The organism is Stenotrophomonas sp. STM01, assembly GCF_014852135.1.
GTDB classification, from domain to species: Bacteria; Pseudomonadota; Gammaproteobacteria; order Xanthomonadales; family Xanthomonadaceae; genus Stenotrophomonas; species Stenotrophomonas capsici.
Genome location: NZ_JACVBA010000001.1, coordinates 1,705,109 through 1,762,253 on the forward strand (window position 1 = coordinate 1,705,109; position 57,145 = coordinate 1,762,253).

The 57,145-nt window shown below is 67.9% G+C and carries 51 protein-coding genes and 1 tRNA gene (1 of these 52 only partly in view); 23 read left to right on the plus strand and 29 right to left on the minus strand.

The annotated features are described in order from the left end of the window. On the minus strand, positions 1-2,079 hold the 5' portion of the coding sequence (locus IB227_RS07960; protein ID WP_192286899.1) for an adenosylcobalamin-dependent ribonucleoside-diphosphate reductase. The gene continues 72 nt to the left of window position 1, outside the view; 2,079 of the gene's 2,151 nt are visible here — the first part of the coding sequence; the start codon lies at positions 2,077-2,079; its stop codon lies beyond the left edge, outside the window. Between the two features lie 463 nt (positions 2,080-2,542). On the opposite strand from IB227_RS07960, the gene IB227_RS07965 reads away from it, so the two are divergent. The 9 genes from IB227_RS07965 (at position 2,543) to IB227_RS08005 (ending at position 10,486) form a co-directional block, all read left to right on the plus strand. After that, a complete protein-coding gene (locus tag IB227_RS07965) occupies positions 2,543-3,973 on the plus strand; it encodes a Do family serine endopeptidase (RefSeq protein ID WP_192286900.1) in 1,431 nt (476 codons plus the stop codon). 123 nt (positions 3,974-4,096) lie between these two features. Next, positions 4,097-4,456 carry a hypothetical protein gene (locus tag IB227_RS07970; RefSeq protein WP_132863182.1) on the plus strand — a complete coding sequence of 120 codons (360 nt, stop codon included), beginning with the start codon at positions 4,097-4,099 and terminating at the stop codon, positions 4,454-4,456. A 5-nt stretch (positions 4,457-4,461) separates the two neighbouring features. Then, complete coding sequence (locus tag IB227_RS07975) at positions 4,462-4,947, plus strand: phage holin family protein (RefSeq protein ID WP_132863181.1); 486 nt, start codon at positions 4,462-4,464, stop codon at positions 4,945-4,947. Then, a complete protein-coding gene (locus IB227_RS07980; RefSeq protein WP_192286901.1) occupies positions 4,944-5,387 on the plus strand; it encodes a protein sip-5 in 444 nt (147 codons plus the stop codon). The genes IB227_RS07975 and IB227_RS07980 overlap by 4 nt, the downstream gene beginning before the upstream one ends. Positions 5,388-5,438: 51 nt before the next feature. Continuing rightward, positions 5,439-6,536 carry an AI-2E family transporter gene (locus IB227_RS07985; protein ID WP_192286902.1) on the plus strand — a complete coding sequence of 366 codons (1,098 nt, stop codon included), beginning with the start codon at positions 5,439-5,441 and terminating at the stop codon, positions 6,534-6,536. 48 nt (positions 6,537-6,584) lie between these two features. After that, positions 6,585-7,292, plus strand: coding sequence for an HAD family hydrolase (locus IB227_RS07990; RefSeq protein ID WP_192286903.1), 708 nt, complete (start codon positions 6,585-6,587; stop codon positions 7,290-7,292). A 31-nt stretch (positions 7,293-7,323) separates the two neighbouring features. Further along, on the plus strand, positions 7,324-8,691 hold the full coding sequence (locus IB227_RS07995; protein ID WP_192286904.1) for a leucyl aminopeptidase family protein: 1,368 nt from the start codon (positions 7,324-7,326) through the stop codon (positions 8,689-8,691). A gap of 170 nt (positions 8,692-8,861) precedes the next feature. Next, positions 8,862-9,950 carry a catalase family peroxidase gene (locus IB227_RS08000; RefSeq protein ID WP_192286905.1) on the plus strand — a complete coding sequence of 363 codons (1,089 nt, stop codon included), beginning with the start codon at positions 8,862-8,864 and terminating at the stop codon, positions 9,948-9,950. Then, positions 9,947-10,486 carry a cytochrome b/b6 domain-containing protein gene (locus IB227_RS08005; RefSeq protein WP_192286906.1) on the plus strand — a complete coding sequence of 180 codons (540 nt, stop codon included), beginning with the start codon at positions 9,947-9,949 and terminating at the stop codon, positions 10,484-10,486. The genes IB227_RS08000 and IB227_RS08005 overlap by 4 nt, the downstream gene beginning before the upstream one ends. 87 nt (positions 10,487-10,573) lie before the next feature. Here the strand turns inward: IB227_RS08005 and IB227_RS08010 are convergent, their stop codons facing one another. From IB227_RS08010 to IB227_RS08025, 4 genes are read right to left on the minus strand one after another with little or no spacing between them, the layout of a single operon-like run. Continuing rightward, positions 10,574-11,176: a response regulator transcription factor gene (locus IB227_RS08010; protein WP_192286907.1), complete on the minus strand. Its 603-nt coding sequence runs from the start codon at positions 11,174-11,176 to the stop codon at positions 10,574-10,576. Beyond that, complete coding sequence (locus IB227_RS08015) at positions 11,173-12,375, minus strand: sensor histidine kinase (protein WP_192286908.1); 1,203 nt, start codon at positions 12,373-12,375, stop codon at positions 11,173-11,175. The genes IB227_RS08010 and IB227_RS08015 overlap by 4 nt, the downstream gene beginning before the upstream one ends. A gap of 39 nt (positions 12,376-12,414) precedes the next feature. Then, on the minus strand, positions 12,415-13,200 hold the full coding sequence (locus IB227_RS08020) for an ABC transporter permease (RefSeq protein WP_225591625.1): 786 nt from the start codon (positions 13,198-13,200) through the stop codon (positions 12,415-12,417). Then, positions 13,200-14,105: an ABC transporter ATP-binding protein gene (locus IB227_RS08025; RefSeq protein ID WP_192286909.1), complete on the minus strand. Its 906-nt coding sequence runs from the start codon at positions 14,103-14,105 to the stop codon at positions 13,200-13,202. Before IB227_RS08025 ends, IB227_RS08020 begins: the two co-directional genes overlap by 1 nt. 206 nt (positions 14,106-14,311) lie before the next feature. Here IB227_RS08025 and IB227_RS08030 point away from each other — a divergent pair, with 206 nt between their 5' ends. From IB227_RS08030 to IB227_RS08055, 6 genes are all read left to right on the plus strand, one after another. After that, on the plus strand, positions 14,312-15,562 hold the full coding sequence (locus tag IB227_RS08030; RefSeq protein ID WP_132863171.1) for an efflux RND transporter periplasmic adaptor subunit: 1,251 nt from the start codon (positions 14,312-14,314) through the stop codon (positions 15,560-15,562). A gap of 989 nt (positions 15,563-16,551) precedes the next feature. Further along, a complete protein-coding gene (locus IB227_RS08035; protein WP_192286910.1) occupies positions 16,552-17,238 on the plus strand; it encodes an ABC transporter ATP-binding protein in 687 nt (228 codons plus the stop codon). 11 nt (positions 17,239-17,249) lie between these two features. After that, positions 17,250-18,410, plus strand: a complete 1,161-nt coding sequence (locus IB227_RS08040) for an FtsX-like permease family protein (protein ID WP_192286911.1) — start codon at positions 17,250-17,252, stop codon at positions 18,408-18,410. 10 nt (positions 18,411-18,420) lie between these two features. Further along, positions 18,421-19,728, plus strand: a complete 1,308-nt coding sequence (locus IB227_RS08045; protein WP_192286912.1) for an ABC transporter permease — start codon at positions 18,421-18,423, stop codon at positions 19,726-19,728. 245 nt (positions 19,729-19,973) lie between these two features. Further along, entirely contained in the window at positions 19,974-22,829 is a 2,856-nt protein-coding gene (locus tag IB227_RS08050; RefSeq protein ID WP_192286913.1) for a TonB-dependent receptor, read from the plus strand. A gap of 191 nt (positions 22,830-23,020) precedes the next feature. Next, the gene (locus tag IB227_RS08055; protein WP_192286914.1) at positions 23,021-24,091 is read left to right on the plus strand and encodes an alpha/beta fold hydrolase; all 1,071 of its coding nucleotides are present in this window, start codon (positions 23,021-23,023) and stop codon (positions 24,089-24,091) included. 204 nt (positions 24,092-24,295) lie between these two features. Here IB227_RS08055 and rarD read toward each other — a convergent pair whose 3' ends face one another. Beyond that, entirely contained in the window at positions 24,296-25,189 is an 894-nt protein-coding gene (rarD, locus tag IB227_RS08060) for an EamA family transporter RarD (RefSeq protein WP_192286915.1), read from the minus strand. Beyond that, positions 25,186-26,085 (minus strand): drug/metabolite exporter YedA, encoded by a 900-nt coding sequence (gene yedA / locus IB227_RS08065; RefSeq protein ID WP_132862482.1) that lies wholly within the window; start codon positions 26,083-26,085, stop codon positions 25,186-25,188. Before yedA ends, rarD begins: the two co-directional genes overlap by 4 nt. A gap of 207 nt (positions 26,086-26,292) precedes the next feature. Between yedA and IB227_RS08070 the strand changes: the two genes are divergently transcribed. Continuing rightward, positions 26,293-27,624 carry an MFS transporter gene (locus tag IB227_RS08070; protein WP_192286916.1) on the plus strand — a complete coding sequence of 444 codons (1,332 nt, stop codon included), beginning with the start codon at positions 26,293-26,295 and terminating at the stop codon, positions 27,622-27,624. A gap of 266 nt (positions 27,625-27,890) precedes the next feature. On the opposite strand, the gene IB227_RS08075 is transcribed toward IB227_RS08070, so the two are convergent. The 4 genes from IB227_RS08075 to IB227_RS08090 all read right to left on the minus strand — a co-directional run bounded on the left by IB227_RS08075 (position 27,891) and on the right by IB227_RS08090 (position 32,527). Next, a complete protein-coding gene (locus IB227_RS08075; protein ID WP_192287316.1) occupies positions 27,891-29,543 on the minus strand; it encodes a M28 family metallopeptidase in 1,653 nt (550 codons plus the stop codon). Between the two features lie 351 nt (positions 29,544-29,894). Beyond that, entirely contained in the window at positions 29,895-30,827 is a 933-nt protein-coding gene (locus tag IB227_RS08080) for an MBL fold metallo-hydrolase (protein ID WP_192286917.1), read from the minus strand. 83 nt (positions 30,828-30,910) lie between these two features. Beyond that, a complete protein-coding gene (locus IB227_RS08085; RefSeq protein WP_192286918.1) occupies positions 30,911-31,204 on the minus strand; it encodes a hypothetical protein in 294 nt (97 codons plus the stop codon). Between the two features lie 21 nt (positions 31,205-31,225). Continuing rightward, positions 31,226-32,527, minus strand: coding sequence for a tryptophan--tRNA ligase (locus IB227_RS08090; protein WP_192286919.1), 1,302 nt, complete (start codon positions 32,525-32,527; stop codon positions 31,226-31,228). A 121-nt stretch (positions 32,528-32,648) separates the two neighbouring features. Between IB227_RS08090 and IB227_RS08095 the strand changes: the two genes are divergently transcribed. Then, complete coding sequence (locus IB227_RS08095; RefSeq protein ID WP_192286920.1) at positions 32,649-33,473, plus strand: hypothetical protein; 825 nt, start codon at positions 32,649-32,651, stop codon at positions 33,471-33,473. 70 nt (positions 33,474-33,543) lie between these two features. On the opposite strand, the gene IB227_RS08100 is transcribed toward IB227_RS08095, so the two are convergent. The 4 genes from IB227_RS08100 to rocF all read right to left on the minus strand — a co-directional run bounded on the left by IB227_RS08100 (position 33,544) and on the right by rocF (position 35,554). Continuing rightward, positions 33,544-33,765, minus strand: a complete 222-nt coding sequence (locus IB227_RS08100) for a CsbD family protein (protein ID WP_132862476.1) — start codon at positions 33,763-33,765, stop codon at positions 33,544-33,546. A gap of 191 nt (positions 33,766-33,956) precedes the next feature. Further along, a complete protein-coding gene (locus tag IB227_RS08105) occupies positions 33,957-34,091 on the minus strand; it encodes an entericidin A/B family lipoprotein (RefSeq protein WP_132862475.1) in 135 nt (44 codons plus the stop codon). Between the two features lie 65 nt (positions 34,092-34,156). Continuing rightward, positions 34,157-34,309, minus strand: a complete 153-nt coding sequence (locus tag IB227_RS08110; protein WP_132862474.1) for an entericidin A/B family lipoprotein — start codon at positions 34,307-34,309, stop codon at positions 34,157-34,159. A gap of 324 nt (positions 34,310-34,633) precedes the next feature. Then, entirely contained in the window at positions 34,634-35,554 is a 921-nt protein-coding gene (gene rocF / locus IB227_RS08115; protein WP_132862473.1) for an arginase, read from the minus strand. Positions 35,555-35,861: 307 nt separating this feature from the next. On the opposite strand from rocF, the gene IB227_RS08120 reads away from it, so the two are divergent. Further along, positions 35,862-36,356, plus strand: coding sequence for a DUF6265 family protein (locus IB227_RS08120; protein ID WP_192286921.1), 495 nt, complete (start codon positions 35,862-35,864; stop codon positions 36,354-36,356). A 139-nt stretch (positions 36,357-36,495) separates the two neighbouring features. On the opposite strand, the gene IB227_RS08125 is transcribed toward IB227_RS08120, so the two are convergent. From IB227_RS08125 to birA, 6 genes are all read right to left on the minus strand, one after another. Continuing rightward, positions 36,496-37,725, minus strand: a complete 1,230-nt coding sequence (locus tag IB227_RS08125; protein WP_192286922.1) for a serine hydrolase domain-containing protein — start codon at positions 37,723-37,725, stop codon at positions 36,496-36,498. Positions 37,726-38,207: 482 nt separating this feature from the next. After that, positions 38,208-38,756, minus strand: a complete 549-nt coding sequence (locus IB227_RS18475) for a DUF805 domain-containing protein (RefSeq protein ID WP_225591626.1) — start codon at positions 38,754-38,756, stop codon at positions 38,208-38,210. A gap of 390 nt (positions 38,757-39,146) precedes the next feature. Beyond that, positions 39,147-39,222: transfer RNA gene (locus IB227_RS08140), tRNA-Thr, on the minus strand. A gap of 65 nt (positions 39,223-39,287) precedes the next feature. Continuing rightward, positions 39,288-40,076 (minus strand): SPOR domain-containing protein, encoded by a 789-nt coding sequence (locus tag IB227_RS08145; protein WP_192286923.1) that lies wholly within the window; start codon positions 40,074-40,076, stop codon positions 39,288-39,290. Positions 40,077-40,085: 9 nt separating this feature from the next. After that, on the minus strand, positions 40,086-40,823 hold the full coding sequence (locus IB227_RS08150) for a type III pantothenate kinase (protein ID WP_192286924.1): 738 nt from the start codon (positions 40,821-40,823) through the stop codon (positions 40,086-40,088). Further along, entirely contained in the window at positions 40,820-41,785 is a 966-nt protein-coding gene (gene birA, locus IB227_RS08155) for a bifunctional biotin--[acetyl-CoA-carboxylase] ligase/biotin operon repressor BirA (RefSeq protein WP_192286925.1), read from the minus strand. The genes IB227_RS08150 and birA overlap by 4 nt, the downstream gene beginning before the upstream one ends. A gap of 126 nt (positions 41,786-41,911) precedes the next feature. Here birA and IB227_RS08160 point away from each other — a divergent pair, with 126 nt between their 5' ends. Both IB227_RS08160 and IB227_RS08165 read left to right on the plus strand, forming a co-directional pair. Then, on the plus strand, positions 41,912-42,202 hold the full coding sequence (locus IB227_RS08160; protein ID WP_132862465.1) for a hypothetical protein: 291 nt from the start codon (positions 41,912-41,914) through the stop codon (positions 42,200-42,202). A gap of 8 nt (positions 42,203-42,210) precedes the next feature. Beyond that, complete coding sequence (locus IB227_RS08165; RefSeq protein WP_192286926.1) at positions 42,211-42,987, plus strand: M90 family metallopeptidase; 777 nt, start codon at positions 42,211-42,213, stop codon at positions 42,985-42,987. 92 nt (positions 42,988-43,079) lie between these two features. Here the strand turns inward: IB227_RS08165 and IB227_RS08170 are convergent, their stop codons facing one another. From IB227_RS08170 to dusA, 4 genes are all read right to left on the minus strand, one after another. Further along, positions 43,080-44,507: an ATP-binding protein gene (locus IB227_RS08170; RefSeq protein ID WP_192286927.1), complete on the minus strand. Its 1,428-nt coding sequence runs from the start codon at positions 44,505-44,507 to the stop codon at positions 43,080-43,082. Between the two features lie 23 nt (positions 44,508-44,530). Continuing rightward, the gene (locus tag IB227_RS08175) at positions 44,531-45,214 is read right to left on the minus strand and encodes a response regulator transcription factor (RefSeq protein ID WP_003469280.1); all 684 of its coding nucleotides are present in this window, start codon (positions 45,212-45,214) and stop codon (positions 44,531-44,533) included. Positions 45,215-45,285: 71 nt separating this feature from the next. Continuing rightward, a complete protein-coding gene (locus IB227_RS08180; protein WP_132866029.1) occupies positions 45,286-45,534 on the minus strand; it encodes a hypothetical protein in 249 nt (82 codons plus the stop codon). Positions 45,535-45,856: 322 nt separating this feature from the next. Next, positions 45,857-46,855: a tRNA dihydrouridine(20/20a) synthase DusA gene (dusA, locus tag IB227_RS08185; protein WP_192286928.1), complete on the minus strand. Its 999-nt coding sequence runs from the start codon at positions 46,853-46,855 to the stop codon at positions 45,857-45,859. Positions 46,856-47,456: 601 nt separating this feature from the next. On the opposite strand from dusA, the gene IB227_RS08190 reads away from it, so the two are divergent. The 3 genes from IB227_RS08190 to IB227_RS08200 all read left to right on the plus strand — a co-directional run bounded on the left by IB227_RS08190 (position 47,457) and on the right by IB227_RS08200 (position 50,775). Continuing rightward, positions 47,457-47,981: a helix-turn-helix transcriptional regulator gene (locus tag IB227_RS08190; RefSeq protein WP_192286929.1), complete on the plus strand. Its 525-nt coding sequence runs from the start codon at positions 47,457-47,459 to the stop codon at positions 47,979-47,981. A 120-nt stretch (positions 47,982-48,101) separates the two neighbouring features. Then, positions 48,102-48,773: a hypothetical protein gene (locus IB227_RS08195; protein WP_192286930.1), complete on the plus strand. Its 672-nt coding sequence runs from the start codon at positions 48,102-48,104 to the stop codon at positions 48,771-48,773. A gap of 169 nt (positions 48,774-48,942) precedes the next feature. After that, positions 48,943-50,775, plus strand: coding sequence for a cyclic nucleotide-binding and patatin-like phospholipase domain-containing protein (locus IB227_RS08200; protein ID WP_192286931.1), 1,833 nt, complete (start codon positions 48,943-48,945; stop codon positions 50,773-50,775). Positions 50,776-50,783: 8 nt separating this feature from the next. Here IB227_RS08200 and IB227_RS08205 read toward each other — a convergent pair whose 3' ends face one another. From IB227_RS08205 to IB227_RS08220, 4 genes are all read right to left on the minus strand, one after another. Next, complete coding sequence (locus IB227_RS08205; RefSeq protein ID WP_192286932.1) at positions 50,784-51,131, minus strand: DUF3307 domain-containing protein; 348 nt, start codon at positions 51,129-51,131, stop codon at positions 50,784-50,786. Between the two features lie 36 nt (positions 51,132-51,167). Further along, positions 51,168-53,312 (minus strand): adenylate/guanylate cyclase domain-containing protein, encoded by a 2,145-nt coding sequence (locus tag IB227_RS08210; protein ID WP_225591759.1) that lies wholly within the window; start codon positions 53,310-53,312, stop codon positions 51,168-51,170. Positions 53,313-53,389: 77 nt separating this feature from the next. Beyond that, positions 53,390-55,216 carry a FecR domain-containing protein gene (locus IB227_RS08215; protein ID WP_192286934.1) on the minus strand — a complete coding sequence of 609 codons (1,827 nt, stop codon included), beginning with the start codon at positions 55,214-55,216 and terminating at the stop codon, positions 53,390-53,392. A gap of 10 nt (positions 55,217-55,226) precedes the next feature. Next, the gene (locus IB227_RS08220) at positions 55,227-56,549 is read right to left on the minus strand and encodes a tetratricopeptide repeat protein (protein WP_192286935.1); all 1,323 of its coding nucleotides are present in this window, start codon (positions 56,547-56,549) and stop codon (positions 55,227-55,229) included. Positions 56,550-57,145 lie beyond the last annotated feature (596 nt).

The window sequence follows — 57,145 nt, forward strand, 5'->3', positions numbered from 1 at the left end:
CTCGATCTGCTCGTTGCCCTTGACCTCCACCACCTGGCCGTCTTCCAGCTCGAAGCGGTAGGTGGTGTTCTCCAGGTCCGTCTCCTTGACCAGCACGCCCTGGAAGGCGGCCGGGTTGAAGCGGAACGTGGTGCAGCCCTTCAGACCCTGGGCGTGGGCGTAGCGGTAGATGTCCTTGAACTGCTCGTACGGGTAATCGGTCGGTACGTTGGCGGTCTTGGAGATCGAGCTGTCCACCCACTTCTGGGCGGCGGCCTGCACGTCCACGTGCTCCCTGGGCGAGATGTCGTCGGCGCTGATGAAGTACTCCGGCAGTTGCGCGGCGGCGTCATCGCTGAACGGCATGGCCTGCGGGTTGACCAGCGCGCGGTAGGCCAGCAGCTCGAAGGAGAACACGTCCACCTTTTCCTTGGACTTCTTGCCTTCGCGGATCACGTTGCGGCTGTAGTGGTGCGCGAACGAGGGCTCGATGCCGTTGGAGGCGTTGTTGGCCAGCGACAGGCTGATGGTGCCGGTCGGGGCGATGGAACTGTGGTGGGTGAAGCGCGAACCCACCGTGGCCAGTTCCTCCACCAACGCCGGCGCCACCGTGGCCACGCGCTGCATGTAGCGGCTGTAGCGGGCGTGCAGCACCTTGCCGGCGATCTTCTGGCCGACCTTCCAGCCGTCCTTCTTCATTTCCGGGCGCTGGCGCAGCATCGCGGCGGTGACGTCGAACTGCTCGTCCATGATTGGGGCGGCGCCCTTCTCGCGGGCCAGCTCCAGGCCGGTTTCCCAGCCGGCCACGGCCATGTCGCGGGCGATGGCTTCGGTGAACTCGCACGATTCCGGCGAGCCGTACTTCATCCGCAGCATGGTCATGGTGCTGCCCAGGCCCAGGAAGCCCATGCCGTGGCGGCGCTTGCGCATGATCTCGTTGCGCTGCTGCTCCAGCGGCAGGCCGTTGACCTCGACCACGTTGTCCAGCATGCGGGTGAACACGCGCACCACTTCCTTGTACTCGTCCCAGTCGAAGGAGGCCTTGTCGGTGAACGGGTCGCGCACGAACTTGGTCAGGTTGACCGAGCCCAGCAGGCAGGCGCCGTACGGCGGCAGTGGCTGCTCGCCGCACGGGTTGGTGGCGCGGATGTTCTCGCACCACCAGTTGTTGTTCATCTCGTTGACGCGGTCGATCAGGATGAAGCCCGGCTCGGCGTAGTCGTAGGTGGAGACCATGATCATGTCCCACAGGTGGCGGGCGCGGATGTGCCCGTACACCTTGCAGGCCACCAGGCCGTCGTCGCGCACGATGTAGTTCTCGTGGGTCGGCCACTCGCGCCAGACCACGTCGGCGGCGTTCTGGTCGACCTCGGCCTGTTCCTTGATGTTGATCGGGAACACCAGCGGCCAGTCGGCGTCGTTGTTGACCGCGTCCATGAAGCCGTCGGTGATCAGCAGCGACAGGTTGAACTGGCGCAGGCGGCCGTCCTCGCGCTTGGCGCGGATGAAGTCCTTCACGTCCGGGTGCGACACGTCGAAGGTGCCCATCTGCGCGCCGCGACGGCCACCGGCCGAGGACACGGTGAAGCACATCTTGTCGTAGATATCCATGAAGGACATCGGGCCGGAGGTGTAGGCGCCGGCACCGGCGACGAACGCACCGCGCGGACGCAGGGTGCTGAACTCATAGCCGATGCCGCAGCCGGCCTTCAGGGTCAGGCCCGCTTCGTGGACCTTCTCCAGGATGCCGTCCATCGAGTCGGTGATGGTGCCCGAGACGGTGCAGTTGATGGTGCTGGTGGCCGGCTTGTGTTCCTGCGCACCGGCATTGGAGGTGATGCGGCCGGCCGGGATCGCGCCGCGGCGCAGCGCCCAGGCGAAGCGCTCATACCAGTAGGCGCGCTTCTCGTCGGTGGCTTCGGCGTCGGCCAGGGCACGGGCCACGCGCTTGTAGGTGCCATCGATGTCCGCATCCAGCGCTTCGCCTGCCTTGGTCGTGAGGCGGTACTTCTTCTCCCAGATGTCCTGCGAGGCAGGTTGCAGGGGAATCAGGTCCGACTTGGTTTGATTGCTGACCACTTCCAGACGCACCGTACTCATGATTGTGGAAACTCTCCTGGGGCACCTTGCGGTGCGTTTGTTCTTTACCCCGGCGGGCCGGGCTGCAACGACGACGACGCGCAGGCGCGTGCTTACGCGCCTGCTGGCGGGATGGGATCGAGCCGGGGACTGCCGGTGTTCTGCATCACTGTCGCGGTCATTGCACGCCTTCCGTTGGGGTGCTTGCACCCCGAGCACTAACCCTACTGCTTGGGGACGTTTTTCACACCAACCCAACATCTAGTGGCTGATGGCCCGACCAAGCTTACCCACCGCCGGGGTGTTGTCAAACGAAAAATATGCATCTGGACTATTGCAATCCGTGCAGCCCGCACCGGCCCTGCGATTGCGGCGATGCAGAAAATTTCATTGTTGATTTAGGCGCCTGCGGCCACACTCCTGTTCAGCAATCCGTCCCACCCCGGGCCGCCCTCCGGCGCCCCTGCATGGAACCTTCCGGCTTATGCGACCGATCCCGACCCTGCTGACCCTGGCCCTGGCCGCCGCCTTCGGCGGCTTCACCGCCACCGCCATCAACGCCCACCTGGACAACCGCGCCGACGCGGCCACCCCCATCGCCAGCGTGGTACCCGCCACCGCCGCCCTGCCGGCCTCGGTCGCCGGCCAGCCGGTGCCATCGCTGGCGCCCATGCTGGAACAGGCCATGCCGGCGGTGGTCAGCGTCAACACCAAGCAGGTGGTGCGGGTGCGCAACCCGTTCTTCGACGACCCGTTCTTCCGCCGCCTGTTCCCGCAGGTGCCGCAGGAGCGCATCAACGAGTCGCTGGGCTCGGGCGTGATCATCGACGCGGCCAAGGGCCTGGTGCTGACCAACCACCACGTCATCGACAACGCCGACGACGTGCGCGTGACCCTGGCCGACGGCCGCACCGTGCAGGCCGAGTTCATCGGCTCGGACCCGGACACCGACATCGCGCTGATCCGCATCCCGGCCGAGAAGCTCACCGCGCTGCCGCTGGGCAACAGCGACCAGCTGCGCGTGGGTGACTTCGTGGTCGCCATCGGCAACCCGTTCGGCTTCAGCCAGACCGTCACCTCGGGCATCGTCTCGGCGGTGGGCCGCAGCGGCATCCGCGGGCTGGGCTACCAGAACTTCATCCAGACCGACGCCTCGATCAACCCGGGCAACTCCGGCGGCGCGCTGGTCAACCTGGCCGGCCAGCTGGTCGGCATCAACACCGCCAGCTTCAACCCGCAGGGCAGCATGGCCGGCAACATCGGCCTGGGCCTGGCCATTCCGTCCAACCTGGCGCGCGACGTGGTCGAGCAGCTGGTCACCAAGGGCGTGGTGGTGCGCGGCACGCTGGGCGTGGAAACCCAGAACCTGACCCCGCAGATCGCCCAGGGTCTTGGCCTGGCCGAAGCCCGCGGTGCACTGGTCACGCGCGTGCTGGCCGGTTCCGGCGCGGCCGCGGCCGGGCTCAAGGCCGGTGACGTGGTGCTGTCGATCAACGGCCAGCGCGTGGACAACGCGCAGGCGCTGCACAACTTCGAAGGCCTCTCCACGGTCGGCCGCACCGTGGACCTGGACATCCGCCGCGACGGCAAGCCGCTGCAGCTCAAGGCCACGCTGAAGGAACAACCGCGCGCGCTCACCGGCGACATGCTCGACCCGCGCCTGTCCGGCGCCACCTTCGCCGACCTGCCCGAGTCGCTGCGCCAGTCCGGCCTCAACGGCGTGCTGGTCAGTGACGTGGCGCGCGGCAGCCGCGCGGCGCAGTCCGGGCTGGCCAGCGGCGATGTGATCGTGGCCGCCAGCAGCGGCGAGTTCACCGACCTGGCCAGCTGGCGCGCCAGCTTCAGCCCGCGCCCGCAGCAGCTGGTGCTGAGCGTGCGCCGCGGCAACGGGGGCGGCCAGTTGTTGATGCGATGATGCCGGCGTGAGGCCGGTTTGGCCCGGCGTAACGTTCCTTACACCGCAGTACTGTTATTTGTTGCTATCTGCTGCAACCCGCGCGCCGCACGCCGGCGCACCCGCTGAAACCAGGAGATCACGATGAGCCCCACCAATACCGAGAACATGAAGGAACACCTGGGCGAGGCTGGCGCACACCTGAAGTCCGCCGCCGCCGCCGCCGGTTCGGCTGTCAAGGGCGCCACCGGTGCCGCCGCCGACGAACTGCGCCTTGGCAAGGCCAACATGAAGGCCGAGCTGTCCGACAGCGCGCTGTCCGGCCTGGCCGCCGCCGAACTGGGCGGTGCCGCCGCCAAGGAACAGGTCGATGCACTGATGGACAAGGGCAAGGACCTGATCGACAGCGCCGCCGACCTGATCCGCGAGCGTCCGCTGGCCTCCTTCGGCGTGGCCTTCGCCGCCGGCTGGATCATCGCCAAGCTCGCCCGCAGCAACGACTGACCGGCGTGAGCGAAGCCGCAACACCGCCACCGGAAGAACAGCCCACCCCGGATCCCAAGCCGGGGCTGGAAGAAAGCATCCGCCAGGTCGGCGCCGCCGGCCGGCAGACGCTGGATTCGGCGTCGGACACGCTGCGCTCACTGCGACGGTTGGCCTCGGCCGACCTGGCATTGGCCCGCAGCGCGTTCGGCCGGGCGCTGGCCTGGAGCGGCGTGGCGATCGTCTTCGGCGCCTCGGCGTGGCTGCTGCTGGCGGCCACGCTGGTGGCCCTGCTGCAGTACCTGGGGCTGTCGCTGTTCGTCGCGCTGCTGATACCCACCCTGGCCAGCCTCCTCGTCACCGGCTACGCCATCTGGCGGGTGTCCTACTTCTTCCACCACACCGGCATGCACGCCACCCGCCGCCAGCTTTCGCGCATGGGCCTGTTCGACGAGCCCAGCGACGAGGATCCGGATGCCGACGTGAAGGTACCGGGGGAGAACACGCCATGAAGTTCGAAGCCCTGCAGCGTCGCGTGCGCCGCGCCGAAGCCGTGGTGCAGGTCCGCGGCGAGGAGACCACGCAGCGCTGGGATGCACTCAACCAGGCCTGGCGCAGCGCGTGGACGCCGGGCCGCATCGTCGTGGTCGGCCTGGCCGGCGGCTTCCTGGCCGGCAAGCTGGAACCCGGCGGTGCGTTCAGCGGTGCCCGCTGGCTGCAGATGATCGGCTCGGTCTCCGGGCTGGTCGCTTCGGCGCAGGCATCGGTGGCCTCGTTCGCCGCGGCGGCGGCAGGCATGGCCGCCGCGCAGGCGTCCGATGCCGCCGACGAGGCCGAGCAGGCCGCCGACGAAACCGCCGGACCGGCGGCCGCCGAGCCGGCACCGGCCCGCCCGCGCAACGCGGCCCAACCCGGGCCCGCCGAAGCCGCGACGGAGCTGTCAGAATCCTGACCCGGGCCCGGCCTCACGCCGCGCCCTCCCGTCTGCCGGAGCGTCGCCTGCATGTCCGAGCCCCTGTTCGAGCCGTCACCGCAACCGGCGGCACCCGCGCCACTGCCGCCACGCCCGCGTGCCTCCACCGCCCTGGTGGTACTGGCCACGCTGGCCGTCGGCTACACGCTGTGGGCGGCACAGACGGTGATCCTGCCGGTGCTGCTGGCCGCGTTCCTAGCGCTGGTCGGCAACCCCATCATCCGCCTGCTGCAGAAGCTGCGCCTGCCACGCTTCCTGGCCGCGCTGCTGGTGCTGCTGCTCGGCCTGGCCGGCAGCGTGGCGCTGGCGGTGCAGCTGGCCGGGCCGGCTACCGATTGGGTACAGCAGGCCCCGCAGCAGATGCGGCAGATCTCACGCCAGGTACAGGCGCTGGTCAAGCCGGTGCAGCAGGCCAACCAGGCCGCCGAAAGCTTTGCCCGCGCCGCCGGCGGCGAAGGCAACCGCAAGGTGCAGGTGGTCCGCACCCAGCTCGATGACCCGTACAAGGCGCTGGTGCGCACCCCCAAGCTGGCCGCCTCGGCGCTGGCGGTGGTGCTGCTGACGCTGTTCTTCATGATCTACGGGCAGAGCCTGCAGCGGCACGTGATCGACCTGCTGCCCAACCGCCAGCAGAAGCGCTTCACCGCCGACATCCTGCGGTCGATGGAGCGCGAGATCTCGCGCTACGTGCTGACCATCACCGTCATCAACATCGCCCTGGGGCTGGTGCTGTCCGGCGTGCTGATGCTGCTGGGCATCGGCCTGTCCGAGGCACTGCTGTGGGGCACGGTGGCGGCGCTGCTCAACTTCGCCCCCTACGTGGGCCCGCTGATCGGCATCGCGCTGATGCTGCTGGTGGGCTTTGTGATGTTCGACGACCCGCTCACCGCCTGTCTGCCGGCGCTGAGCTACCTGGCCCTGCACACGCTGGAGGGGCAGTTGGTCACGCCCATCGTGCTGGGCCGCAGCATGGCGATCTCGCCGTTGATGCTGATCCTGGCGCTGATGCTGTTCGGCTGGCTGTGGGGCATCGTCGGCCTGCTGCTGGCCGTGCCGCTGCTGGTCTGCGTGAAGCTGGTGCTCAGCCGCGTGGACGGCATGCAGGGCTGGGCCCGGCTGCTCGAATAGCCTGAAGCCGTGAGGGCCAGCGCGGCGGGCTTGCCGTAAAATGGCGCGGTGAACTTTCCTGTCCTAGCCATCACCCTCGACCTGGACGACACACTCTGGCCCTTCGCGCCCATCGGCGCGCGCATCGACCAGGTGCTGCACGACTGGATGCTCGAGCACAGCCCCGCCACCGCAGCGATGTATCCGGTGGCGGCCATGCGCGAACTGCGCGAACGCTCTTTCCGCGACAACCCGCACCTGCACTACGACCTGAGCGCCCTGCGGCGGCTGACCCTGGCCGAAGCGCTGGAGAACAGCGGGGCCAGCCCGGCGCTGCTGGAGCCGGCCTACGAGGCATTCTACGCGGCGCGCAACCAGGTGACCTTCTACCCCGACGCGCTGGAGGCGCTGCGTCGCATCGCCGCGCGCGTGCCGGTGGCAGCGGTCAGCAACGGCAACGCCGACCTGCAGCGCATCGGCATCGGCGAGCTGTTCGCCTTCCAACTGGGCTCGCGCGAGTTCGGCGCGGCCAAGCCGGACCCGGGCATCTTCCACGCGGCCTGCCAGAGGCTGGGCGTGGCGCATGCGCAGGTGCTGCACGTGGGCGACCACGCCGAGATGGACGTGGCCGGCGCGATGCGCGCGGGCCTGCGCGGCTGCTGGATCAACCGCGAAGCACATGCATGGACCCATCAGGAACTGCAGCCAGACCTGCAGTTCGACACCCTGACCGGACTGGCCGACTGGCTGGATGCCAACGCATCCACGCCGCGCTGAGCCGACGGCCGCCATCCGATACGAGACAGACATGACCCCGATCAACGGCTTCACTACCGACACCGCCAACGCCCTGCCGCTGTACGTGCTCGACCGCGACGGCTTCGCCGCATGGGCGGCCACCCAGCCGCCCGCCGTGCAGGCCTGGCTGGCCAGCCAGCAGTTCAACGCCGCGGCCAACAGCGTGGCCCTGTTGCCGGGCAGCAACGGCATCGCCGGCGCGGTGCTGGGCGTGGGCGACCGCGCCGATGCCTATGCCTACGCGCATGGCCCATTCGCGCTGCCGGCCGGCACCACCTGGCAGCTGGCCAATGAACTGGATGCGGCCAGCATCACCACCCTGCAGCTCGGCTGGGGCCTGGGCAGCTACCGCTTCGCACGCTACCGCAAGCCGGCGCGCGCGCCGGCACAGCTGGTCGCCAGCCCCGCGCAGGAAGTGCTGGACGTGGTCACCGCCTGCCTGCGCGTGCGTGACTGGGTCAACACGCCCACCGAGGACATGGGCCCGCAGCAGCTGGAAGACGCCGCGCGCGAACTGGCCGACGCCCACGGCGGCGCGCTGGAAGTGATCGCCGGCGACGAATTGCTGGAAATGAACTTCCCGACCATCCACGCCGTCGGCCGCGCCTCGCACCGGGCGCCGCGCCTGATCGTGCTGCGCTGGGGCAAGGACGATGCGCCGCACCTGGCGCTGGTCGGCAAGGGCGTGTGCTTCGACACCGGCGGGCTGGACCTGAAGCCGGCCGACGGCATGCGCAACATGAAGAAGGACATGGGCGGTGCCGCACATGCACTGGCGCTGGCCGGGCTGGTGATGGCGCAGCAGCTGCCGGTGCGGCTGACGCTGGTGGTGCCGGCGGTGGAGAACGCGGTGGGCCCGGATGCCTTCCGTCCGGGCGAGGTGATCACCACGCGCAAGGGCATCACCGTGGAGATCGACAACACCGACGCCGAAGGCCGCCTGATCCTGTGCGACGCGCTGACCTACGCCAGCGAGCAGCAGCCGGAGGCGATCATCGATTTCGCCACGCTCACCGGTGCGGCCCGCATCGCGCTGGGCCCGGACCTGCCGGCGCTGTTCTCCAACAACGACACGCTGGCCAACCAGTGGCTGCAGGCCGGCGACGCCACCCGCGACCCGCTGTGGCGCATGCCGCTGTGGCGCCCGTACCTGCGCTACCTCAACAGCGGCATCGCCGACCTGGCCAATTCCGGCTCGCGCATGGCCGGCTCGGTCACCGCCGCGTTGTACCTGGAGCGCTTCATCAACGACGGCCAGGTCTGGGCGCACCTGGACGTGTACGCCTGGAACGACGGCGAACGCCCGGGCCGTCCGGCCGGCGGCGAAGCCCTGGCCCTGCGTTCGGCCTGGGCGATGCTGAAGGCGCGCTACGCCTGAGCTGGAGCCGGGCATTCCCCGGCCTTCGGTTGAAGCCACGGATCCCCGCCTCGGCGGGGATTCGTCGTTTCGGCAAATGTTGGCGAAAAAGTGAATATTCGCCCGACGGATTTTCTGACAGCATCCCTGCGTCGCCCACCCACACGCATCGTGAAGGCAGGAACCCCGTCATGTCGCTTTTCGGCAATACCCGCGCCGCCCGTTCGCCGCTGCCATGGATCGCGCTGATCGCGTTGATCGTCGGCCTGCTGGCACTGGCCTTCGCCTGGCTGGCCGGCTGGATCGGCCGCGACCGCGCCACCGCCCAGGCCTTCACTGACAGCATCGAAGCCACCGGGCCGGCGCATCCGGGCTTCCGCCGTGCGCATGCCAAGGGCATGTGCGTGCAAGGCACCTTCCAGGGCACGCCGGAAGGCGCGGCACTGAGTTCGGCCCGCGTGTTCGCGCAACCGCAGGTGCCGGTGCTGGGCCGCCTGTCGATCGGCGGTGGTGACCCGCACGGCGCCGACGCCAACGCGCGCGTTCGCAGCATGGCGCTGCAGCTGATCAGCGATGACGGGCAGGAATGGCGCACGGCGATGAACAGCTTCCCGTTCTTCGCCGTGCCCACGCCCGAGGCCTTCCTCGAACAGACCCGTGCCGGCATCCCCGATCAGGCCACCGGCAAACCGGACCCGGCGAAGATGGCCGCGGTGCAGGCGAAGTACCCGTCGGCACGTGCGTTCGGGCAGTGGGCCAGGACCGCGCCGTGGTCCAACAGCTGGGCCAACACCGACTACAACGGGGTCAACAGCTTCCGCTTCATCGCCGCCGACGGCAGCGAGCACTTCGTGCGCTGGAGCATGCGCCCACAGGCACCGTTCGTGGAGATGACGCCGGAACAACGCGCGCAGGCCGGGCTGGATTACCTGGCCGACGAATTCCAGCAACGGCTGGCGCTGGGCCCGGTGCGCTGGGACATGTGGGTGACCCTGGCCGAGGCCGGCGACCCGGTCGATGATCCCTCGCAGGTGTGGCCCGGGCAGCGCCGCCAGGTCAAGGTCGGCACGCTCAGCCTGACCTCGATGCAGGCGCAGGCCGACGGCGCCTGCCGCGACCTCAACTACGACCCGTTGATCCTGCCGCGTGGCATCAAGGGTTCCGATGACCCGATTCTGGCCGCGCGCTCAGCGGTGTATTCGCAGTCATTCAACCGCCGCGAGCGCGAGATCGCCGGCGGCAAGGCAACCGACGCCACCGGCAAGGAAGGTGCACGATGAGCCGCGACGCAGGCCACTTCAACCTCACTGCCCGCGTTCTGCACTGGCTGATGGCGGCGATGATCCTGACCATGCTGTTCGTCGGCGTGAGCATGGTCGCCTCGCTGCACTGGCGCCCGGTGCTGATCGACCTGCACCGCCCGCTCGGCATCGCGATCCTGCTGCTGGCACTGGTGCGCCTGTACAACCGCCTGCGCCACCGGCCGCCACCGCTGCCGGCTGACCTGCCGGCGTGGCAGGCCGCCGCCGCACATGCGTCGCATTGGCTGTTGTACGGGTTGATGCTGGCGATGCCGTTGATCGGCTGGTCGATGCTGTCGGCGGGCGGTTACCCGATCGTGATGTGGTCGGGCCTGAACCTGCCACCGATCGCCCCGCACGATCCGGCCCTGTACGCCGCGTTGCGCAACGCGCACAGCCTGCTGGCCTACGTGTTGTTCGCCACCGTGCTCGGGCATCTGTCGGCGGCGCTGTTCCACCTGTGGGTGCGCCGCGACGGCGTGTTCCAGGCGATGGCGCGCGGCAAGCCGCATTGAATCTCGTAGGGGCGGCCTTGGTCGCGAAGCCAGTGTCGTCGGATGACGCAGGCATTCCCGGCTTCGCGGCCGAAGCCGCTCCTGCGGTTACAGCCAGCCTTTCTGGCGGGCCAGGCGATGGGCCTCTATGCGGTTGGCCACGCCCAGCTTGCCGATGCATTCGGACAGGTAGTTGCGCACGGTGCCGTGTGACAGGCCAAGCTGCTCGGCGATCTCGTTGGCCGAACGGCCTTCGCCGGCCAACCGCAGCACCTGGCGTTCGCGGTCATTGAGCGGGTCCGCCTCGGACCACGCTTCCATCGCCAGTTGCGGATCGATCGCACGGCCACCGCGCTGCACCTGCCGCAAGGCCTCGGCCAACTTTTCGGCCGGCGAATCCTTCAGCAGGTAGCCCTGCACCCCGGCATCCAGCGCGCGCCGCAGGAAACCACTGCGCGCGAAGGTGGTGACGATCACCACTTTCACCGGCAGCTGGTGGCGCTGCACGCGCTGGGCCAGTTCCAGCCCGGTGAGGTTGGGCATCTCGATGTCGGTGACGAGCACGTCGGGGGCAAGCCGCTGCAGTTCGCGCCAGGCCACTTCGCCATCGGCGGCCGCGCCGACCACTTCCAGGTCGGCTTCCAGGTTGAGCAGCGCCGACAACGCACCGCGCACCATCGCCTGGTCCTCGGCCAACAGGATGCGGATCATGCGCGTGCTCCGTCGGGCAGGGGGTTGTCGTGCCGCGTGGCAAGCGCCGCATGGTCGATGGAGGCCGTGGTCACGCCGTTGACGGGGATGCGCACCTCCAGCCGCGTGCCGTGCGAGCGTGGCGAATCAATCGCCAGCGTGCCGCCCATGGCTTCCACCCGCTCGCGCATGCCGGCGAGCCCGTTGCCGTTGGCCGAGACGCCGCCGCGCCCGTCGTCCACCACTTCCAGCACCACCGCATTGCCCTCGCTGCGCACCGCGATCATGGCCTCGTTGGCCTGGGCATGGCGCGCGATGTTGGTGACCGCTTCGCGCAGGATCATCGCCAGCCCGGATTCGATCCATGCCGGCATCGCCGGCGGCGGGCTGTAACGCAGGTGTACCCGCGAGGATTCCAGCAGCAGGTGCGCCGATGCCAGCTCGGCAGCGAGGTCGGCGGCGCGGAAGCCGGTCACCGCGCTGCGCACCTGCGCCAGCGCGTCGCGGGCGATCTGCTCGGCTTCGGCCAGCTCGATGCGCGAGCGCTCCGCATCACGGTCGAACAGCTTGCGCGACAGCTCCAGCTTCAGGGTGATCAGCGACAGGGTGTGCCCCAGCAGGTCGTGCAGGTCGCGGCCGATGCGCTCGCGTTCGGCGGTGGCCGCCAGGCGCCGTACTTCCTCGTGCGACAACCGCAGCGCCGCATCCTTCTCCTGGCCGGAACGCTCACCGCTGACGATCAGGCCGATGATGATCGACAACACCGGCACCCACGCGATCGCCTGCCACGGGTAGCCGATCCACGAGGTCTGCGCCACGAACACCGCGTTCAACGCCAGCAGCTCGACCAGGTAGCGCGTGGTGGAGATGCAGCGGTTGATGCGCAACCCCACGCAACCGAACACGAAGTAGCTGATGGCCGAGGGATACACGCCCAGCAGCGAGATCCCCAGCACCACCATGCCGATGGCGAAGATCGCCACGTGACGGCGCGAGGACAACAGGGTCATCACGTACAGCAGCACGAACACCGGGTAGGACGCCAACGTGATCCCTGCCCAGCGCCACGTGTAGCCGCCGGCGAACAACGGCGTGATGAACACCCACACCGTCCACAGCAGGTGGATCGCATCCAGCCATGGCCACCGGCCGATCTTGATGTTGTCGGCCACCACCGAATCCGGTGCCGGTCTGAGCCAGGCGGGCAGGGTGCGGGACATCAGCGGGTGACTCCGGTTGCAGTGCGGCCCATGATGCCATCAGCCATAACGGCGCAGGCGCCAGGCGGCCAGGGTGGCCACCACCACGGTGAACAGGCCCAGCCACGCCGCATGCGGCCATGCGCTGCCCGTATCGAAGCCGATGGCCGACTGGGCCAGCATGTTCAGGTGGTGGCTGGGCCAGACCGGGGCGAGGCTGCGCAGGACCGGCGGCAGCATCGACAACGGGAACCACAGCCCCGACAGCAACGCCATCGGCAGGTACAGCAGGTTGACCAGTGCCGGCGCGGCATCCCCTTTCACCCACGTGCCCATCAGCAGGCCCAGCGCGCAGAACGGCAACGCGCCGAGCACGCAGCTCAGCGTCAGGCGCAGCATCTGCACCGGCGCCAGTGACACGCCGGCGACCAGCACCGCCAGCACCTGCAGCAGCACCACGATCGCCAGCGCCATCAGCATGGCCATGGTCATCTTGCCGAGCAGATACGCCGCCGGGGGCATCGGCAGCGCACGCTTGAGCGTGAGCAGCCCATTGCCGCGCTCCAGCGCCAGCGACACCCCGAAGCCGAACAGCCCCGGCGCCATCACCCCGAAGGTGGCATAGGTGCCGAGCAGGAAGCGCGGCCCATCGGCACCCCGGCCCAGACCCAGCACCACGGCGAACATCAGGTAGAAGGTGGCCGGGAACAGCATCGTCGGCAGCACGAAGCCCGGGCTGCGCAGGTAACGCAGGCATTCGGCCCGTGCCTCCTGCAGGTAGGCGCCGAGCACGCGGCGGCCGGACATGCGGGCGCCTGCCAGGAGCGCGGAGGAAGTGGTGTTCATCAGGCGGCCTGCGGTTGGGGATCGGTGAGATCGCGGAAGGCTTCTTCCAGGCCGGCCGGCTTGACCTCCAGCGCGGACAGGTCCGGGTCGGCGGCCAGCAGCCGTCGCACCACCGCCTCCACCTGGTCGCAGGCCAGGTGCAGGCGCTCCCCGTCACGCTGCGCCTGGCGCACGCCCGGCCAGCGACGTACCTGGGCGACGTCCAGCCGTGACTGGCACCGCACCGCGCGGACCAGCACGCGGGCGCGCAGCGCATCCACGCTGCCATCGCTGACCACCCGGCCGCGCAGCATCACGCAGATGCGGTCGGCCAGCCGCTCGGCCTCTTCCAGGTAATGCGTGGTGAGCACCATGGCGGTGCCCTCGCCCACCAGCGTGCGCACCGTGTCCCACAGCTGCTGGCGCGCCGGCACGTCCAGGCCGACGGTGGGTTCGTCCAGGAACAGCAGGCGCGGCCGGCCGCAGATGGCCAACGCGAACTGCACCCGCCGTTGCTGGCCGCCGGAGAGCCTGCCGTAAGGACGGCGCAACAGGTCTTCGATGCCGGCCAACGCGGCACTGTCGGCCAGTGGCCGCGGTGCCGGGTAGTAGCTGGCTGACAGCCGCAGCAGTTCCTGCACGGTGAGCGTTTCCGGCAGCGCCGCGTCCTGCAGCATCACGCCGATGCGGCGACGTGCCGACAGCTGCTGCGGGTGCTCCCCGAACAGGGTGACCTGGCCGGCATCGGCCCGCAGCAGGCCCAGCAACAGGCCGATGGTGGTGGTCTTGCCGGCGCCATTGGGCCCGAGCAGGGCCAGCACCTGCCCGGCATGCAGGTCCAGGTCCACGCCCTCCAACGCCGCCAACGTGCCGTAGCGCTTGTACACGCCACGCAGGCTGGCCAGTACCTCGTTGCCCTGCGTCATCGCGATCCGCTCCTGGTGGGAATGGCGCCACGTTAGGCGCGGCATCGGCCTGGCAGCAGTCACGCCGGTCAGGCAAAGCGGGTGACACCCGTCACCTGCGCGGCCCCCGGCGCCTGTCTAGAATCGGCCACATGCCACGACGCACCGGTCGTGGTGGTTTGGGGTACCTTCGGTCACATTTCCCGCCACGCGCCGTCCTTTCCTACATGAATGCCTCCGCTGAACTGCTGAAAGAACTCCGCATCGACCGCTCGGCCGCCCCGCCGCCGCGCGGCCCTTCCCCGTCCCGCCGCTGGCTGTGGGTAGTGATCGGGCTGGTCCTGGTGCTGCTGGCGGCACTGGCCGTGGGCATGCTCGCCCGCGGCAAGCCGGCCGCGACGGTGGAGACCGCGCCGGTGGTGGCGATGAGCCAGGGCGGCGGCAGCAATGCCGTGCTGGATGCCAGCGGCTACGTCGTGGCCCGGCGCATGGCCACCGTCTCGGCCAAGATCACCGGCAAGGTGCGCGAGGTGATGATCGAGGAAGGCATGCGGGTGGAGGAAGGCCAGGTGATGGCCACCCTGGACCCCATCGACGCCAACGCTCAGCGCAGCCTCAACGCCGCGCAGCTGGACGCGGCGCGCAGCCAGATCGGCGGCCTGCAGGCGCAGCTGCGCCAGGCCGATGCCGAGGCCACGCGCCTGCAGGCATTGGTCGGCCAGCAGCTGGTGTCGCGCTCGCAGTACGACCAGGCCGTCGCCGCCCGCGACAGCCTGCGCGCGCAGCTGCTGACCGCCCAGCACAACGCCAAGGTGGCGGTGGATGCATTGGCCATCGCCGACCTGGGCGTGGACAACAACATCGTGCGTGCGCCATTCACCGGCGTGGTCACCGCCAAGGCCGCGCAGCCGGGCGAGATCGTCTCGCCGCTGTCGGCCGGTGGCGGCTTCACCCGCACCGGCATCGGCACCATCGTCGACATGGATTCACTGGAGGTGGAGGTCGAGGTGGGCGAGGCCTTCATCGGCCGCGTGCAGCCGAAGATGCCGGTGGAGACGGTGCTCAACGCCTACCAGGACTGGAAGATCCCCGGCGAGGTGATCGCCATCATCCCGACCGCCGACCGTGGCAAGGCAACGGTGAAGGTGCGCGTGGCGCTGGGCGTGAAGGACCCGCGCATCGTGCCGGAGATGGGCGTGCGGGTGAGTTTCCTGGAGAAGGCGGCACCGGCCGATGCGCAGGCCCCGAAGGGCGTCCGCGTGCCGGCCACGGCCATCACGCAGCGCGACGGCAAGCCGGTGGCATTCGTGTTGCAGGCCGACGACAAGGTGCAGCAGCAGGTGCTGCAGGTCGGCGAAGCCCTGAACAAGGACAAGCAGGTGTTGGCCGGCCTGAGTGCCGGCCAGACGGTGGTGGTGAACCCGCCGGACACCCTGAAGGATGGCGACAAGGTGGCATTGGATGGCGCGCAGAAGTAAGCAGGCGGCGCGACGCTGATGTCATGTAGCACATGGCAGTAACCAAGCGCGGTAAAGCCAGCTGCTGTTGATCGCATAGTTGCTTCGGTTGTTGCAGTTGTTGTTGCAGTTGCTTCTTCCCCTGCGCGAAGCGTAGGGAAGGGCCAGGGAGGGGTGTCGTTGCTTTGGCTTTGGCTTTGGCTTTGGCTTTGGCTGTTGCTGTTGCCCTACCCGGGCCCCTTCCGCAGCGACGGAGCTGACGGAGAGGACCCCGCAGGGGCGGCGTGCATGGATGCACGTCGTTTTTCGACGGGACAGGGATGTCCCGTCGAAAAATCCCGGCAGCGTAGTGGACCTGTAGCGCGCAGCGCGGAAGGCGCGTAGGCAGGGTGTGCTTTCTTTGCGCCAGGTTTCTTTGCACAAGCAAAGAAAGGTGGCTCGCGCCCCTATGGGGCACGAAAGCTGTTGCTGTTGCTTGTGCTCCTAGAGCAACAGCAAGGTCAAGAGCTTTCACTCCCCTTCGGGGAGCGAGTTACTTTTCTTTGCTTGTGCAAAGAAAAGCTAACCAAAAGAAAGCACACCCTGCCTCCGCGCCCACGCCGCTACGCGACGCGGGTCCACTCCGCCGGCAGGATTTTTCGACGGGACATCCCTGTCCCGTCGAAAAACGACGCACATCCCTGTGCGTCGCCCCATTCGGGGTCTTGTCTGCCAGCTCCGTCGCTGCGGAAGGGAACCCGGCACGGCAACAGCAACAACCAAAGCCAAAGCAACGGCACCCCTCCCTGGCCCTCCCCTTGCCTTTGGCAAAGGGAGGGGAAGAAGCAACGGCAACTGCAACGGCAACTGCAACAGCTGCCCTCACCCCTGCCCCTCTCCCGCAGGACGGGAGAGGGGATGCCAATCACCATCGCTGACCCAACCCGCTCCACTGCTGCCTACATCCGCTCCGCTGCTGCCCACATCCACTTCACTGCTGCCGACGCCCACTCCACCGCTGAGGACCACCCATGAGCACCCTCGTCTCCCTGCGCAACATCACCAAGACCTACCAGCGTGGACCGGAAAAGGTACAGGTCCTGCACGGCATCGACCTGGACATCGAACGCGGGGACTTCGTCGCCCTGATGGGACCGTCCGGCTCCGGCAAGACCACCCTGCTCAACCTCATCGGCGGCCTGGATACCCCCAGCGGCGGCGAGATCAACATCGAAGACCAGCGCATCGACCGGCTCAGCGCCGGACAACTGTCCACCTGGCGCAGCCACCACGTCGGCTTCGTGTTCCAGTTCTATAACCTCATGCCCATGCTCACCGCGCAGAAGAACGTGGAACTGCCGCTGCTGCTGACCAACCTCAGCGCTGCCGACCGCAAGCGTCGCGCGCAGATCGCGCTCACCCTGGTCGGCCTGGCCGAACGCCGTGACCACCGCCCCAACGAACTGTCCGGCGGCCAGCAGCAGCGCGTGGCCATCGCCCGTGCCATCGTCTCCGACCCCACCTTCCTGATCTGCGACGAACCCACCGGTGACCTCGACCGCCAGAGCGCGGAGGAAGTGCTGGGCCTGCTGCAGCTGCTCAACCGCGAACACGGCAAGACCATCATCATGGTCACCCACGACCCCAAGGCCGCCGATTACGCCACCCACACCGTGCATCTGGACAAGGGCGAGCTGGTCGACGCCCCCGTGCACTGAGGAGCGCGACCATGAAGTATTTTTCACTGGTATGGGCGCAGCTGTTCCGCAGCCGCACACGCACGTTGTTCACGCTGCTCTCCATCGTTACGGCCTTTCTGCTGTTCGGCATGCTGGATTCGGTGCGCGTGGCCTTCAACAGCGGCGGCAGCAGCGTGGCCGGCGCCAATCGCCTGATTGTCTCCTCGCGTTTGTCGATCACCCAGTCCCTTCCCATCCGCCTGGAATCACAGATCCGTCAGGTGGAAGGCGTGCGCGACATCACCTACGGCATGTGGTTCGGCGGCATCTATCAGGATCCGAAGAACTTCTTCGCCAACTTCTCGGTGGCGCCGAACTATTTCGACGTCTATAGCGAATTCGAGATCCCCAAGGCACAGCTGGAAGCCTTCCGCACTACCCGCACCGGCGCCATCGTCGGTGAAACGCTGGCCAAGGAGTTCGGCTGGAAGATCGGCGACACGATCCCGTTGCAGGCCACCATCTTCCCGCGTGGCGGCAGCAATGACTGGCCGCTGCAGATGGTGGGGACGTTCCGCTCCAAGGACCGTGCCGTAGCCAACAACGAGGAACGCCAGTTGATGATGAACTGGAAGTACTTCGACGAATCCAACGACTACATCAAGAACCAGGTCAGCTGGTACACGGTGACGCTGGACAACCCGGATCAGGCTTCACGGGTCGCGCAGGCCATTGATGCGATCTCGGCCAACTCCGACCACGAAACCAAGAGCCAGTCCGAATCGGCGTTCCAGCAGGCTTTCGTCAAGCAGTTCGCCGACATCGGCATGATCGTCACCTCGATCATGGGCGCGGTGTTCTTCACCCTGCTGCTGCTCACCGGCAACACGATGGCGCAGGCGGTGCGCGAGCGCATCCCGGAACTGGCGGTGCTGAAGACGCTGGGCTTCAAGGACGGCACGGTGCTGATGCTGGTCATGGTGGAAGCGGTGCTGCTGGTCGGTCTTGGTGGCGTCATCGGGCTGGGCCTGGCCGCGCTGGTATTGCCAGGCATGGCCACACAGGCACGCGGAATGCTGCCGCCGCAGGTTCCACTGCAGACCTGGGCGATGGGGGCGGTCCTGATCGTGGTGATCGGGCTGGTGGTGGGCGTGTTGCCGGCACTGCGTGCCAAGCGCCTGAAGATCGTCGACGCATTGGCCGGGCGCTGAGGAGAACGACATGAAGAACTTTCTTTCCAATGCGCTGGTGATCGTGCTGCTGGCCGCCGGCCTGGGCATCTGGATCGCCCTGCCTTGGGTGGGCGTGGCGGTGCTGGTGGTGGTCATCGCCCTGTGGCTGGTGCTGACCCGCAGCGGCCGCCTGGCGCTGGCGGCGACCCGGATCGGGTTGGCCAGCCTGCCGCAGCGCTGGGGGGCGTCGTCGGTGATCGTGATCGGCATCGCCGGCGTGGTCGGCGTGCTGGTGGCGATGCTCGCCATGGGCCAGGGCTTCCAGGCAACGCTGGAGAGCACGGGCGATGACAGCACCGCCATCGTGCTGCGTGGCGGCTCGCAGGCCGAGACCAACTCGGTCATCACCCGCGAGCAGGTGCCGCTGCTGGAAACCCTGCCCGGCGTGGCGCGCGGTGACAACGGCCGTCCGCTGGTGTCGCCGGAGCTTTCGCAGGTGGTCAACCTGACCTCGCGCAGCGACGGCACCGACGTCAACGCGCAGTTCCGTGGCGTCGGCGAGCAGGCCTGGGCGGTGCACGACAAGGTGCACATCGTCGAGGGCCGTGCGTTCGGCACCGGCCTGCGCGAGATCGTCGCCGGCCGCGGGGCGCAGAAGCAGTTCCAGGGACTGGAGGTGGGCAAGACGCTCACGCTCGGCAACCAGGCATGGACGGTGGTGGGCATCTTCGAGTCCGGCGACTCGCACGAGTCCGAGTTGTGGACCGACGCGCAGACGCTAGCCAGTACCTACGACCGCAGTGCGTGGCAGTCGATCAGCATACGGACCGACGGCAAGCAGGGCTTCGAGGCGTTCAAGGCCGCGGTGGCCGCAGACCCGCGACTGAAACTGGATGTGGAAACCACCGCCGAGTACTACCGCAAGCAGGGCGGCGGCCTGAACAAGCTGCTCAAGGTGCTGGGCACGGTGATCGGCGCGATCATGGCGGTGGGCGCGGTGTTTGGCGCGCTCAACACCATGTACGCGGCGGTGGCCACGCGCGCACGGGAGATCGCCACGCTGCGTGCGATCGGTTTCCGCGGCGTACCGGTGGTGACCGCGGTGATGCTGGAAACCATGCTGCTGGCCCTGCTCGGCGGCCTGCTCGGCGGGGTGATCGCCTGGCTGGCCTTCAACAACTTCACCGTGTCCACGCTGGGCAGCAACTTCAGCCAGGTGGTGTTCCAGTTCAAGGTCTCCCCGCCACTGTTGTGGAGCGGCCTGAAGTGGGCGCTGGGCATTGGCCTGGTGGGTGGCCTGTTCCCGGCGCTGCGTGCGGCACGCCTGCCGATCACCACCGCGCTGCGCGAGACCTGAGCCGCGCCGGCACGACAACCCGTCTGCCCGATGAACGCCCACCCGCCACCACGGCAGGTGGGCATGGCGGAAACCCGCCCTTCACGCATCCATCCATTTGGTTCATCATGCGCGCCCGCCGGGTACCCGGCGGGCGGCGTAGCTGTGATGGCAGATGCTGCGTCCCTCCCCCAACGGTGATGCATCTGTCACAGCGCCCAGCCGGGCGCTTTTTTCGTAGTAGGTATAAAGGAAAACCGAAAGAGATGTCTTTGAAGTCGAACCCGCTGCGCACCGCGATCGCCCTGGCGATCGCCGGCAGCTGCACCGCTCCTGCATTCGCGCAGGATGCCAACCAGTCCACCACCACGCTGGACCGCATCGAGATCACCGGTTCGCGCATCCGCCAGGCGAACGTGGAGACGGCCCAGCCGGTCATCGCGCTGACCCGCGCGGAAATCGAGAAGAAGGGCTACGTCAACGTCGCCGACATCCTGCAGGACGTCACCGCCGCCGGCGCACCGTCGCTGAGCCGTGCCTCGGCGTTGTCCTCCGGCCGCGACTATGGCGGCATGTTCGTCAGCCTGCGCAACCTTGGCCCGGAACGCACCCTGGTGCTGATCGACGGCCGCCGCATGGGCGTGAGCGCCGGCGGTTACTCCGACGTCGGCTCGATCCCCTCGGCCATCGTCGAGCGCATTGAAGTGCTAACCGACGGCGCCTCGGCGTTGTACGGCTCCGATGCCATCGCCGGCGTGATCAACGTCATCACCCGCAAGAACTTCGACGGCGGCAACGCCAGCGCCTACGTCGGCCAGTACGGCGAAGGCGATGGCCAGAAGCGCTCCTACAGCGCCAACTTCGGCAAGACCTTCGAGCGCGGCTGGTTCAGCGTCGGCGCCGAGAAGTCCAAGGAAGACCCGGTGCTGGGCGGCGCGCGCGCGTTCACCGCCTACCCGAACGGCCCCTACCACCCCGCTGATGGCCTGAACGGCACCACCGCATGGGGCTCGGTGACGGTAGGCAAGGATGTCCTGAGTGTCGGCCCCGGCGGTGATCCGTCCAAGGTGGAGAATTTCAAGCCGCGTGACCCGGCCACCTATGCCAACACCAAGACCAACATGACCCTGCTCTCCTCGCTGGAGCGCAAGTCCGCCTTCGCCAACGCCGGCTTCCAGATCACCGACGACCTGCGCGTGGTCGCCGACGTGCTGTACAGCGAGCGTGAATCGATCAAGCAGTTGGCCGGCTACCCGTACTCGGTGTCGGCCGCGCAGGCCGCCAATGGCTCGCGCGCCGCGCTTTCGGCCGACAGTGCGTTCAACCACTGGGGCAAGGACGTGCTGTTCTCGCACCGCACCGAGGAGTTCCCGCGCGCGACCAACAACAGCCTGACCACCAAGCGCGCCAGCCTGGGCCTGGAAGGCAGCTTCGAGACCGGTTCGCATCTCTGGGACTGGAACGTCAGCTACATGTACAACCGCAATGAGGGCGAGCGTCGCACCCTGCAGAGCATGTACCAGCCGAACGTGAACCTGGCCGTCGGCCCGTCCTTCATCGACGGCAACGGCGTGGCCCGCTGCGGCAGCGTTGGCAACGTGATCGAAGGCTGCGTGCCGTGGAATCCGCTGGCGCCGATGGGCAGCAACAGCCCCGGCTCGCTCAGCGGCGACCCCGCCGTGCGTGACTACCTGTTCAAGAGCTTCGTCGACGATATCCGCAGCACCACCAAGGTGGTCAGCGCCAACATCTCCGGTTCGCTGTTCACCCTGCCGGCCGGCGACATCATGGCCGCGATGGGCGTGGAGCACCGCACCGAGGAAGCCAGCTACACGCCGGACCTGATGGTGCAGAAGGGCGAGATCGCCGGTACCAGCGGCCTGCCCACGCGCGGTGACTACAAGCTGGACGAGGTCTACCTGGAGCTGCAGGTGCCGCTGCTGGCCGACCTGCCGATGGTGCGCGAGCTGTCGCTGGACCTGGCGGGCCGCTACTCGGACTACGACAACTTCGGCGGCACCACCAACGGCAAGTTCGGCCTGAAGTGGAAGCCGGTCGACACGTTGCTGGTCCGCGCCACCTACGGCACCGGTTTCCGTGCACCGACCGTGGACGACCTGTACGGCGGCACCGTCACCACCCGCGACAGGATCACCGATCCGTGTGACCGCTCCTTCGGCGCCGCCGCACGCAACAGTGAAGTGGCCGCACGCTGCACCGCCGCCGGCATGGGTGCCGACTTCCGCCAGAAGACCGGCGACGGCGAACTGGCCACGACCTCCGGCGTGCAGGCGGTGACTGACTTCACCTCCGGCTCCAATGCCGCACTGAAGCCGGAAACCGCCAAGACCTGGACCGTCGGCCTGGTGTACAGCCCGGACTTCGTCACCGGCCTGGACCTGAGCCTGGACTGGTGGAAGATCCGCATCGACAACGTCATCGTCGGCGAGTCGGCCACGGACATCCTCAACCAGTGCTACGTGCAGGGCATCGCCTCGGCCTGCGACCGCTTCACCCGCTACGCCTCCGGCACCAACAAGGGCCAGGTCAGCGGCATGAACCGTTCGTTGAACAACGCCGGTTACCAGGAAACGGCCGGCTATGACCTGGGTGTCCGCTACCGCCTGCCGGAAATGGCGTTCGGCCAGCTGTCGCTGCGCTGGAACACCACCTACGTGGACTACCTCTCGCGCAAGAGCGACAACGTGGACACCACCCCGGTGGAACAGTTCACCGGCTGGGAAGGCAACTTCCGGGTGCGCTCCAACCTGACCCTGGACTGGCAGAACGGCAACTTCGGCGCGAGCTGGACCACCCGTTACACCTCCAGCATGAAGGAGAAGTGCTCCTACGACCTGGAAGGCGGCCCGGAGTGCAACCTGCCGGACTTCCAGTCGCCGTACACGGACATGCAGCCGAGCCGCAAGCTGGGCTCCAACACCTTCCATGACCTGCAGGTGCGCTATGCCCTGCCGTGGGACGGCACCGTGTCGCTGGGCGTCAACAACGTGTTCAAGCACGAGGGCCCGATCATGTACAGCCAGCCGAACAGCAGCTTCACCTACTACGGTGGCTTCGACATCGGTCGTTTCATGTACATGAAGTACCAGCAGCGCTTCTGATCCAGCAAGGCTGATCCAACGCCCCTCTCCCGTGCCACGGGAGAGGGGTTGGGATGAGGGCCGCCGCAGCCGGTACGCCCCTGCCGCAACCCCAACACCACACAACGGTCATCAGACTGTCATCGCGGTGCGGTAGCTGCGCCGCTGCAATGCCGCTACGGTATGCAGCCTCCCACTTCCGGAATCCCGCCATGCTCCGCTCGCTGGCGCTGGCCGGCGTCTGCGTGATGCTGGCCGGCTTTGCTTTCTCCCACCCTGTCCCCTCGTTGTCGCTGAGTGAACGCCTGGCCGCGCCGGGCGGCACCTCGCCGCTGGTCCCCACCGAACGCATCGATGCGCTGCTCGCGCGCCTACCCCACCACCAGGGCCGCGTCAGCGGTGCCGATGGCGTGGCATTGCATTGGGTGTCGTTCGACCCGGGCGACTACCGGATGGACTACCGCTACCTCGGCAAGGGTGAACGCTTCCCCGAGTTCTCGCTGCAGGCTTCGGCACCGACCACGCATGGCCAACCCGCGCGCGGCACGGTGATCCTGCTGCATGGCTGGATGATGGACGGTGGCTCGCTGCTGCCATGGGCACTGGAGCTGGCCCAGCAGGGCTACCGCACCGTGGCGCTGGACCTGCGCAACCATGGCCGCTCCGGGCACGCACCGTCCGGCTACGGCACCCGCGAGGCCGACGATGTCGTGGCCGCGCTGAAGGCGCTGAAGGCCGAAGGCCAGATCGAAGGCCCGGTACACCTGCTCGGCGTGTCCTACGGCGCGGCCACGGCGATCTTCGCCGCGCGCGAGCTGGGCCCGCAGCTGCGCAGCGTGGTGGCCATGGAATCCTTCGACAATGCCGGCCAGGCGATCCGCACGATGGTGCCGCACATGCTGTCCAAGCCTGCCGAGCGCTGGAGTGATTATGTCGCCCTGCCGCTGGCGCGCTGGCAGTACGGTGGCAAGGGCCTGGACCAGGCCATCGCCGCGGCCGACCGCAAGCTGGGCCTGGACCTGGACCGCGTCGATGTCGGCCAGGCGCTGGCGCAGGTGCCGGCCTGCGTGCTGCTGGTGCATGGCCGCCAGGACGAGCACATCCCGGTCGCGCAGGGCCGCGCCCTGGCGGCTGCCGCACCGCGCGCGCACTACCTGGAAGTGGAAGGCGAGGACCACCTGACCCTGCCGATGCGGCTGGACCGGCTGTCCGGCGTGGTCAACGACTGGTTTGCCGACGCCGGCGAACACGGCCACTGTCCAACGCCCCAGCCGCTGGGTTGACCACCGGCAGGAGCGGCGTTCGCCGCGAAGCCGACAGCGCATCCGCCACGACACACTCCCCCTCCCCAACCCTCCCCCGCTGCGCAAGGGAGGGGGTATTCATGCACTGCTGCTGAAGCGAGACAGCCTGCAATGGCCGCGATGCCTGCAGCAATTGGCGTATCGGCTTCGCGGCTTACGCCGCTCCCACCGCCTTCCTCGCCATTACCCGCGCCCCCTGCGCGCGGCCCGCCAACCGGCCAGCGCGAACACCACCAGCCCGGCCCAGATAAAGGCGAAACCCACCAGCTTGGCCATGCCGAACGGCTCGCGGAACACCAGCACGCCGCACAGGAACTGCAGCGTCGGGCCGATGTACTGCAACAGGCCGACCACGCTCAACGGGATGCGCCGCACGCCGTAGGTGAAGGCGATCAACGGCACCGCGCTGACCGCACCGGAGGCGACCAGCAGCACCAGCGTGCCCCAGCCCCAGGTCCCGGTGAAGCCACCGCCATGCCCGGCCTCGGCCCACAGCACCCAGGCCAATGCCGGCACGAACAGGAACAGGCTTTCCATGCCGATGCCCGACACCGGCTCCACCGCGGTCAGCTTGCGCAGCAGGCCGTACAACGCGAACGAGATCGACAGCCCGATCGCGATCCACGGCACCCGCCCGCCCTGCCAGGTCAGCCAGGCCACGCCCAGCGCGGCCAGGCCCACCGCCAGCCACTGCAGCCGGCCCAACCGCTCGCCCAGCACCACCACGCCCAGCAGCACGCTCAGCAGCGGGTTGATGAAATACCCCAGGCTGGTCTCGACCACGTGCCCGGCATTGACCGCCCAGATGTACAGGCTCCAGTTGAAGCCGATCACCACGCTGGCCAGCCCCAGCAGCCAGAAGGTGCGCGGCACCGCCCAGATCTTCTTCAGCCAGCCCAGGCGCTCGCGCGCGAACAACAGGCTGCACAGCAGCACCGCGCTCCACACGATGCGGTGGGCGATGATCTGGTCCGACGGCACCTGCTTGAGCAGGTGCCAGTACAACGGGAACAAGCCCCAGATGACGAAGGCGAACGTGGTGGCCCACAGGCCATTGCGGTAGTCGGACGAGCTCATGCGCGACGGATCCGGGCAAGGGTGATGACCACGACGCCGGCCAGGATGACCGCCATCGCACCCACATCGGAGGCACTGAAACGCTCCTGCGCGATCCAGATGCCCAGCGCCACCGCGATCACCGGGTTCACGTAGGCGTAGCTGCTGGCCAGCACCGGCCGCACGTTGTGCAGCAGCCACACGTATGCGGTGAACGCGACGATGGAGCCGAACACGGTCAGGTAGCCCACCGACAGCACGCCCTTCACGCTCGGCCAGCCGTTGAAGTGCTCGCCGCGCAGCAGGCCGGCGCAGACCAGGATCACGCCGCCGCACAGCATCTGCCCGGCGGCGGTCATGAACGGCGATGGCAGGTCGCGCCCGCGCGACCAGATCGAGCCGAACGCCCAGCCCAGCGGCGCGATCAGCAGCAGCACCAGGCCGGTCGGCGTGGCGGTCAGGCTGCTGCCGGCATTGAGCCACACCACGCCGGCAAAGCCGATCGCGATGCCCAGCCACTCCCCGCGCGTCACCGTGTCGCCACGGAAGGCCGAGAACAGCGCCATCCACAACGGCACCGAGGCCACCGCCACCGCAGCCAGCCCGGACGACACGTCGCGCTCGGCCAGCACCACCATGCCGTTGCCGAGGAACAGCAGGCATCCGCCCATCACCGCCAGCGTCTTCCATTGCGCACCGGTGGGCGCGGCCACGCCGCGCCAGCGCAGGAACGCGTACAGCAGGCTGCCCGCCAGCACGAAGCGCGTGCCGGCGATCACCGACAGCGGCGGCAACCCGCTTTCCAGCGCCAGGTGGATGCCCAGGTAGGTGGAGCCCCAGACCACGTAGACCAGGAACAATGCCAAGACGACAAGGCCGCTCCGCGGAGCAGCCGACGTGGTTTCAGGTGAAGACATGGGGCAGATACCACCATCAGGGGAACACGGATTCTAGGGCACCGGGCCGCGCGTTATCAGCACGGAAAACGGCATGCTGTTTTCGCCCAGCCCCCCTACCAAGTCATTACATCGCCCAGCGGCGGCTTGCGGTACGGTGGGCGGCGCCCCTCCGTCCGGCACCGGCAACGGAGCGGCCCCGGCCAGCACGCGAGGACATCACCCGACATGAGCACTTCCACCGTCACCCCGGCGCGTTCCGACCATGCCGCACTGCGCCGCTCGATCTCCAACACGCTCAAGGGCTCGGCCGGCAACCTGGTCGAGTGGTACGACGTCTACGTCTACTCGGTGTTCGCGGTCTACTTTGAATCACAGTTCTTCTCGGCCGCTGACAAGAACTCCACGATCTACGTGTGGGCGATCTTCGCCGCCACCTTCCTGATGCGCCCGATCGGCGCATGGTACTTCGGCCGCTTCGCCGACCGCTATGGACGGCGCCTGGCACTGACCGTCTCGGTGTCGGTGATGGCCGGCTGCTCGTTCCTGATCGCCATCACGCCGACTGCGTCACAGATCGGCGGCGCCGCAGCGCTGGTCCTGCTGCTCGCGCGCCTGCTGCAGGGCTTCGCCACCGGCGGTGAATACGGCACCAGCGCCACCTACATGTCCGAAGCCGCCCTGCCCGGCCGGCGTGGCTTCCTGTCCTCGTTCCACTACGTGACCCTGGTTGGCGGCCACGTGCTGGCCCAGCTCACCCTGCTGCTGATGCTCACCTTCTGGGACAAGCCGGAAATCTCGGCCTGGGGCTGGCGGGTGGCATTCGGCATCGGTGGCATCGCCGCGCTGGTGGTGTTCTGGCTGCGCCGGAGCATGGATGAATCACTGACCGCCGATTCCATCGAAGCCGCCAGGGAGGGCCGCGCCAAGGCCTCCGGCTCGATGTACGAGCTGTTCGTGCACCAATGGCGTCCGCTGCTGCTGTGCTTCCTGATCACTGCCGGCGGCACCGTGGCGTCCTACACCTACTCGGTGAACGGGCCGAAGATGATCCAGAGCGCGTTCGCCGGCGATGACGTGATGACCGGCACGCTGATCAACCTGGGCGTGCTTGCCTTCCTGATGGTGCTGCAACCGCTCGGTGGCTGGCTGTCGGACCGCATCGGCCGCAAGAGCCTGCTGGTGTTCTTCGGCGTCGGCGGCGTGCTCTACACCTGGTACATGGTCACCCAGCTGCCGCAGCAGCACGATGCGCTGGCGGCCTTCATGACCCTGGCCATCGCCTTCGTCATCCTCACCGGCTACACCTCGATCAACGCGGTGGTGAAGGCCGAACTGTTCCCCACCCACGTGCGTGCGCTGGGCGTGGGCTTTGGCTACGCGCTGGCCAACTCGCTGTTCGGTGGCACCGCGCCGCTGTTGTACCAGGCCGCGTTGAAGACAGGCCATGTCGATACCTTCGCGATCTACGTCACCGCGGTGATCGCCGTCTCGCTGGTGGTGTACGTGTTCTTCCTGAAGAACAAGGGACCCAATTGGCTGGATGGCACGCGCGGATGAAGTGAGGAGTGAAGAGGAGTGCGCTCCCCTGCACGTCCCCAGGCCCCCCTCCCCAGCCCTCCCCTCTGCTTCGCGGAAGGGAGGCGGCGAAAAGCAGGCTTCGCCGTCATCTCACCGACCACGCACAACCGCCCACTCCCTTGCGCAGCAGGGGAGGGCTGGGGAGGGCTGGGGAGGGGTAGCTCTGGCCCTGGCCCTCAGGGAGAAGTGAGAAACCCGTCGGGTCACGTCATTCCCACACGCGGGAATGACGTGCGAATCCTGCCTCAGCGCCGCGCCGCGTCGCTCGCTTCGCGTGCCGCCTCGAACTCGGCGCCCTTCTCCCACGTCGGCCACTGGCGGCTGTTGGCCAGTTCCAGGCCCAGGTCGTAGACCAGCAGGGTGTCGGCGGCCAGGCCACGCCCATCCCACTGCGGTGACCAGGCATCGCAGGCCTGGTGGTAGCACTTGGCGAAGTAGGCATCCCGCAGCGCGCGGCCAGCGGCCACGCCGCCGTCGAGCTTGTCCAGCCCGGCACCCACGGTGATCGCCGGCACACCCTTGCGGGCGAAGGCGAAATGGTCGGCGCGGTAGAAGAAGCCGGCTTCCAGGTTCGGGTCCGGCGACCAGCGCCGGCCGCGGGCCTTGGCCACGCGGTCGATGTCCTGTTCCAGCGAGACGCGGCCCTTGCCCCAGGTGGCGATGTCGGCGTTCTCGCCGTCCGGGCTGAACATCTCGATGTTCAGCACCGCCACCGTGGTTTCCAGCGGCGCCAGCGGATGGGCCGCGTAGTAGCTCGCCCCCAGCAGGCCCTTCTCCTCGGCGGTCAGCGCCACGAAGTACAGGCTGCGCTGCGGGCGCGGGCCGGCGGCGAACACGCGGCCCAGTTCCAGCACCGCGGCCACGCCGGTGGCGTTGTCGATGGCGCCGTGGCGCACGGTCTGGCCATTCGCATCGGGCTGGCCGATGCCGAACGCATCCCAGTGCGCGGAGAAGATCACCGACTCTTCCGGGTGGCTGGCGCCTTCCAGCTTGGCCACCACGTTGCGGCTGACCACGCGCTCGCGCTTGACCCAGAAGCTGGCCGACAGGCGCGCGTCACCCAACGCGACCGGTTGGAAGTCGGCGCGCATCGCCTTGCGCTTCTCCGCTTCGAAGTCCAGCCCGGCGGCGCTGAAGATGCGCTCGGCCAATGCACGCTGCATCCAGCCACGCACCGGCGTGTGCGCCGCCAATGCGTCGTCCTGGCTGCGCTCGATGTCGAACAGCGGCGAGGTACCCGATGCCTTCACCGTCGCCCATGGATAGGCCGCCGGCGCGGTCTCGTGGACGATCAGCACGCCTTCGGCACCGCGGCGTGCGGCTTCCTCGAACTTGTAGGTCCAGCGGCCGTAGTAGGTCACCGCCTTGCCATCGAACGCACCGGGCTGCTCAGCCTCGAAGTCGGCGTCGTTGATCAGCACCACCGCGATCTTGCCGCTCAGGTCCAGGTCCTTGTAGTCGTCCCAATGCCGCTCCGGTGCGGAGATGCCGTAGCCGACGAACACCAGCGGCACGTCCTGCTGGTCGACCACGCCGAACGGGCTGAGGCTCTGCAGGGTGATGTCCTCGCCGTTGACCAGCGGCAGCGTCTTGCCGCCCAGCGTCAGGCTGGCCGCCACCTCGCCATCGACGGTCGCCCGCACCAGCGGCACTTCCTGCACCCAGCTGCCGTTGGCGCCGCCGGGCTGCAGGCCGGCCTTGGTGAACTGCTCGACCAGGTAGTCGACCGTGCGCTGCTCACCGTTGCTGGCCGGCGCGCGTCCTTCGAACGCATCGGAGGCCAGCACGCGGACGTGCTGCGACAGCGCCTCCGGATTGATGCCTCCGCCGGGCAGGTCGTTGGCTGCATTGGCGATGCCGCCAACGAACAGGCAGGACGAGAGCAGCAGGATGCGCATCGGGTTCACGGCAATTACCAGCAACAGACAGAGCGGGTGATTTTACGTAGGAAGCCGACCAATGAGTAGGAGCGGCCTTGGCCGCGAAGCTGACAGCGCATCGGGCAACAAAGGATCACCGTTCGTCCTTTCACGTCGGGCTCACCACGAACAGCCCCCCTCCCCAGCCCTCCCCTTTGCTTCGCAAAAGGGAGGGGGCAAACAGTGGCTTTCATGGTGACCTGACCGAACTCCTGGAACCGCCCCCTCCCTTTGGCCGCAGGCCAAGGGGAGGGCTGGGGAGGGGGCGCGCGTCGCTGCGCAGAAGAACGCCCACGCCGCAGAATCCCCGCACGCCCCACACCCAACACCTCAGCGCTTGTCCCGGTCCAACCAGCACTCCAGCCCCTGCGCATTGAGCTCGATATCCATGCCCAACACGCGCCGCACTTCGTTCTCGTCCAGCGAACTGCCCAGATGCCGCAACCGCGCCACATACAGGCCGGCCAGCGCCTCCACCAGCACCGTGTGGCGCTGGGGCAGGCCATCGCAGCGACGGGCGATCACCACCATCGCGTCGATCTGCTCATGCAATTCCGCCGCCAGTCGCGCGGTATCAACCACCCGCCCGTAATGGGTCAGGTACATCGCCTCCGGGCGGCGTTCCATCAGGCGTTCGATCGAGGCATGCATCGCCTCGGGCTCGAACTGCACCGGCGAGGACGTCGGCACGATGAACGCGCCGGCAGCGCTGTCCAGCTCCCGGTAGGACAGCCCGAAGGTATCGCCGGTGAACCAGCTGCGGCTGGCCTCATCCCAGATGCAGTTGTGGTGGCGTGCATGCCCGGGCGTGTCGATGCATTCCAGCGCGCGGCCGGCCAGCGACACCCTGTGCCCGTCCTCGGCCACCACCACGCGCTCGGCGGGCACCGGCAGGATCTGCCCGTAGCTGCGCGCGATCTCGGCTTGGCCATACACCGCGGTGGCACCGGCGATCAGCCGCGCCGGATCGATCATGTGTTGCGCGCCGCGTGGGTGCACCACCAGCCGCGCATTGGGCAGCTGCTGCATGAGCGCACCCGCGCCACCGGCATGGTCCAGGTGCACATGGGTCAGGATCAGCCAATCGATGTCGGCCGGCTGCAACCCGGCCTGCGCCACGCTGGCCAGCAGGTTCGGCAACGAATGGCTGGTGCCGCAGTCGACGAAGGCGCCTCGGCCGTCCTGCACGATGAGGTACGCCGCATCGAAATGATCGCGCTGGAACGCGGTGTCGATGGTATGGATGCCATGTTCGACGGACATCTGCACAACTCCCACGGGAACCGGTTTCGATCCTGACAGCCACCGCCAGGCGGCTCAACCCGGACCTTGGTCGCAGGCGTGGCTCAGCGTCGCAGCACGCGCGGGCGCAACAGCAGCGCCAACACCATCACCGCCAGGAAGCCGCCGTAGGCGTACAGCACCGCCATGATCTGTTTCCACAGCCCGTCGGCCACCTCGGCCGCGCCCAGCCGGTAACCCCAGTGCATGAAGCCGGCGCTGACCAGCAGCGCCAGCACCAGCATGCCGGCGTCGAACAGGGTGCGGGTGCGGTGGCGCGGCTGGCGCGGGAACCACCAGTACAACGCCCCCATCACGCAGAACCAGGGGAGGAACAACAACAACGACAACCAGGCCATCGACGCATTCCTCCCGTGGGTTCAGTCCTTGGCAGCGGCCTCGCGCAGTGCCTGCAGCGCGTCCAGCACCGGTGCCATCTCGGCCTCCAGCCTGAACAACTCGCTCTGCAGCGCATCGCCCTGCTCGGCCTGCTTGATCACCGCGATCAGCTGGCCGGCATCGCGCGGCGAATCAAAGCCCTCGCTCTGGATCAGCAGCTGGCCTTCGCCGTCGAGCAGCTTGAAATAGAAGCGGCCGTCCTTCTCGCGGTACTGCTTGAACAGTGGCAGCGCGGCCTTGGCGACCACCGCGGCCTTGGGCGCATCGCCGGCAGTGGACAGGTCGCGCAGGCCCACCGCATGGCGCAGCTCCTTCAGCAGCGGGATGGCGAACTGCTCGCGCAGCTGCTGGCCGCGCTGGCGCAGGATCGCCTCGATCTTCTCCGGCTCGGCCATCAGCGCGTTGTAGCGCTCGCGCAGCGGCGACAGCTCGCCGTCGATGCGCTCGAACAACTGCTGCTTGGCATCGCCCCAGCTGATGCCGGCGGCAAAGGCCTGCGCGAAGGCCGCGGTCTGCTCCGGCGTGGCGAAGGCCTGGTACATCTGGAACAACGCCGAGCCCTCGGTGTCCTTCGGCTCGCCCGGTGCACGCGAGTCGGTGACGATGGAGAACACCAGCTTCTTCAGCTCCTCGCGCGGGGCGAACAGCGGGATGGTGTTGTGGTAGCTCTTGCTCATCTTGCGACCATCCAGGCCGGCCAGCGTGGCCACCTGCTCGTCGATGATCACTTCCGGCAGGGCGAAGTACTCCTTGCCATAGACATGGTTGAAGCGCTGCGCGAAGTCGCGCGCCATCTCGATGTGCTGGATCTGGTCACGCCCCACCGGCACGCGGTTGGCGTTGAAGATCAGGATGTCGGCGGCCATCAGCACCGGGTACATGAACAACCCGGCGGTCACGCCCGCGTCGTCGTCCAGTTGCTCCTCGCGGTTCTTGTCCACCGCGGCCTTGTAGGCATGGGCACGGTTGAGGATGCCCTTGCTCGCCACCACGGTCAGGAACCACATCAGCTCGGTGGTTTCCGGGATGTCGCTCTGCCGGTAGAACCACACCTTGTCCGGGTCCAGGCCACAGGCCAGCCAGCTGGCGGCGATCTCCAGGGTCGAACGCTGGGTACGCTCGGGCTCCTGCGACTTGATCAGGCTGTGCAGGTCGGCCAGGAAGAAGAAGCTCTCGATGTCCGAGGCGCGGCTGGCGGCGATGGCCGGGCGGATGGCACCGACGTAGTTGCCCAGGTGGGGGGTACCGGAGGGGGTGATGCCGGTAAGGACGCGGGTAGTCATGAACACAAATCTGACGGACGGATTAACCGGCCCAGTGTAACGCCCCGGCCGGCTCCCTGCCCCCAACCCCACCGGCCGCGGCGGGACGTTCAAGGCCGCGTACCCCGCCAAGGAGCCCGCCATGTACCGTTTCTGCGCCAGCCTGCTGTCCGTCCTCGCCCTGAGTGGCTTCAGCTACGGCCCCGTGCCGCCCCCGGCCGACGGCCCGGTGGCGGTGTCCATCATCGACCGTGATGGCGAGGGTGACCTGGACCAATACCCGCACCGCGGCCAGCGCTGGGTGGCCGGCAGCCCGGGCCACCGCTACAGCGTGCAGTTGCGCAACCGCACCGGCGAGCGCGTGCTGGTGGTGCTGTCGGTGGATGGCGTCAACGCGATCAGCGGCCAGACCGCCTCGCCCGACCAGTCCGGCTACGTGCTGGAGCCGTGGCAGAGCAGCGAGATCACCGGCTGGCGCAAGTCCAATGCCGAGGTGGCACAGTTCGTGTTCACCGACCACGGCGACAGCTACGCCAGCCGCACCGGCCGCCCGGCCAACGTCGGCGTGGTCGGCATCGCCGTGTTCGAGGAAGCCCGCGCCCGGGTCTACGACGACTACCGGCCGATGCCGGCACCGCGCCCGATGCCGCGCGGCATGGCCTCGGAGGCCAGCGCCGACAAGGCCGCTGCCGCGGAAGCATCGGCGGCGATGCCGTCCGCGCGCAGCCCCAGCGCCAATCGCCAGCAGCTGGGTACCGGCCATGGCGCGCGCGAGTGGTCGCAGTCCTCGTTGACCCACTTCGAACGCGCCAGCCGCACGCCGGTGCAGGTCAGCCAGATCCGCTATGACGCGCGTTCCCGCCTGGTCGCGATGGGCGTGCTGCCGCGCTACCGCGGCGGCAACGCCGCCGCCCCGCAGGCCTTCCCGGGCGGCTTCGTGCCCGACCCGCCGGCCCGTGGCCGCTGAGTGACGGGCACGCCGGCAATGGAAAGGGCCGCTGGACGCGGCCCCTTCCCCGGCAAGATACCCACGCGACTCAGTGGTAGTCCGGGTAGTCCTTGTGCAGGGCCTTCTGGAAGTCACGCACCTCGGTTTCGGCGCGGTCCTTGGCCCAGCCGTAGCGCTCCTGCAGGCGCCCGGCCAGGTATTCGGCGTTGCCTTCGGCGATGGTCAGGTCATCGTCGGTCAGGTCGCCCCACTTGGCCTGCGCCTTGCCCTTGAGCTGGCTCCACTTGCCGGAAATGATGTCTTTGTTCATCGGGCTGTCTCCGTTGGGGGAAAACGCGCTCAATCCGCGCAGGACCAGAGTGCCGCCGGTGGTGTTGCCATCGGGTCCATGAAACGTTGGACGGCGATGATGTTGTTGAACACGTCTTCAGCTCGCTGCCCGCCGACAATGAAAAAAGGCCGGCATATGCCGGCCTTTTTCATTCATGCGGTGCGAGGCGATCAACGCTTCGCCGCATCCTCCACCTTCTCGCCCGCCTTCTGCACGTCCTTGCCGGCACCGGCAACGGTGTTGCAGCCGGACAGGACGGCGACCGAGAACAGCGACAGCAACATCAGGGCAACCAAACGCTTCATGTTTCATCTCCTGGGTGGGATCAGTGGTCAAACCATCGCGGTGCGGGCGGCGCACCGCACTGTGATCAGCACTTGCCGTCGCTGCAGTCCTTCGCCTTGTCCTCGACCTTCTCGCCAGCCTTCTGCATGTCCTTGCCGGCACCGGCAACGGTATTGCAGCCGCTGAGCATGCCGACCGAAAACATTCCCAACAGGGCCAACATCAGCACTCGCTTCATTCGATGACTCCTTCATTCGACTGCGGCTGCCGGTATCGAACACCGGTCGTCCCGCGTGTGAAGGAGAATCTGGCCGTTGCGCCGTGCAGTGGGCGTGAACATCACCGGCTCACGTTCAGGCAGGTCGCGATGGCGTCAGTGCGGGGGTGGCCGGCGCCGGCAGGCGATGCGGCGACATGGGAGCAGCGGGTTTCCCGTCTGGTTGCGGCCCGGGATAAAACATTGCCGCGCCACGGGCAACAGACCTTGCCGGCGTCGCCCCTTCCCTGCCAGGCACAGGGAAGCGCGCGGAGCGCTCGCGTCGAGCGCCCCACCCGCCTCACGTCAATCCCGCATCAGCGTCGATTTGCCGAACAGGCTTTCCACCAGGTCCACCGCCAGCTCCGCGGTGCGGTTCTGGTGGTCCAGCAGCGGATTGAGCTCGACGATGTCCAGTGACCCCATCCGCCCGGTGTCGGCGATCATCTCCATCACCAGCTGCGCCTCGCGGTAGTTCACGCCGCCCGGCACCGTGGTGCCCACGCCCGGTGCGATGCTCGGGTCCAGAAAGTCCACGTCGAAACTCACGTGCAGGTGCGTGTTGGCATCGATGCCGTCCAATGCGGCTTCCATCGTGCGCTTCATCCCGGCTTCGTCGATGTAACGCATGTCATAGACATCGACGTTGTGCGTCTTGATCAGGCGCTTCTCCTCCGGGTCGACCGAACGGATGCCGATCTGGTGCACCTGCGCCGGCGTGATCGCCGGGGCCTGGCCGCCCAGGTGGGTCAATGCTTCCGGGCCGAGGCCGCACAGGCAGGCCACCGGCATGCCATGGATGTTGCCCGACGGGGTGACATCGGAGGTATTGAAGTCCGAGTGTGCGTCCAGCCACAGCACGCGCAACTGCTTGCCCTGCTCCCGGCACCAGCGCGCCACGGCGGTGATCGAACCCACGCCCAGGCAGTGGTCACCGCCGAGCATGATCGGCATGCGCCCGTCGCGCAGTTCGGCGTAGCTGGCCTCCATCAGCGCGTGGTTCCACGCCACCACTTCCTGCAGGTGGCGGTAGCCCTGCACCGGGCCGGTCCATGGGTTGCGCGGGCCGTCGAGGTTGCCGACATCGCGCACATCCACCCCACGCGCCGCCAGCGCCTCCGGCAAGCCGGCGATGCGCAGTGCCTCCGGCCCCAGACGCGCACCGCGATGACCGGCACCCACGTCGGTGGGCACACCGATCAACGAAACAGGACGAAAAACAGCCATACCACCTCCATTTCAGATGAAACCAGTTTAGTCGCGCGGCCCGCATCCGACCTGCCGCAGTGCAGCAGAGCCGGTTCATGGGCCGTCCGGCACACGATGAATGCACAACCCCTGCAGGCGTATGACGGCAGGCGCGGACGCGCCACGGCGTCAGGCACCGCCATCACGGGCCAGCCCGGTCGGGCTGTCGTGCGCGCCGGACCGGCGGCCGATGGCGATTTCCGGATGTATCCATGATTCACTGGACGCTACAGGGCGCGTGCTGCCCCGCCGTCCAACATCCGTTCGCGCCTGCACCGAGGTCACCATGCGCATTGGCCGTTCCCTCATCGCATTCTCGCTGGTGATCACCGGCACCGTCGCGCAGGCCGGCAATGCCGCCGACATCATCCACGTGGCCTGGCTGTCCGGTTGCTGGCAGTTGGACGGGCAACCGCCGGGCTCCGGCGAACAATGGTCAACCCTGGCCGGCGACACGATGCTGGGCACCAGCCGCAGCCTGCAGGCCCATCGCACTGCCAGCTTCGAATTCATGCTGCTGCGCCAGCACGACGATGGGCGACTGGTGCTGACCGCGCTGCCCTCCGGCCGCAACGCGACGGAATTCAACGCCACGCGCGTCGACGCCAATGAGGCGGTCTTCGAGAATCCGGACAACGACTTCCCGCAACGCATCCGCTACCACCGCATCGACGACCAGCGCGCACTGGCCCGCATCGATATCGCCCGGGAGGACCCGGCGCAGTCGGCCGACTTCCCGATGCACCGCGTCCGCTGCAGCGAAGCGGAGCCGTCGCGCTGATTGCCGTCGCGCGCTGCACGCTGCGGGGAGCGGCAACGGACATTCGACGCCCACCGAACAGCCCACGCCCTTCCTGCCTGGCTGCAACCAACGCCCGGCTCCTTCGCAGGCTCAATCGCCCCCCAGGCAGGCGGTAGGCTTAGAGGTCGAAGGAAAGCAGGTCGTGGCCGGTCGCCGCGCGAACCACCCGCCGGTACACCAGCGCACCACTGCCCCCGTTGGTCATCACCACGAGGCCCCGCCGCTGCCGGGCATCGCCGATCGCGAAATTCTTGAAGATCCCGCTGTTGCTTCCCGAATGATGGAAGACCATGCCGTCACCGGTCTTCTCCATGTTCCACCCCAGCCCCTTCTCGGTCCAACGCCCGGGCACCGTGATCTGCGCGGTGAGCATCGCCTGCCGTGACGCTTCGCTCACCTCCCAGGGCGCGCGTTGCCTGCGCTCCGTCATCAGCGCCAGGAACGTCGCGTAATCCTGCACGCTGGAACGCAGGCTCGCGGCTGCATTGGCATGGATGTCGCCGGCCCAGGCTACCCGCCCCGGTAGCGCGATCGCCAACACCTCGGGAAGCGCGCGCTCGGCATCCCCGTACTTCCAGGTGGGGAGCGGCTTTCCCCAGCGCTCGGCAACCTTCTGCGCGGCGCTCCACTGGTCACGCAGGACCTGTACCGGCATTCCCGTCTCGGTGCTGTCATGCGCGCGGTGTCCATGCACCGAACGCGCGGCGATGTCCGGACTCCAGCTGAAGGTGCTGTCGTGCATCCCCGCTGGCCCGAACAGATGCACGCGCATCGCTTCATCCAGGCTCTGCCCGGTAATCGCCTCGACCACCAGCTGCAACCAGAAGAAGGCCTCGCCGGAGTAGCTGATGTCCACGCCCGGCCTGATCAGCGGCACCAATGCTTCGGTTGCCGGGGACGTGCGCCAGTTCGGCAGGCCGCTGCTATGCCGCAGCACGTCGCGCGCGGTGATCAGGTCGAGCCACGGATGATCCCCGAGATAGTCGGGGCGACGGTACCGGACCAGCGGGAGATCCAAGTCGATCAGGCCCAGGTCGGCCAGCTGCAGCACCAGGTAGGCGAATACCGGCTTGCTCAGCGATGCATCCTCGTACACCGTCCGGGCATTGATGGGCTCGCCCGTCAGCGTGTTGGCCACACCGATCCCGCGGCTCCAGGCAACCGCCCCGTCCTCGACCACGGCCATGCCGATGCCCGGCACCGCGAAGGCCTGCATGATTCCCGGAAGCGCCGCCAGGAACGCGTCGTCCGGAATCCACGAGCGCTCGCCCGCCCCGCAACGCGTGGCCGCATGCAGGTATCGCGCGGGCAGCATCCCCAGGGCACCGAGCGCTGCAAGACGGGCCATGAAACCTCGACGGCCGAGCGTTGGACGAACAGGCATCTCCATGCATCTCCAATAGGGCGGCCCGGGTGGTCCGCCGCCCTGACACGCTGAGCCATGGGCCCCCATCTCGACCCGTAGAACTGCCCGGAGAGCATAAGCCAATGGCCTGACCGAAGGCGTCGCCTGCATCAGGCGCTTCCATCCACGACAGAACGCGCTGTCCTCCAGACAACCATCAGATGACTCAGGACCGACGGCATCCAATGCTGGCGTTCCACGTTTGGCCCCTGGCCCGGTGACGCATCACCTCCCGGCCCCCTCGCCGGCCGGCACCACTTCACGCTTGCCCATGTCGGCGCCGATACTCCCGGACACATTGCCGCTACGCGCCAGCGCACAGCACAGCCTTCCGGTTGGACCGGGCGAGCGGCGATGGCGGGATCCGGCCGTGCCTTGAACCCGGTGCCGCTCGGCGGAAGCCCTGGCCAACGGTGGCGTGGATCTTATCCCGGGGTTGCCTCGGTCGGTTCCGTGGCCTTGGTCGGGTAGGTGAGCAGATAGAGCAGCACGAGGATGCCGCCCACCGGTGCCAGGCTGATGAGCTGCCACCACGGGCTGAGCCCGGCGTCGCGTAACCGACGGGTACAGGCAGCCAACCATGGCACCAGAACAATGAGTGAGGCGATCTGCAGCGGCAGGGGACCTGTCGCCTCGGCGATCAGCTGGGCAAAGGCCAGCACCATCACAACGGCCAGGGCAAACCACCAGAAATCTGCACGCGGGGTGGTACCGGTGAACTCCAGACCGCGCCGTACGCCTTCGCGCATGGCCTCAACAGCAGGCTGGCTCGGGGCCGGCTTGCCTTCCAGGAGGCTTTCGGCGGGCACCTCAAAGACCGCTGCCAACGCCCGCAAGGACTCCGTCGAGATCTTCGCGCCTGACTCCAGGCGCTGAATGGTGCGCAGGTTCAAGCCGCTCAGATTGGCCAACTGCTCCTGCGACCATTGCCGGGCGGTGCGGAGTTCTCGAAGACGGGCGCTGTTGATGTGCATGGAAACTCCTTGGAGTCAGGGGCTCTGGTTTCCCCACATCATGCTGCCGCAACCGGCCTTGCGTGACGACAGGGGCCCGGCACCGCCCCGACGCGAGGCTGACAACGCGCTGTCGGGTCGCCCTGCAGCGGGTCCAGGCCACGTCGCCTCCTCTCTCACCGCTGTAGCCAAGGCACTGGTCACACGGCGCCCTCTACGTTGGCAAAAGCGTGGACAACAATTGCCGTTAGGTCGAGCCGATCCCATGAGCCATCGTGGACCTCTCCGTGTGCCCGTGTGCCCGTGTGCCTCAAGTGCAGGCAGATGCAAGGGCTCCGGACAAGCCGAAGCACGCAGCCCATTGATTTCGCTGCGAATCAGAGCGCTACGGGAAGCTGGACAATCGAGGTCTGGTGCCGCTTATCCGAATCGAACGGATGACCTACTGTTTACAAGACAGTTGCTCTACCAACTGAGCTAAAGCGGCAAGAAATCTTTCGGGCGGTGCGAGAACCCGCCGAGCGCCCCCGCTGGCCGGAGGCGGTCGCCATTCTAGCGCAGTCGTGCGCAATCCAGTGATTGTTGCTGGGCGGCGCCGGCACGTTGCATCAGGGTGGCTGGCGAGGCGCTGCTGGAGGCGACGTCCAGCCACCAGGTTGGCGGGGTTTCGTTGCCGCCGCCAGCCAGCCGCGCAGGGAAGCCGGCAGCCACCAGCGTGGCGAGACGGCGCTCGGCACCCTCGCGGTTGCGGTACTGGCCCAGCGCGACGGCATTGGCCTCTTCGCCCTGCGAGACCACGAAGTAGTCGCTGAAGCCCGCTTCCACGATGCGCTTGGCCGTGGCCTGCGCTTCCTCACGCGACGCCGCCGGCGGGATGAAGACACGGTAGCTGCCGCTGCCGGACTTGCCGGGAACTTCACGCACGCGCGGGCGCTGTGCGTCGGCACCCAGTGCCGCCTGCGCCGCCTGTGCCTTGGCCGCGTCGGTGAACGGGCCGAGGCTGGCGCAGTGCTCGACCGGCTTGGGCGTGGCTGCCACCGGCGGCACGGCCTCGGCCGGCTTGGCTTCGGTCGGCTTGGCCGGCGCCGGTGTCGACGCTGCCGGCTCGGCGTCCTCCGGCCGTGCAACGGCCGGTGCCGCCCCTGCGGCCGCGGGAGTAACCGCCGGCACGGCATCGCCCGTGGCGGCCGGCGCTGCCGGCGACGGCATCAGCTCAAGCGTGGCCACGCCGAGCTCGGGCTTGGCAGGTGCGGCGGCGGTATCGGCGCGCGGCACCATCCACCACAACGCGACGCCCACGTTGAGGATCACAAGAATGACGATCAGGAAGCGGCTCAGCATGCGCAGATCCTACCGTCCACCGGCGCCGTGGTGAACGGCCCAGCGCGCGAGCCCATCAAGCACCAGTGCCGGCCGGTGTTCGGCGTCGGGCAGCAGCGGCACCAACGGCGCGGCGCCGCCGCCGTGCACGATCAACGTCGGCGCGGCACCCAGCAACCCGCCAGCCTGTTGCAGGCTGCGTTCGACCAGCGCCACGGCGGCGCCATCGCAGCCGGACGCCAGCGCATCGGCGGTGTCGTTGGCGAACTCTGCGTAATCACCGCCGCTGGCGGGCAGTTGCACCGCACGCGCGTGCAGGGCCTCGCGCATCACCGTCGGCGAAGCGGCGATGCGGCCGCCGCGATGCAGGCCATCGCCGTCCATCAGGTCGATGGTCAACGCCGTCCCGACACCCACCACCAGCACCGGTCGTTGCAACGACACCGTCGCCAGCAGGCCCAGGAAACGATCAACACCGAATTTCTCCGGGCGCGCATAGGCCACGGTCACGCCGGCGCACTGCGCCTGGGTGCGCGCCACGTGCACCTGCTCGAAACGCTCGGACAGGATGCGCATCACCTCCCCGGTCAGTGCGGGCGCGGCCACGCTGGCCACCCAGGCGGCCTCGCCACGTGGCAGCGCTTCCAGCGCGCTGGCGGTCATCGCTTCGGCACCGTGCGCCCAGGCCTGCACGCTGCCGGCCTGGTTGCCATGCAGGGGCGCGAACTTGAAGCGCGAATTCCCCAGGTCGAACAACCAGTCGCTCATGCCGCCCTCACGCTGACTTCGCCGGCATGGAAACAGGTCTCCCGCCCGGCCATCTCCACCTTCAGCGCGCCATCGTCGGCCAGCCCGCAGGCCACGCCCTCGTGCATCACGCCCCCTTCCTCCACCCGCACCGCGCGGCCACGCAACACGTCCATGCCCGCATAACGCGGCAGGAACGGCGCCAGCCCTTCCTGCTCGAACAGGTCCAGCGCCGGCAGCAACGAGGACAGCAGCGCCATGACCACCGCGTCGCGCCGCACCGGCAGGCCGGCCAATGCGTCCAGGTCCACCCAGGGCTGGCCGATGTCGGCGGCGGCCGCCGCAGGCATGTGGACATTCAGTCCCAGCCCGATCACCGCACGCGCCGGGCCGGCGAACTCACCGCCGCCCTCGACCAGCAGGCCGCCCAGCTTGCGGCCGTCCACCACCACGTCGTTGGGCCATTTCAGGCCCACCTGGCCGAAGCCCAATCCCTGCAGCGCCTCGACCGTGGCCACGCCGACGGCCAGGCTCAGCCCGCCCAGGCGCGACAGGCCACCGGCGAAGCTGCGCGACAGCGACAGGTACACGTGCGCGGCCAACGGCGAGGCCCAGTGCCGGCCGCGACGGCCCCGGCCACCGGTCTGGCGCTCGGCCAGCAATACCTCCACCCCGCGCTCAGGCGCGCTGCGCTGCAGCAATTCGGTGTTGGTGGAGCTCACCGACCAGGCCACTTCCAGCCCTGCCAGCAACCCCTGCACGGGGGCAGCCAGCCCGGCGCGGATCCGTGCGGCATCCAGCAGGTCCAGTGGCTGCGCCAGCCGGTAGCCGTCGCCGGCGCGGCCTTCAATGGCCACGCCTGCGGCGCGAAGGCCTTGAATACGCTTCCAGACCGCTGCCCGGGTCAGGCCGAGCTCACGGGCCAGCGCGTCACCGGAGAACGCTCCAGCGCCCAGCTTGGCCAGCAATTGGCGGTCATCCACAGGGGGTTCCTCGACAACAGACCGCGAAATTATGCGGCATGCCCTCGCAAAGCGCCCGACGGGGGGCCCAATTCAGTCCAGAAAGCAGGCTAGAATCGGGAACTCACCCTGCTGTGGATGTTGACGATGCGCCACCTCGCTCATTGCCTGATCCTACTGCTGGCCCCGGTTGCGGCGCAGGCTTCGGATGCGCTCGGCGGTGCCGGCCAGGGTGGCTGCAGCTACGCGCCCAGCGAAGTGGAGCGTGTCGCCGTCCCGGCGGCCTCGGTGAACATCGCCACCACCGCACCGGCCGCCACCACGCCACCGGCCAAGGCCAAGGCCACGCAAAGTGCCGGCGGCGGCAGTGACGACGACATCCTGCCGCGCCTGCGCGCACCGCGCTGGCACCGCATGCTGCCCGGGATGTTCCGCTGATCCAGTCGTTGCTGCGCTGGTTCCGGCGCACGCCTGCTCCCCTTGATGACGCCCTCTGGCAACAGACCTGCCGGGGTTGTCATTGGCTGCATGCCCTGCAGCCCGCCCAGCAGGAGCGGCTGCGCGCCCTGACCGGGTTGTTCCTGCAGCACAAGACCATCACGCCGGTCGCCGGCCTGGTCCTGGACGAGGGCCAGCGCATGCTGCTGGCCGCGTTGTGCTGCCTGCCGTTGATCGAGTTCGGTGCCGAAGGCCTGCACGGCTGGTCGGAACTGGTGGTCTACCCCGATGCATTCCGGGTACGACGCCGTCATGACGATGCCATCGACGACGGCCACGAATGGGGCGTGGTACACGAATGGGACGACGAGCTGATCGGTGAGTCGTGGGACAGCGGCCCGTTGATCCTGTCCTGGGCCGACGTGCAGGCCGATATCGCCGACCCGCACGCCGGTTTCTGCGTGGCCGTGCATGAAATGGCACACAAGCTGGACGCACTGGACGGAGCCATTGACGGCACCCCGCCGCTGCCACGCGAATGGCAGCGGCAATGGGCGCACGATTTCCAGCAGTGTTACGACCACTTCCGCGCGCAGGTGGACCGGGAGCAGGAGGTCACCCTCGATCCGTACGCGGCCGAAGCCCCGGAAGAGTTCTTCGCGGTGGTCAGCGAGTACCACTTCTCCGCACCCGATGTCCTGGAGCAGGCGATGCCGGCAGTCGCCGCGCACCTGCGCCGGCTGTATGGCCCGTCGCCGGGCAGTGCGACCCAAGCGCAGTATTGATCGCGTGGTGATGCCGGGATTGCATCCCAGCCTGCGCAGGTCACGGCTGATGCGCCTGCCTGGGGCAACGCGATGCCGCGATGGCGCCGTGCTCAGATGCCCGGCGGCAGGGTGACTTCGAAGCGGGCACCGCCCAGTTCGCTGGAACGGCTCACCTGCAGTTGGCCGCGGTAGGCCTTGATCAGGTCCTGCACGATCGACAGGCCGATGCCGTGGCCCTGCACGCGCTCATCGCCGCGCACGCCACGCTGCAGCACCTTGGCGATGTTCTCGTCGGCGATGCCCGGGCCGTCGTCGTCCACCGCCAGCATCAGGCCGGCACGGCGGCCGCCACCGCTGGTGATCGGCCGTGCGGTCAGCATCACGCGGCGGTTGGCCCACTTGAAGGCGTTCTCCAGCAGGTTGCCCAGCAGCTCCTGCAGGTCGCCCGGCTCGCCGTAGAAACTGACGCCCGGCTCCAGTTCGAACTCGCAGAGCACGCCCTTGGCGGCGTAGACCTTCTCCAGACCGCGCACGATCTCCTCGGCGTTGGACTCGATCGGCACCGGCGCGGAGAACAGCTTGTGACCGGACGATGCCGCACGCGCCAACTGGTAGGACACCAGGTTGTTCATGCGCTGCAGCTGCACGTCCAGTTCCTCGCGCAGCTCCTGCGGGTCATTGGCACCGCTGTCCAGCTGGGTGCGCAGCACCGCCAGCGGCGTCTTCAGGCTATGCGCCAGGTCGGCCAGCGTGTTGCGCTGCCGCTCCAGGTTCTCGCGCTCGCTTTCGATGAAGGCGTTGATGCTTTCGGTCAGCGGCGCCAGCTCGCGCGGGTGCAGCTCGCTCATGCGCTCGCGCTCGCCGCGCTGCACCTTGGTCAGCTCGTTGATCACGCGCTTGAGCGGGCGCAGGCTCCACTGCAGCACCAGGGTCTGCAGCAGCAACAGGATCAGGCCGGTGACGCCCAGCCAGAACCACACCGCGCCACGGAACACGCGCAGCTGCTTGCCCAGCGCACGCGAGTCCTCCAGCACGTAGATGGTGTACGGGAATTCGGTTTCCGGGCCGCCGTCGCCGCCCCAGACCAGGCCCATGCCATAGCGGTAGACCTCGCCGGGCGTGCCATCGATCTGGGTCATCGGCAACGGGCCTTCGAACACTTCCTCGCGCGGCTTGAGCATGCGCCCGCTGACGTCAGGCAGCATCGGGCCTTCGGCGGACATGGAATTGCCGGTGCCACCAGGCATCACCACCTGCAGGTACAGGCCGTTGCCGGGCACGTCGAAGCGGGGATCCGGCGGCTGCTCGCGGATGTACAACGAGCCGTCGCGGGTGAAATCCACGCCACCGGCATAGGCGGTGGCGTAGTTCTTCAGGCGTTCACTGAGGTTGGCTCGCGCGGTGTCGGCGAACATGGCGTCCAGTGCGTAACCGGCCAGCGCCAGGAACGCCACCAGGCCCACCGAGGCAGCCAATAGCTGGCGGGCCTGCAGGGAGCGGGGCCGCCAACGCTTCAATAGCCACTGACGGCCCGTCATACCGCAACGCCCCTGGGAGGGGCTCAGCCCTCGGTACGCGGAATCGCGAACCGGTAACCGCGGCCACGCACGGTTTCGATCGGCTTGAGCTCACCGTCCGGATCCAGCTTCTTGCGCAGGCGGCCGATGAACACTTCAAGCACGTTCGAGTCGCGGTCGAAATCCTGCTGGTAGATGTGCTCGGTGAGGTCGGCCTTGGAGACCAGTTCACCGGCATGCATCATCAGGTACTCGAGGACCTTGTACTCGTAGCTGGTCAGGTCGACGTTGCTGCCGCTGACGCTGACGGTCTGTGCCGCCAGGTCCAGCGCGACCGGGCCGCATTCCAGGGTCGGCTTGGACCAGCCGGCGGCGCGGCGCAGCAGCGCGTTGACGCGGGCCAGCAGCTCTTCGACATGGAACGGCTTGACCAGGTAGTCGTCGGCGCCCTGCTTCAGGCCCTCGACCTTGTCCTGCCAGCTCGAACGGGCGGTCAGGATCAGCACCGGGAACTTCTTGCCTTCATCGCGCAGCGCCTTGATCAGCTCCATGCCCGACATCTTCGGCAGGCCCAGATCGATGATGCCCACGTCGAACGGCACTTCGCGGCCCATGTACAGGCCTTCCTCGCCATCCTGTGCCGCATCCACTGCGAAACCTTCGCGCTTCAGGCGGGCTGCAAGGGTTTCCCGCAGCGGGGCTTCGTCTTCAACCAGAAGGATACGCATGAACTCTCCCTAGTAACTTGGGCCGGCACCTGCCGGCATTTTGATGCGGAACGCGTAGCGATTATCGCTGTTCAGGAGTTATCGCCGCGTGGTGGCTGGTCATCGGACCGCGGCGGCCGGGGAGCAGCCCGCGACGGCGAAGGGTCGTCCATGTAACGGACCCGACCGCGGTCGTCCATGTACTTGACGCGGTTGATGTCGCGCCCATCGTACGGCACGCGCTCGGCACCGAGAATGCGCCCGCCGGTTTCGCGCTGTACCCGACGCACGGCGTCGGACAGGGAGCGGTCGTTGGCCGGACGCCCACGCTCGGCCACCATCTGGGCCCGGGCCGGCTCCGCACGCGGCGGCGGCTCGGCCGACGCGGCGACCACGCCCGGACCTGCCACAGTCAACGTGGCGGCGAGGGTGATCTGCAGACGACGACGAAAGTGCGGATGCATGGGAACGATCCTAACGGACTGCGGGGCAACGTTCAAAATTCGTAAAAGGCGACGTTGAAAATTTTTCCCGGCCCTTACGAAATCACGGCAAATTCTTGATTTTTGGGAGTGAATCCGGTCTGAACCCTGCCCGCTTCCGCGCCGCTCATTCAGCAAAATGACCGGACAAATTGCCGCCTTTCTGCCCGGCCGCGCACCCTCAGGCGACGCGTTCGGCCTGGTCGCGGGTGACCTGCAGTGCCTGCTCGATCAGGCCCCAGTCGGCACCGGGACGGTGGGCGCCTTCGCTGAGGACCTGGCGGAACGCCCGCCCGCCCGGCTGGGCATGGAACAGGCCCAGCAGGTGCTTGCTGATGTGCTTGAGCGACAGTCCGTCGGCCAACCGAGCCTCCACGTAGGGCCGCATCTGCAGCAGCAGCTCCTCGCGCGTGCGCACCGCGGCACCGGTCTGGGCGGCCTCCAGCGCGTGCAGCACGTAGGGGTCGTGGTAGGCGGCGCGGCCCAGCATCACCCCATCCACGTGCTGCAGATGCGCCTGCGCGGCCTCGACGCTGGCAATGCCGCCATTGAGCGCCACCGGCAGGTCCGGGCGTTCGCGCTTGAGCCGGTACGCCCAGTCGTAGCGCAGCGGCGGGATCTCCCGGTTCTCCTTCGGCGACAGGCCCTGCAGCCACGCATTGCGGGCGTGCACCACCACCATCGCCGCGCCGGCCTGCACCTGGCGGTCGACGAACCCGGCGAAGCGGTCGTACTCGTTGTCCTCATCCACGCCCAGCCGGCACTTGATCGTCACCGGGATGTCCACCGCCGCGACCATGGCCGCCACGCAGTCGCCGACCAGCTCCGGCTCGCGCATCAGGCAGGCGCCGAAGCGCCCGGCCTGGACCCGGTCGGAGGGGCAGCCGCAGTTGAGGTTGATCTCGTCATAGCCCCAGTCGGCGGCGATCCGGGCCGCCGCGGCCAGCGCGGCCGGCTCACTGCCCCCCAACTGCAGCGCCAGCGGGTGTTCGCAGCGGTCAAAGCCGAGCAGCCGCTCGCGGTCGCCATGGATCACCGCATTGGCGTGCACCATCTCGGTGTACAGCCGCGCGCCCGGCGCGAGGATGCGGTGGAAGACCCGGCAATGGCGGTCCGTCCAGTCCATCATCGGCGCAACCGATACGGGATTAATATTATATTTCAATGACATACGACGCATCTGGATTCAAAATGGGGGCTGCACACTCCCCCGTAAGCCCCTGATTTTCCCTTTAGATCCCGGCGCAACGTACCTCCGCTGCACCAAGGGAATGCCGTGCACCCCATGGAGGTGATCGGGCGACTGGGGTAAAGAATGGCGCGCCTTGGCGCGTTCGCGGGGCGCATCCTACCCTCTCCAGGACTCCTTCAACGGAAAAGAAGGCTGCAGGGACTGGGCAAAGCTTACAGAGGAGGCCCTGAAGGCCAGCAAGACCCTCCCGGGAGCTGGCCATGACCAACCTTATCGACCGGTAGCACGAAGGAGGTGGCCGGCTCCAAGCCGATGCCGGCACGAAGCGCGGGAATCTAACGCGCTGGAAGGAGGTCACTCGGCGTCGGGATGTTTCCCTTCTGCCTCCCAGGACATGCTCGACCAGATCAGCAAGCGAATGACCGGCAAACCGGCATCAAAGGATCTGGCTTGCATGCTCCTGCGCACCGCCGTCCGGCATATGTTGCCTAACTGTTGCCCGTGGCAAACCCAGGTCGGCCACGCAGCGCACGTTTGCTCCCCCTGACATCGACTTGTGCACCGATCCCAGCGCGCGAGCTGGCTTTTTTTGTGTATCGGCACCTTGCTACATCCACCCGCCATTACCACGGACAATCAGGCGATACGCGAGAACGACGAAATAGCCGTAGCAGCTCGAGTTGCTATCGAAGGCTCAGGGCGCACCAAGAAGAAGATCGCCAATGCGTTTGGCGCGACGGAACAACCTAAGTCCGGTTGGTTGAGGACGGAAAAGGTAAACAAGCGCAAGTTGCCCAAACTAGCAGCGCTGGCCGGAAAGTCCCTTTCCCATTTCGGAAGGGAGGTCGAGGGTGATTCCATCTCTTCATTCGAACGCGAATACATCCGCAACATTGCAGGCTTTAACCGGCCGCGCCTTATCTCCGGCAGTGGAGACTCGATGCTGCGACTGGTCCAACCTGGCGGTGCCGTAATGATTGATACCGGCGTCAGCTCATGCGACGACGATGGAATCTACCTGATCAACATGGGCAAGGACCATCAGATCAAACGCCGGCCGGATCGGGATGTGATCCATGTCGCCAGTGAGAACAAAAGGTTAGAGTTACGGTGACCCGTTCCCGATGCCGGAAGGCACACAAATTGGCGGCAAGATATATCTTCGGATAGGATCGGGCGGCTTAATCAGGGCGGAGGCTACCTCCGGCAGATGGAATTACAACAGGGGAAATGGATGAACATCAAAGCAATTTCGCTAATGGCGGTTCTTGCTCTCACCGGCTGCGCGTCATCCAGCGTGCTTGTAGGCAATCAGCGCCCGCCAATTGATCCCTCTCGCGTACGTATCTATCTGGATCCGCCGGCCCGATTCGAGAAAGTTGCGCTACTGGATGCCGGCAGCCGTAATTCATGGGCCATCACCGATCAGGGCAAGACCAATAAGGTGATGGAGCGCTTGAAGCAGGAGGCGGCTGACCTCGGTGCCAATGGCATCCTTATTGGCGGAATGGGCGATCAGCAGATTGGCTCCGTCGGCTCCGGCCAAGCTTGGGGTTACGGCAACACTGCCTATGGGCTTGGCGTAAGCAGCGGGGTTTTCCAGAAGAAAGGCGCAGGCCTTGCCATCTATGTGTTTGAAGATGGGCAGGCGCAAGCCACTGTCCAGCCACAGGCACCGGTTGCCACCGCTTCGAATGCACCGCAGCCGCAGCAACAAGCCACCCAAGCTCAATCGCAGTCGCAGTCGCAGTCGCAGTCAGGATCGACTGGTGGGTCCGGTTGGCGCAGTTGGGGCTCACAAAGTGCCACCGCTCAGCAGAAAACCCTGTACCGCTGCCCGGGAAGTGATGGCTCTCAGGTTGTCACCGAGACGCCAGCGGCGGGCTGCACTGTTATTGCCCCGTAACGCATAGGCGCGGCTACAAAGTAGCCGTGCCTAACACCTGATCGCGGCCATTGGCCGATCCGTTCAGGTGGCGGGACGGCCGGGGCCATCCGCTCTTACGTTGGCGGGGCACAGTGGCATGCGGACAACCTCCGCTGTCTGATCCCGCCCTTGTCGCAAGAGCCCCGCCGTGTCCGTCGATGCTTCCTCCGTTCCCCGCTCCGAGCTGCTGGCTGGCCTGTCCGAGGCCCAGCGCGACAGCATCCTGGCGCAGATGCGTCGGCTGGCGCTGCGCAAGGGCGACCACCTGGTGCGGCAGGGCGATACGGCCGACCACGTGTACTACGTGGTGCGGGGTCGCTTCGAGGTGCTGCTGGACGGCCGCCACCTGGTGGCCGAGATCGGCACGGGCGAGCCGGTCGGCGAGATCGCCTTCTTCGGCGGGTTGACCCGCACCGCCGACGTGGTGGCCAGCCGCGACTCGGAGGTGCTGGAACTCAGCCGCGAGAGCTTCGACCGGTTGTCCGCGGCGCAGCCGGACTTCACCCAGTCCATCCTGCGCACGCTGGGACGGCGGCTGGCGGCGACCACCTCGGCCGCCGCAACCCTGGCCCCCCGCACCGCCGATGCGATCGGCCTGTGCCCGGCCGGCGGCGCACCGGTACCCGAAGCCCTGGTCGCACAGTTGCTGCAGGCGCTGCGCGACAGCGTGCCACGGGTGACCGTGCTGCGCGCGCATGACCTGCCCGCCGGGTTGGAGGCCGCCGACGAGCAGCAGCTGTCGCGCTGGCTGGGGCTGCAGGAGTCGGACGGCGGCAAGCTGCTGCTGGTCGCCGGTGACGGCCATGCCGGCTGGGACCGCGTGGCATTGCGCCACTGCGACCAGCTGCTGCTGTGCGGCCGGCTGGACGAGGCCCGCCAGGGCACCGTGCCGTTGGGCACGCTGGAAGCCTATGCGTTGCCGCTGTTCCGCCCGCGCCAGGTCGGCCTGCTGCTGTGGCGCGAACATGCCAGCGAGCCCATCGCCGGCACCGCACATTGGCTGCAGCAGCGCCCGCTGCACCTGCACCACCATGTCGCCCTGGACAGCGACGCGCACCTCGGCCGCGTCGCGCGCCTGCTCAGCGGCCATGCGCTGGGCGCGGTCCTTGGCGGTGGTGGCGCGCTGGGAGCCGGTCACATCGGTACGTTGCGGGCGCTGAGCGAAGCCGGCGTGGAACTGGACATCATCGGCGGCACTTCGATCGGCTCGGTGGTCGCGCGCGCCTATGCCGCCGGTGACGATGCCGCGCGGATGATGGCCGACTACGACCAGTTCTTCCTGCAGCGCAAGGCGCTGGGCCGCTTCACCCTGCCCTGGTACAGCCTGCTCGACCACCGCCACCTGGATGCCTGCATGCACGACCAGCTGGGCGACTCACGGCTGGAAGACCTGCCGATCAACTGCTTCGCGGTGGGTGCCAACCTGTCCACCAACGAGTTGGAGGTGGTGCGCCACGGCCTGACCCGCGATGCACTGCGCATCTCCACCGCCATCCCCGTCGCGCTGCCGCCGTGGATCAGCGCGCAGGGCCACGTCCTGGTCGACGGCGGGGTGATGAACAACGTGCCGGTGTCGGTGATGCGCGCGATCAAGAGCGGCCCCAACCTGATCTCGATGCTGTCCTCCGACGACGAGTGGCGCGTCAGCAGCGCCTACGCGCAGGTGCCCTCACGGCTGTCGCTGGCCTGGCAGCTGCTGACCGGCAGACGCAAGGGCGATGACTTCCCCCGCATCGGCGTGGTGGCCGCGCGCTCGATGCAGATCACCTCCGGGCGCATGCTGCGCGGTGCCGGGCGTGGCAACGACCTGCTGCTCAAGCCGCCGACGGTACCGGGCATGGGCCTGCTGAACTTCAAGCTGGGCCGTGCGCAGGAGCAGGCCGGCTACGAATACACGCGCCGACTGCTGGACCGCATCGATGGGCTGGTTGGCCTGCGCGCCTGGCAGCGCGGCGAAACGGTACCGGCGCTGGAGGAGTAAGGGCGCGCTCAGGGCAGCGCGGGCACCCAGGCCAGCAGCCCCAACCAGATGAACTTGCACACCACGTGCAGCAACTGGTCGACGTTGTAGCTGATGCGGTGACCGCACTTCAGGTCATCGATCAGCATGTGGCTCAGCGCTTCCAGCACGCCCAGCACGATGCTGCCGGTGATCACGCCGACCGCACCGCCGTGGATCACCGCATGCGCACCCAGTGCCTGGTACCACGGCACACCGGGGACCGGCGCGAAACGGTTCTTGGCCTTGGCCAGGAATTCGCCCTGCAGCGGGTAGTCGGCCAATGCGTGGCCGACGATCAACAGGGTCAAGGTCTGCAGCAGTGCGTGGGAATCCATTGGCAACCTGCCTCGGGCTGAAGGTGGAGTCTGGCACTACTTGGAGGTGGCCGTGAAGATGCCATCCCACCCCTCGGGTGGTTGGTCCAGCAGGTGCTCGAGGCGTTGCGCGTACAGCGCGTGCAGGGCCTGCAACGGCCGTGCCGCCGGCGTGTCGCCCGGTGCCTGCAACAGCACCCGCGCCTGCTGGAAATCCCCCTGCCGGTAGCTGGCCAACATGGCCGCGTGGTGCCGGGCCAGCGCCAGGAAGGCAGCGTCGACCGCGTGGCGAGCATCACCCAACAGCGCATGCAGCACCACCGGCTCGCCACGCCCCACCACGCGCACGCGGTCGACCTCGACGAAGGCCAGGTCCGCGGCCTGCGCGCGCACCGCCTCGGTCACCAGCACGGTGACGCCGTAGAACTTGGTCAGGCCTTCCACGCGCGAGGCCAGGTTGACCGTGTCGCCGATGGCCGAATACGAGAAGCGCTGCTGCGAGCCCAGGTTGCCGACGCAGGCATCGCCACAATGCAGGCCGACGCCGATGCGGAGCGCGCTGTCGCGGGTCCGGTTGAGCGCGGCCACCGCGTCGGCCATGCCCAGGGCGGCCAGGCAGGCCTTGCGCGGATGGTCGGCGATATCCACCGGGGCGTTCCAGAACGCCATGATGGCGTCGCCGATGTACTTGTCGATGGTGGCCTCGTGCGCCAGCAGTACATCGGTCATCGGCGTGAGGTAGTGGTTGAGCAGCGCGGTGAGCGCGTCGGGGCTGAGCTGCTCCGACAACGTGGTGAAGCCGCGGATGTCGGAGAACAGCACCGTGATCTGCCGGGTCTGGCCGCCGAGCTGCAACGCCTGTGCATCCTGAGACAGGCGCTCGACCAGGGCCGGCGACAGGTAGCGTGCGAACGCGGTGCGCACGAAGCGTTTCTCGCGGTTACCCAGGAACAACAACGCCGGCATCATGGTCAGGAACACCACCAGCAGGCATAGCAGGCCAGGCAGCGGATCGAGCAGCATCGCGTGGCTGCGGTAGGCCCACCACGCGCCGCCGAACACGCCGCCCACCAGCCCCAGCAGTGCCAGCGAGGACAACACCGGCCGTCCCAGGCGCAGCACTGCGAGCAACAGCAGCGTAGCGACCACCGCCGCCAGCACCTCGGCACCGCGTGCCCAGTCCGGGCGTTGCAGGAACTGCTGGTTCAACGCCTGGTCGATCAGCTCGGCATGCACGTTGACACCCGGTTCGGCCGCGACGCGCGGCGTGGCGACGATGTCGCGCAGGCCGATCGCCGAGGTGCCGATCAACACGATGCGGCCCTCGACCTTGTCGGCCAGTGCGGCGCCATCGTCCTGCAACAGCTGCCAGGCCGGGATCACGGTCATGTGCGGCATGCCGGAGAAATGCACGCGGAAGCGGCCATCGGCCATGACCGGAAGCTCCAGCACCCCGACCCGTACCGACGTCATCGCCACCGGGCCAGCCCCCACCTCCCCGCTCGCGTCGCTGGAGCGCAGCGTCAGCCCCGATGCGCCCTGGGCGACGCGCAGGGCCTCCACGCCGAGGCCCGGGTACACCTGGCCGGCCGCGACCGCGGCCAGCGGCAAGGTGCGGATGATGTTGTCGCGCGCCGGCGGGAACGAGAAGCTGCCGATACCGCTGGCCGCGTCGGTCAGTGCCGGCAGGTTCGACAAGCCACCGCGTGTGGCGTCCAGGTAATCACGCGGGTCACTGCCGGCAAACGACAGGCCTGCGACCGGCGGCAGCAGCGTGCGCCCGCCTTCGTCGGACAACGCCACGCCCATCACCACCGGATTGCGTGCGATGGACGCGGCGAACAACGCGTCGTTGTCCAGTACCGCACCGGCCGGAACCTGCACGTCGATGCCCTGCGCCCGCAGCCGTTGCAGCTGCGGGCCGAGCGAGGTGCGGTCCGGCTCGGTGAATACCATGTCGAAGGCGATGGCGGCCGCGCCCATGCCACCGAGCACATCCACCGCCTGGCCGATGCGGTCACGCGGCCACGGCCATTGGCCGATGTGCTGCAGCGAGGCTTCGTCGATGTCGACCACCACCACGCCCGGGTCGGCGGTGGCCGCCCGGGGAGCGGCGCGCTGGAACGCGTCGAAGACCAGGTCGGCCAGGCGCGAGAAGCCGTCGCGGAAGGTGATGTCCAACGTCAACGCGAGCAGCAGCATGGCCACGCCGGCCAGCAGCAGCCGGAATCGGCGTGGGCGTTCACCAGAGTGCGGGCGCGTGGCCAGGACGGGCGACCTCAAAGGCCGTTGGGCGGCGCATCGCCGGTCTTGTCACCGGCGAAGACGCCGCTGGCCGACCAGCTGCCATCGCTGCCCCAGAACGTGCCCAGCATCGCCGCCGCCGGATCGGTGCCGTCACTGGCGAAACCAGCCGAATACTCGCCATAGAAGCCGCTGTTGGCATCCATGCCGAGCGAGCCGCTGAACGCTCCGTCCGGCATGCCGGACATGAGCTGGTCCAGGTTGAGTGCGTTGTCGCCGAAGCTGCGCCCATCGAAGTTGGCGATCTGCAGGCTGCCGGTGCCGCTGCCGAAATCCACCGTGGCGGTGAAGTCGCCGGTCACGCCGGTGGTGACCACGCCGTTGTCCGACACGCTGCCGATCGCGGTGCCCGCATAGCTGGCGATGACGTCGGTCGGCAGTTCGGCCAGCGGCGTGAGCTGGCCGATGATCCAGTAGCCGTCCTGGGCCGAGTAGGTGGTGCCATTGGCCGCCACGTCCGCCGACCACTGCCCCCAGCTCAGGTAGTCGCAATCACACAGGGCGTTGCTGTCACCGACCACCTGTGCGTCACCCTCGCCGGTGGTCACCCCATAGCTCAGGTCGTGCAGGTAGTCCCCGCTGCCGGTGAACGCCGCCCCTTCCCAGGTCCGCGGGGCGATGCGCGCTGTCACCGTGCCGCCATCCGGGTCGAACTGGAATTCGGCGCTGCCCGGCTGCAACGGCGAGCCGCCACCGAGGCCCCCGGCAAAGCCCTGCAGGATGCCGGAGAAGGTTCGGGTTGGGGCGGGATCTACGGGATCCACAGGATCCACGGGATCCACGGGATCCACGGGATCCACGGGATCCACGGGATCCACGGGATCCACGGGATCTACGGGATCTACGGGATCTACGGGATCCACGGGATCCACGGGATCTACCGGATCTACCGGATCTACCGGATCTACGGGATCCACAGGATCCACGGGATCCACGGGATCCACGGGGTCCACGGGGTCCACGGGATCCACCGGCGGCCGCTGTTCGATGCCTGTCTCGATCAGGGACTGGCCCACGCCGGCGGCCGGCGCATCGGTGGGCAGTACAAGCAGTGCCAGCAGCGGATCGACCCCCGGCACACCCAGCTCCGGTGCCATCGGGCCGCCGCTGAAGCCGGCCATGTGATTGGGTTGTGCGTCCAGCCCGCCGGTGGGCTGGCTGCCCGCCGGTGCCGCCGGCAGTGCAGCCGCGGGGTCCACGGGCATGCCCATCACCGGAAGCAGCGTGGCACCCATGCCGTTGGATGCGAACGAGGTCCCCGGCTGATGCAACGCGACCGGCGTGCCCTGGTTGGGTGCGAACGTGGCACCGATACCGAACTCGAAATCGCCGCGGGCGCTACCGGCACAGCCGGCCGGCGCGTCATCCACGCACAGCCCGAGGATGCCGCCACGGATGCCCGCCACGCCAACCGGCGTCTTCACCGTAACGCCATCGGCGCTCTTGGAAGCGGCACCGCCGATGAAGCGCATGACCCCGCGCGACATGCTGCCGGCCAGGCGGGCCGTGCCCTTGTCGGGGTCGTACACGAAGTGGTCGATCACCAGCGACGAGCGCGGCCCGATGGTGAAGCTGGAACCGTCCACCAACAGCACCTGCACCACGCCCTTCGCATCGGTCTGGAAACGCTGGTCGCGCACCACGTTGTCCCCCAGCCGCACCACCTGCAGCGGCGCGTTGCCGGAGCGGCTGCGCGCATCGGGCGCGACTGCCGCGGCCACGCCCACTTTCTCGGCCTGCGCCATCGCCGACGCACCAAGCGCCAGGCCAATCGCCACTACCAGGGGAAGGGAAGTACGCATGCCCATGTCCTCAGAACGCCTGAACCAGCGAAACGCCCGCGAAGCGATTGCGGTAATCGCGCAGGTCGTAGTTCGAGCTCACCCGGCGATAGCCGGCATACACCTGCAGGTCGGTGCCACGGCGCAGCGGGATCGTCTGCATGGCCTGCAGCACCAGGTCGTTGCCGCGCTGGCTGGCCTGCCGGTCAACCGCACGCAGTGGCGCATCGTTCCGGCGTCGCGCCAACTGCGCGCTCACCGCCAGCAACCATGGCTGGCTACGGCTGCCCAGCAGCGCCGGGAAGCGGTAGTTCACCGCGGTGTTGAAGCGCGGCTCCCAATGGCTGTTGGCGTCCACGGCCGCTTCGCGCCACTCCACGCCGGGACTCAGCAGCAGTTGCCAGTCGTCATCCAGCTGCCGGCTGTAGGTGAAGCCGGCGCGGTAGCGATCGCCCGAGTAACCGCGCGCACTGGCCATCGCCGGGGCCGGGGTATAACGCTCGTCGCGCCAGTCCAGGTTCGCGGCGATGGCAGCCTCACGCCCGACCGGCCTGCGGAAGCCCAGCGCCAGGCCGGCGGCATGCATGTAGCGCGCATCATCCAGCCAGGTCTGGCCGAGCAATGCGGCAATGGCCACGCGGCCGTCGCGCATGCCCCAGCGGTTGAGCGAAATCTCCGGCCCGACCTGCAGCTCAGCCACGTCGCTGTCCAACCCATGCAGGTCGCGATAGCGGTTGGAGGCCGTGGCAAGGCGTGTGTCGAGCACGTCGCCCTGCGCCGACAGTGGCAGCCGGTAGCGCAGTTGCAGGCCGAACTGGCCGCTGGCATCACCGGCCGCGCGCGAGTCCGGGCTGAGCTCGAAGTCCAGGCCATTGAGGCTGATCGCATGCCGGTCCGGCGCACCGTTGGCATTGCTTTCCACCCGTGCGCCAAGGCTGACCCGACCGGAGAAGCCACCTTCGCGCTTCTGCTCGCCGTCGATCACCGCCATGTAGCCGCGGATCCGGCGCTGTACCGCATCCGGCGTTTCCGGCAACGCCTGCACCTTCTCGAACAGCTGGCGCGCGCGTGGATAGGCCCCCAGGCGGAAGTACAGCGCGGCCAGTTCCAGCTGCAGCCGCGGCGTACCCGGCCGCTCGATCAGCATGCGCTCGTAGGTGGCGATGGCGGCTTCGTAATCGCCCAGACGCGTGGACAGCACCGCATAGGCAAACCCGGCCTCCAGGTCGGCCGGGTTGTCCAGCACCTGCTGGAACAGTTGCCGGCGTTCGGCTTCCCGCTGCGGCACCTCGGCCGCGGGCACGCTGGCCGGTACGTTGTAAGCACGATGCTGTGCCAGCACGTTCGTTGCCATCCCCGGGCACAACAGGGCCGCCAGCAGCATGAAGCGCACGCCTCCCCGGCGCGGCTGCATCCCCCCCTTCGCCTGGCGGCGCCCCTGTCGCTTGCCCGTTGCCCTGACCACGTCGCTCTCCTGCCCCTGCGCAGACCGCCATGGCTGCAGCCGGCGGCCACTCTACGCAGCTACCGTAAGAACGCCGTCGTGCCTGGACGCGTCCGCTGCAATCGAACCGACACGAGTCATCGCGACCGTCACCTGATCCTGCGGACGGGCCGTCCCTACGCCAACACGCAACGGCCCGCAAGACCGCCGCACCTGGGGTGGTAGGCCACACACGTCACGGATATCCGTTAACACGCATTCCCTGCAACCGATGCCCTGTGCACGAGGCAACGAAAGCAGTTTCGTACCGGGGAAAGCACATCCCTCCCGAGTCCGACGTCAGCGTGGCTGCTTTAGGACTTGGCCTATTCAGGGCATTTGTTCTGCTCTCTATCTTGCGCATCAAGCCGCAAGACATCGGAAACATCCTGCGCGCGACACCTACGGCCCGTACTGGCAAGCGCCAACGACGGCACGCATTTGCAGACGCAGGCATGGGCACTCCA

Bases quoted from the DNA above. Each gene is read 5' to 3' on its own strand.
- IB227_RS08105 (WP_132862475.1), bottom strand. From the start codon at position 34,091: ATGAAGCGTTTGGTTGCCCTGATGTTGCTGTCGCTGTTCTCGGTCGCC.
- IB227_RS08215 (WP_192286934.1), bottom strand. From the start codon at position 55,216: ATGCGTACTTCCCTTCCCCTGGTAGTGGCGATTGGCCTGGCGCTTGGT.
- yedA (WP_132862482.1), bottom strand. From the start codon at position 26,085: ATGTCTTCACCTGAAACCACGTCGGCTGCTCCGCGGAGCGGCCTTGTC.
- IB227_RS08125 (WP_192286922.1), bottom strand. From the start codon at position 37,725: ATGGCCCGTCTTGCAGCGCTCGGTGCCCTGGGGATGCTGCCCGCGCGA.
- IB227_RS08090 (WP_192286919.1), bottom strand. From the start codon at position 32,527: ATGACTACCCGCGTCCTTACCGGCATCACCCCCTCCGGTACCCCCCAC.
- IB227_RS08100 (WP_132862476.1), bottom strand. From the start codon at position 33,765: ATGAACAAAGACATCATTTCCGGCAAGTGGAGCCAGCTCAAGGGCAAG.
- IB227_RS07970 (WP_132863182.1), top strand. From the start codon at position 4,097: ATGAGCCCCACCAATACCGAGAACATGAAGGAACACCTGGGCGAGGCT.
- IB227_RS08180 (WP_132866029.1), bottom strand. From the start codon at position 45,534: ATGGTGGCCGAGCGTGGGCGTCCGGCCAACGACCGCTCCCTGTCCGAC.
- IB227_RS07985 (WP_192286902.1), top strand. From the start codon at position 5,439: ATGTCCGAGCCCCTGTTCGAGCCGTCACCGCAACCGGCGGCACCCGCG.
- IB227_RS08150 (WP_192286924.1), bottom strand. From the start codon at position 40,823: ATGAGCGACTGGTTGTTCGACCTGGGGAATTCGCGCTTCAAGTTCGCG.
- IB227_RS07965 (WP_192286900.1), top strand. From the start codon at position 2,543: ATGCGACCGATCCCGACCCTGCTGACCCTGGCCCTGGCCGCCGCCTTC.
- IB227_RS08120 (WP_192286921.1), top strand. From the start codon at position 35,862: ATGCGCATTGGCCGTTCCCTCATCGCATTCTCGCTGGTGATCACCGGC.
- IB227_RS08025 (WP_192286909.1), bottom strand. From the start codon at position 14,105: ATGACGCAGGGCAACGAGGTACTGGCCAGCCTGCGTGGCGTGTACAAG.
- IB227_RS08005 (WP_192286906.1), top strand. From the start codon at position 9,947: ATGAGCCGCGACGCAGGCCACTTCAACCTCACTGCCCGCGTTCTGCAC.
- IB227_RS08055 (WP_192286914.1), top strand. From the start codon at position 23,021: ATGCTCCGCTCGCTGGCGCTGGCCGGCGTCTGCGTGATGCTGGCCGGC.
- IB227_RS08205 (WP_192286932.1), bottom strand. From the start codon at position 51,131: ATGGATTCCCACGCACTGCTGCAGACCTTGACCCTGTTGATCGTCGGC.
- IB227_RS08160 (WP_132862465.1), top strand. From the start codon at position 41,912: ATGCGCCACCTCGCTCATTGCCTGATCCTACTGCTGGCCCCGGTTGCG.
- IB227_RS08070 (WP_192286916.1), top strand. From the start codon at position 26,293: ATGAGCACTTCCACCGTCACCCCGGCGCGTTCCGACCATGCCGCACTG.
- IB227_RS08110 (WP_132862474.1), bottom strand. From the start codon at position 34,309: ATGAAGCGAGTGCTGATGTTGGCCCTGTTGGGAATGTTTTCGGTCGGC.
- rarD (WP_192286915.1), bottom strand. From the start codon at position 25,189: ATGAGCTCGTCCGACTACCGCAATGGCCTGTGGGCCACCACGTTCGCC.
- rocF (WP_132862473.1), bottom strand. From the start codon at position 35,554: ATGGCTGTTTTTCGTCCTGTTTCGTTGATCGGTGTGCCCACCGACGTG.
- IB227_RS08095 (WP_192286920.1), top strand. From the start codon at position 32,649: ATGTACCGTTTCTGCGCCAGCCTGCTGTCCGTCCTCGCCCTGAGTGGC.
- IB227_RS07980 (WP_192286901.1), top strand. From the start codon at position 4,944: ATGAAGTTCGAAGCCCTGCAGCGTCGCGTGCGCCGCGCCGAAGCCGTG.
- IB227_RS08210 (WP_225591759.1), bottom strand. From the start codon at position 53,312: ATGCTGCTGCTCGCGTTGACGTTGGACATCACCTTCCGCGACGGCTTC.
- IB227_RS08000 (WP_192286905.1), top strand. From the start codon at position 8,862: ATGTCGCTTTTCGGCAATACCCGCGCCGCCCGTTCGCCGCTGCCATGG.
- IB227_RS08145 (WP_192286923.1), bottom strand. From the start codon at position 40,076: ATGCTGAGCCGCTTCCTGATCGTCATTCTTGTGATCCTCAACGTGGGC.
- IB227_RS08040 (WP_192286911.1), top strand. From the start codon at position 17,250: ATGAAGTATTTTTCACTGGTATGGGCGCAGCTGTTCCGCAGCCGCACA.
- dusA (WP_192286928.1), bottom strand. From the start codon at position 46,855: ATGCGTCGTATGTCATTGAAATATAATATTAATCCCGTATCGGTTGCG.
- IB227_RS07995 (WP_192286904.1), top strand. From the start codon at position 7,324: ATGACCCCGATCAACGGCTTCACTACCGACACCGCCAACGCCCTGCCG.
- IB227_RS08045 (WP_192286912.1), top strand. From the start codon at position 18,421: ATGAAGAACTTTCTTTCCAATGCGCTGGTGATCGTGCTGCTGGCCGCC.
- IB227_RS08035 (WP_192286910.1), top strand. From the start codon at position 16,552: ATGAGCACCCTCGTCTCCCTGCGCAACATCACCAAGACCTACCAGCGT.
- IB227_RS08030 (WP_132863171.1), top strand. From the start codon at position 14,312: ATGAATGCCTCCGCTGAACTGCTGAAAGAACTCCGCATCGACCGCTCG.
- IB227_RS08085 (WP_192286918.1), bottom strand. From the start codon at position 31,204: ATGGCCTGGTTGTCGTTGTTGTTGTTCCTCCCCTGGTTCTGCGTGATG.
- IB227_RS08175 (WP_003469280.1), bottom strand. From the start codon at position 45,214: ATGCGTATCCTTCTGGTTGAAGACGAAGCCCCGCTGCGGGAAACCCTT.
- IB227_RS08020 (WP_225591625.1), bottom strand. From the start codon at position 13,200: ATGAACACCACTTCCTCCGCGCTCCTGGCAGGCGCCCGCATGTCCGGC.
- IB227_RS08075 (WP_192287316.1), bottom strand. From the start codon at position 29,543: ATGCGCATCCTGCTGCTCTCGTCCTGCCTGTTCGTTGGCGGCATCGCC.
- IB227_RS18475 (WP_225591626.1), bottom strand. From the start codon at position 38,756: ATGCACATCAACAGCGCCCGTCTTCGAGAACTCCGCACCGCCCGGCAA.
- IB227_RS08080 (WP_192286917.1), bottom strand. From the start codon at position 30,827: ATGTCCGTCGAACATGGCATCCATACCATCGACACCGCGTTCCAGCGC.
- IB227_RS08015 (WP_192286908.1), bottom strand. From the start codon at position 12,375: ATGTCCCGCACCCTGCCCGCCTGGCTCAGACCGGCACCGGATTCGGTG.
- IB227_RS08195 (WP_192286930.1), top strand. From the start codon at position 48,102: ATGAACATCAAAGCAATTTCGCTAATGGCGGTTCTTGCTCTCACCGGC.
- IB227_RS08220 (WP_192286935.1), bottom strand. From the start codon at position 56,549: ATGGCAACGAACGTGCTGGCACAGCATCGTGCTTACAACGTACCGGCC.
- IB227_RS08170 (WP_192286927.1), bottom strand. From the start codon at position 44,507: ATGACGGGCCGTCAGTGGCTATTGAAGCGTTGGCGGCCCCGCTCCCTG.
- IB227_RS08010 (WP_192286907.1), bottom strand. From the start codon at position 11,176: ATGATCCGCATCCTGTTGGCCGAGGACCAGGCGATGGTGCGCGGTGCG.
- IB227_RS08050 (WP_192286913.1), top strand. From the start codon at position 19,974: ATGTCTTTGAAGTCGAACCCGCTGCGCACCGCGATCGCCCTGGCGATC.